Genomic DNA, 45,698 nt, shown 5'->3' on the forward strand with positions numbered 1-45,698 from the left:
TCGCGTTGATGCCTTGATTCAGCACGTACTCGTCGGCCTGATATTCATGGATGCAGCGCATGTCCATCTCCATCATCCAAATCACGGGATTGAACCATTGTATGGCTTCGGCCGCCAACATCAGCATCGTGTCATAGGAATGCCGGTGGAGCACATGGGCTTTCTCATGGGCAAAGATAGCCTCACCCGCCGCGCCCTCCAAATCTTCTTCGGACATGACCACGCAACACATCCAACTGAACGGGGCCACAGGACGGGCATGGCAATAGAGCGTGATGCCGTCCTCACAGCACTCTTTCCACAAACATCCCCGGGGAATAAACCATCGCATGCGGCCGAACTGCCATAGGCGTACCGCTAACGACACGGCCACCCCGACCCAATACATTCCCACCAAGACCATGGGCCATACCGGAACAGGCGTCCCTGCCGTAACCACTACCGTAGGTAGAAAATGGCCGGTGCTGTCAAGTTGCCCGATCAGCGATGCATATACACCATCGGGTACAGCCGTCTGCCAAGAATGCCACCCTTGCCCGAACCACTCCTCCTGCGCCAACGGAAGCAAAAAAGAAGCCACCAAAATGGCAAACAATGCCATGCGGTTCAGACGATGCAACTTCTCCTTACGTAATAACAAGGTATAAGGCAGATAAAGCAACGTCAGGCAAAACGCCGACTTGATGATATAGACTAAAAAAGTTCCCATGGCCGATAAATTAAGAGACTGTTACCTTCTATTTTTGTTTCCCCAGACATTGTGTTTACGAAAATGAATCTTGCCGTTCCACCATGTCGAGCATTTCTTTCAGTTCCTTTTCTGAAATACGCTCCTCCTTGACAAAGAAACGCACCAAAGAGGAAAACGAACCTCCGAACAGGTCATCCTTCACGCCATCGAGCACTTGTCGCGTGTAATCCTTCTTCGTGATCAAAGGATAATAACACAGCGTTTTCGTACCTTTCATCTTTTCAAACCCCACATATCCTTTGTTGAGCAGGATTTTCATGAACGTGGCCACCGTGGTATAAGCCGGTTTCTTCTCACCGTACCCCTCAAGCACATCCGCTATCGTCCCTTTCATGGAAGGCAAACTCCAAAGGATATTCATGATTTGCATCTCCGCTTTCGTCAAAGTTCCTTGCTTCCCCATAATTTCTAAACCTTTAGTTATTGATACGGCAAATGTATATCTAAAGGTTTAGAAAAGCAAATCCGAATCTGTTTTTCTACACATCAGCTTACGTTTTTAACATCCATTTTTAGTAATAAGCCGCTAAGCCTTCCAGAATATGCCGCAAAATCACTACTTTTGCAATAAAAATCAAGATTACGATACCCCATGAGAATAGACATCATTACCGTTTTACCGGAATTGCTCGAAGGCTTCGTGCGTGAAAGCATATTGGGGCGCGCCCAAAAGAAAGGCTTGGTGGAAATCCATTTGCACAACTTGCGCGACTATGCCACGAATAAGTACCGCCGGGTGGACGACTACCCTTTCGGTGGCTTTGCGGGCATGGTGATGCAATGTGAACCTATAGACCGCTGCATCTCGGCCTTGAAAGCGGAACGCGACTACGACGAAGTGATTTTCACCACACCGGATGGCGAACAGTTCAACCAACCGATGGCCAACACGCTCTCCCTTTGCGAAAACCTCATCATCCTGTGCGGACATTATAAAGGAATAGACTACCGCATCCGCGAACACCTCATCACAAAAGAAGTCAGCATAGGAGATTATGTGCTGACGGGCGGAGAACTGGCTGCCGCAGTCATGACGGATGCCATCGTACGTATAGTACCCGGCGTTATCGGCGACGAACAAAGCGCCCTCTCCGATTCGTTCCAAGACAACCTGTTGGCAGCTCCTGTATATACCCGTCCTGCCGATTATAAAGGTTGGACCGTACCGGAAATCTTGCTTTCCGGGCACGAAGCCAAGATTAAGGAATGGGAACTGCAACAATCTTTCGAACGCACAAAGGCTCTGCGTCCCGATTTGCTGAAAAAGAAAGACTGACCGTCTGTTTTTCATTCAGCCCTGTCAAAAAGGAACCGGAAATATTGCCGGATTCACCGCCAAATCGTATCTTTGCCATTAAGTATTTAAATAAATAATGTAATGGGAGAACAAAAACACAACTTGTACATCATTGCAGGTTGTAACGGAGCCGGAAAAACGACTGCCAGCTTTACCGTACTTCCGGAAATGTTGGATTGCCGTGAATTCGTCAACGCCGATGAAATCGCAGCGGGACTGTCTCCGTTCAATCCCGAAGGCGTAGCCATCCAGGCGGGACGCTTGATGATAGAACGCATCATCCACCTGCTGAAAGAAGGCGAAACCTTTGCTTTTGAAACGACATTGGCCACGCGGTCTTACGTGAAACTTATCAAACAGGCACAGAAAAGAGGCTATTTCGTCACGTTGCTCTTCTTCTCGCTGAGCAGCCCGGAACAGGCCGTAAAACGGGTGGCCAAACGCGTAAGCGAAGGTGGGCACAACATCCCGCTTGACGTGATTTACCGCCGTTACGACAACGGCCTGAGCAACCTGTTCAACCTCTATATGCCCGTATGCGACTATTGGGCATTGTATGACAACAGCACCTGTCCGGCCAACAAAATAGCCTACGGATGCAAAAACGAGAGTATAACTATTATTGAACCAGCCGTATATGAAAAATTCAAAGACCAATACACCGAAGAAAACGATAATGAGCGAGGATGAGGTTTATGAAATGCAGCGCAAAATCGACGAAGGCATATACCTGGCTCAGAAACGCCTCGTAGAGCGTGCAAAACATAACCACACCACTTTGGTTATCGCCCGTGAAGGACAAGTTGTCGAAGTAAAGGCCGAGGAACTTTATCCTATCCGCAAGAATTACCGTCCCCAAATCAGGTAACGGAATCCATTCATCCGGCCCCCCTTTGCCAGACGAATGGAAAATAGAAAAAGCCGACCCAAAAGTGATTTTGAGGCCGGCTTTATACATATAGACTTGAAAAATTTACTTGTTGAACATTATCTTCCCATATGGAACAGTATACGTTTTACTCTCCAAAAGTCTTTTTTAGAGTATATAATACCAACATTGGATTTCCTGATTGCCTTAAACTATCATTCATTACAGGGTGATTTACCTTAACTCCCTTATATAAACGATCGTCACTATAACTCTCCGGATCATATTCCGAGATATATTTCCAACTTATTAGTTGATTTCCTGTCTTCATAGTCGATCTTCCGCAATCAATTTTTAGTACGGAATTGATATAATGATTCTCATAAGGCATATTAATATAATATAGCATCCTACTATATATAAAAGAAAGGCACGTGTCATTGCCTATCACACAATTTACAGTAGGCCTTACATACTTCATTCGTTCTTGTACATTCAAATCTCCATAATACCTTTTATGCAAAATTTGCTCTGTTTCCTTCTTTAATGGATAATCTAAAGATACAACCGGGACAAATTCAAAATCCTTAATTTCATACAAGGCATCCGACTGTTCCGTATGGAAGTACAGATTGTCATCATCCCTAATAAAAACAGGTTCTGTACCCGCAACATTATACATATCGCTTTCAGCTTGAAATATTTTTCTTGCCTTACCTTGTTCCAAGGTAATATAATCCACTGTTGCATTATTAGCCGAATACAATAAAAAACCTGCATCATACCAACATATTCTCCAATAATAGTCGGATAGTTTTATTTCTTGTTTGAACTTTAGGTCCTTATCTAATATTATAATTTTAGGTGGACCACATAATACACAAATACCTCCCGTTTTTGGGGACACGTCAAAATCTGTGATTTCTGCATATTCCCCTTTTCCATTTCCGGTCTTATCGTATAGAGAAACAGGTTGACCTACCGAGTCAAAAGCAACAATCGCTGCTTTCTGCTTATTATCCAAAATATACCATTTACCGTCGTACTTACGTATAGCATTGATTTCCCCCAATAAAAATGAATCTTTTTCATGAAGAGGAATAAAATCAACTTGCTCTATAAAAGAGCAAGTTGATATAGTATTATTTACTTCCGACAAATCACGTATATTAGCTTCTTCTTTTCTATCACCGCAAGAGTTACACAAGACTAAAATAGAAAGAGAGAACAATGTATGCTTCATCATAAGCCAAGGTCTTTTAAGAAATCATTACAGGTAATATCATTCCCGCATCTAACCCCATTCTGCCACCAACTTTTTTGCTGCAGCTAGGACTTAGGCTACAAATACAAAACATACTCTTTCGTCACAACCTCATATCTATAGCTGTCACTAAATTTTCCAAGCCAATGCCGCAGCACCTACCACAGCCGCTTGTGCATCATCCATTTGGGAAATCAACATCTTGGCCTTTCCTTTGAAAATGTTCTGCACATTGGCATCGTATGCCTCTTTTATAGGGTCCATAATCAGATTACCGGCTTTTGTCAGCCCACCGAAAAACACGTATGCCTCCGGGCTACAGAAGGCGGTAAAATTGGCACAAGAGCGTCCCAACAATTCACCGGTAAACTTATATACATCGCGTGCAAGTTGGTCGCCGTGCTCGGCTGCGATGGATACATCTTTCGACGTAATCTCCTCCAACGGGATTTTACGCAACTCCGTGTCGTCCGTACGCTTGGCGAGAAACTCACGAGCCGTCCGAGCCACGCCCGTGGCCGAACAATAAGTCTCCAAACACCCTTTACGACCGCAACCGCATAAGCGGGCTTCCGGAGTGGTATCCACGATCACATGCCCCAACTCTCCGGCAAACCCGTCGCAACCGTAGACCAACTCACCGTTGACCACAATACCGCTGCCCACGCCGGTACCCAAGGTAATCATGATGAAGTTCTTCATCCCTTGAGCTACCCCGTAAGTCATCTCGCCGATAGCCGCAGCATTGGCATCGTTTGTCAATACCACGGGAATCCCCAACCGGTCACTGAATTTCTTCGCAAACGGGACGATTCCTTTCCACGGCAAGTTGGGCGCCAGTTCGATATTACCGGTGTAATAGTTACCATTAGGCGCACCGATTCCCATCCCCTTGATGTTCTGGATACCGCCCACCTGTTCTATCATCGGAGCCAAAGCCGCACAAGCACTGTCCATATAAACATCCAAATCGTTCTGTCCTTTCGTCCGGATAGACGTTGAAGTCACCACGCTTCCTTCCGCATTCACAATGCCGAAAACCGAATTAGTTCCCCCTAAATCAAGCCCTATTACATAAGGTTTATTTTCCATAGCCATATAAAATACATAAAAGTTAATTATAACAGTTTTCAAAGTTAAGAAAAACAGATGTAACCGCGAAAAGAAAAAAACTCTTTTTCACGAAAAATAAAAAAAGAACGGACTTTTCTTTATAGTCTCATGAAAAAATGCCAATTTTGCACCTATTATGTGGTTTGAACCGGTTAGTACATTAGATTTAATCATAAAGGGATTGCTCATCGGCGTGGTGGCATCCGCTCCCATGGGACCTGTCGGAGTGCTTTGCATCCAACGTACACTGAACAAGGGGCGTTGGTATGGTTTCGTCACAGGAATCGGAGCAGCTTTCAGCGACATCATATATGCTTTGATAACGGGATTCGGAATGAGTTTCGTGGTAGACTTCATTGAAAACAAAGACAACATGTTCTACCTGCAGATGGCGGGCAGCATCATGCTCTTCTTTTTCGGATGGTACACTTACCGTTGCAATCCGGCGAAATCCATCCGCCCGACTTCTCCCCGTAAAGGCACGCTTATACACAATATGGTGACCGGTTTTCTGGTCACGTTTTCCAACCCACTCATCATCTTTCTGTTCGTGGCGTTGTTCGCCCGTTTCACCTTTGTCGTCCCTGACCACGTGGTACAGCAATCCTTAGGTTACTTGTCCGTGTTCGTCGGAGCCATGATATGGTGGTTCGTCTTGACTTATTTCATAGACAAAGTGCGCAGCCGTTTCGATGTCAAAGGCATCTATTTGCTGAACAGGCTCATAGGAGTGGTTGTCATTGTGGCCTCTATCGTGGGGCTTGCCGTCACGCTGACCGGTTTATCGTTATAAATATATGTATATAGCCCAACAACTGAAAGAAAAAAACATTGCCGAATACCTGCTTTATATGTGGCAGGTGGAAGATATTCTCCGTGCCCACCACTTGGATCCGGATGAACTCAAACAGAACTATCTGGCACAGTTCAGAGCCACGGAGGAAACGGAAAAAGAAATGGAAGAATGGTACAGCCATCTCATCCGCATGATGAAGGAAGAAGGCATACAGGAGGGTGGCCACCTGCAAATCAACCGGAACATCATCCTGTGGCTCACCGATTTGCACAACCAACTTTTGCAATCTTCCAAGTTCCCGTTCTATACGTCTGCTTATTACAAGGCACTCCCTTACATTATGGAACTTCGCAATAAGGGCGACAAAAAGGACATACCGGAATTGGAAAACTGTTTCGATGCCCTCTACGGCGTGATGTTGCTCCGCCTGCAACACAAACCGATAAGCGACGAGACCGCCAAGGCCGTGGCCGACATCACCAAACTTTTGGCCATGCTGTCCGACTATTATAAACAAGATAAAGCAGGCGAATTGAAATTTGAATGAACAAAAGGAAACAAATGATATGAAAAATATTTTAGTAACAGGTTGCAATGGCCAATTGGGCAATGAAATGCAGCTTTTGGCTACCGGGTATCCGGAGTTCAATTATTTTTTCACAGACGTGAAAGAGTTGGACATCACCGACGAAAATGCCGTAAAGTCATTCGTCAAGACGAACGGCATTGACTGCGTCGTGAATTGTGCGGCTTATACGGCTGTGGACAAAGCCGAAGCAGACGAAGCTTTCTGTAACATACTGAACCACATTGCTCCGGGATATTTGGCTAAAGCAGTACATGAACAAGGCGGCTACATGATACAGGTTTCTACGGACTACGTGTTCGACGGAACTACACACATCCCCTACCGCGAGGAAGAACCGACATGCCCGGCTACGGTATACGGCCGCACCAAGCTGGCAGGAGAAGAAGCCGTCATGCAGAACTGCCCTGAATCGGTCATCATCCGCACGGCATGGCTCTACTCCACTTTCGGCAACAACTTCGTCAAGACCATGTTGCGGTTAGGCCGGGAAAAAGAGACTCTCGGGGTCATCTTCGACCAAATCGGCACGCCGACTTACGCACGCGACCTGGCGGTGGCCATCTTTGCCGTACTGACACAAGATTTCGTTCCCGGAATTTACCATTTCAGCAACGAGGGAGCTATCTCATGGTACGACTTTACCAAAGCCATCCACCGCATAGCCGGCATCACCACCTGCAAGGTGCGCCCGCTCCATACGGAAGAATATCCCGCACCGGCGGCACGGCCCCACTATTCCGTACTCGACAAAACCAAAATCAAAGAGACTTACCACATCGACATTCCCTATTGGGAAGACTCGCTGGCCGAGTGTATACAGAAATTAGAACAGAATTAAACCGACGCATCGAGACGTATGAATGAAATAGAAAGAAGAAGGACTTTTGCTATTATTTCCCATCCGGACGCCGGAAAGACCACACTCACCGAAAAATTATTGCTCTTCGGCGGGCAAATCCAAGTGGCCGGAGCAGTCAAGAACAACAAAATCAAGAAAACAGCCACTAGCGACTGGATGGAAATCGAAAAACAACGCGGTATCTCGGTCACGACCTCTGTCATGGAGTTCGATTACGGGGATTATAAGGTGAACATCTTGGACACCCCGGGACACCAAGACTTTGCAGAAGATACATTCCGAACGCTGACAGCGGTAGACAGCGCCATCATTGTCGTAGACAGTGCAAAAGGCGTGGAGGCGCAGACCCGGAAACTGATGACGGTATGCCGTATGCGCAAAACGCCGGTCATCATCTTCATCAACAAGATGGACCGTGAGGGAAAAGACCCCTTCGACCTCTTGGACGAGTTGGAACAGGAATTACAGATTAAAGTACGCCCGCTCTCATGGCCCATCAACCAAGGACAGCGCTTCAAAGGAGTGTACAACATCTACGAGCAACGCCTCGACCTGTTCACGCCCGACAAGCAAAAGGTAACGGAAAAGGTGGAAGTGGACATCCACAGCGATGCACTCGAAAACCACGTAGGCGATGCCGATGCAGAAAAGTTACGCATGGACCTGGAACTGGTAGACGGGGTTTATCCGTCATTCGATGTAAACACTTACCTGAATGGCGAAGTGGCACCTGTTTTTTTCGGGTCGGCCTTGAATAACTTCGGTGTGAAAGAGTTGTTGGACTGCTTCGTAAAGATAGCTCCCAGCCCACACCCCATACAGGCGGAAGAACGCATGGTGCGCCCGGAAGAGCCGAAGTTCAGCGGCTTCATCTTCAAAATCACAGCCAACATCGACCCGAACCACCGTTCGTGTATCGCCTTCTGCAAGGTATGTTCCGGCAAGTTCGTGCGCAACGCGCCTTACCTGCATGTACGCCAAAACAAGACGCTGCGCTTTTCTTCGCCCACACAGTTCATGGCTCAAAAGAAGAGCACCATCGACGAGGCTTGGCCCGGCGACATCGTGGGACTGCCGGACAACGGCATATTCAAGATCGGCGACACGCTGACCGAAGGAGAGATGATACATTTCCGCGGACTGCCAAGTTTCTCTCCCGAAATGTTCAAATACATCGAGAATGCCGACCCCATGAAGACCAAGCAACTGAACAAGGGTATCGAACAGTTGATGGACGAGGGCGTGGCACAGCTCTTCGTCAACCAGTTCAACGGACGGAAAATCATCGGTACGGTAGGACAGTTGCAGTTTGAAGTAATACAATACCGCCTGGAGAACGAGTACAATGCCCAATGCCGTTGGGAACCCGTCAGCCTGTACAAGGCGTGTTGGATAGAAAGCGATGACGAAGCACAGCTGGAAGCCTTCAAAAAGCGCAAGTACCAGTTCATGGCCAAGGACCGCGAAGGCCGCGACGTTTTTTTGGCCGACAGCAACTACGTTCTCCAGATGGCACAGAGCGACTTTGAGCACATCAAATTCCATTTCACTAGCGAATTTTAAAGTTTAAACCAAACCAACGGACATGAATAGAGAAGAAGACATCAGACAGGCAGTAGAAGTCATGCGCCGGGGTGGCGTCATCCTCTACCCTACGGACACGATATGGGGCATCGGTTGCGATGCCACCAACGAAGAGGCGGTACGCCGTGTGTACGACATCAAGAAGCGCGACGACAGCAAGGCACTCATTTGCTTGGTAGACTCCGACCATCGGTTGCAGCGTTACGTAAGCGACGTGCCCAACGTGGCTTGGGACTTGATAGAATATGCCACCCGTCCGCTCACCATCATTTTCGACAAGGCCAAGAACTTGGCCCCCAACCTGTTGGCCGAAGACGGCAGCGTGGGAATACGCGTCACCCGTGAAGAATTCAGCCGAGAGTTGTGTTACCGTTTCCAGAAAGCCGTCGTGTCCACCTCAGCCAACGTGAGCGGCGAGCCTTCGCCGGCTTGTTTCGATGACATCAGCGACGAGATAAAAAACGCGGTAGACTACATTGTGCAAAGCCGCAGGAAAGAAAAGACAAAAGCAGCTCCCAGTAGCATCATCAAATTGCGTCCGGACGGCGAAGTGACCATCATCAGGAAATAAGCGGAAGGAGCTATGAACGCGGTAAAAAGGAATTTCACATTTTTCGAACGCCTGTTCATCTGGCGGCGGATGAATTTCAGCGAACAGAAATTCATCCTGATAATTAGTTTGGTGGTCGGTGTACTGACCGCTTTCGCCGGACTCTTCCTGAAATGGCTCATCCATCAGATACAATACCTCCTGACCTACCGTTTCGATGCCACTGGTTCCAACGCCCTTTACCTGGTGTATCCCGTCATCGGCATTTTCCTGACGGGACTGTTCGTCCGCTATGTCGTAAAGGACGACATCAGCCATGGTGTCACCAAGATTCTCTTCGCCATCGCACGCAAACAAAGTAAAATCAAGGTCCACAACACCTGGTCAAGCGTCATAGCCAGTGCCATTACCATCGGGTTCGGAGGTTCCGTAGGGGCAGAAGCCCCCATCGTGCTCACCGGTTCGGCCATCGGCTCCAATCTCGGACGCCTGTTCCGCATCAACAGCAAGACCCTGATGCTTTTGGTGGGTTGCGGAGCGGCAGGTGCCGTGGCAGGCATCTTCAAAGCCCCGATTGCCGGGCTTGTATTCACCCTCGAAGTCCTCATGATAGACCTCACGATGGGAGCTTTGCTGCCTTTGCTGATTTCATGCGTGACGGCGGCCGGAGTGACATTCGCCGTATCGGGTACGAACACTATCTTTGAGTTCCATCTGCAAAACGGATTCGCCGTAGACAAAATACCGGCCTACATCCTTTTGGGCATCTTCTGCGGATTGGTATCGCTCTATTTCACCCGCACGATGAACTCGCTGGAAGACATCTTCCGCAAATATTCCAACCCTTACGTCAAGCTCCTCATCGGCGGAGCCACGCTGAGCATCCTTATTTACCTTTTCCCTTCGTTGTACGGAGAAGGCTACGACCTTATCAACCTGCTGCTGAACGGGAACGGCGCGAAAGACTGGGACACGGCGATGGACAGTTCGCTGTTCTACGGACACGGCAACCTGTTGTTGCTTTACCTGGCGTTGGTACTTATCTTCAAAGTCTTCGCCTCCACGGCCACCAACGGTGGCGGAGGTTGTGGCGGTATTTTCGCCCCCAGCCTGTTTTTGGGTTGTATCTCTGGCTTTATTTTCGCCCGCCTTTGGAACTTCTACCGTTGTCTGGGCATTTACTTGCCCGAACGGAATTTTGCCATGATCGGCATGGCGGGACTGATGAGCGGTGTCATGCACGCCCCACTGACAGGCATATTCCTTATCGCGGAACTCACCGGAGGCTATCAGCTATTCATGCCCCTGATGATCGTATCCGTCTGTGCCTACCTGACCATCATTTCTTTCGAGCCCCACAGCATCTATTCCATGCGTTTGGCCAAGAAAGGCCAGTTGCTCACGCACCATAAAGACCGCGCCATACTCACGCTGATGAGTCTCGACTCGGTTATCGAGAAATACGACGAATACCTGTATCCGGACATGGATTTGAGCGAATTGGTAAAAACCATCTCGGCTTCGCGCCGCGACGTGTTCCCGGTGGTGGACCGCCAGCACCGTCTGGTGGGTATCATTTATCTGGACGATGTCCGCCCCATCATGTTCCGGCAGGAATTGTACCACCGTTTCCAAATCGGCCAACTGATGAAAGAGCCGGTGGCTCGCCTGAACATTGACGACTCCATGGACGTAGTGCTGCTCACGTTAGACAAGACTCAGGCTTGGACGCTCCCGGTAGTAGACACGGAAGGCACGTTCATGGGCTTCATCCGCAAGTCGCACGTGCTGACCCTTTACCGTAAGACCCTGGCCGACTTATCCGACGACTAAAAACTAAAGACATGAAAAAGAAAGAAGATTTGAGAATTGTATATATGGGCACACCGGAGTTCGCGGTGGAGAGCCTGAAATGCTTGGTAGAAGGAGGTTACAACGTGGTCGGTGTCGTCACCATGCCGGACAAACCGATGGGCCGCCACCAGGACGTACTGCAAGCCAGCCCCGTGAAACAGTACGCTGTGGAACACGGCCTGCGTATCTTGCAACCGGTCAAGCTGAAAGACGAAACCTTTGTGGAAGAACTCCGCTCCCTACGTGCCGACCTACAAATCGTGGTAGCTTTCCGCATGTTGCCCGAAGTAGTGTGGAACATGCCTCCCATGGGTACATTCAACCTGCATGCGTCGTTGTTGCCGCAATACCGTGGGGCCGCCCCCATCAACTGGGCCGTCATCAACGGCGAAACGGAAACGGGCATCACCACGTTCTTCCTCAAACATGAAATCGACACCGGCGAGGTCATCCAACAAGTGCGCATCCCGATTGCGGACACCGACAATGTGGGCGTGGTGCACGACAAACTGATGGAACTCGGCGGCCGGTTGGTAGTGGAGACGGTAGACCACATCTTGGCCGATGCCGTCCGCCCCATACCGCAAGAAACGATGGCAGTGGAAGGCCCGTTGCACCCGGCACCGAAAATCTTCAAGGAGACGTGCCGGATGGATTGGCAGGGCAAGACGCTCAAGCAACTGTATGATTTCGTACGCGGCTTGTCGCCCTACCCTGCCGCGTGGAGCGAGATGAAGGACGAAGCCACAGGCAAGGTTTATACCCTTAAAATATACGAAACGGAGAAAGAGCCGTGTGCGTGCCACGAACCGGCGGGCAAAGTGGTCAGCGACGGAAAGACCTACCTGAAAGTGGCCGTAGACGGAGGTTACCTCCGCCTGAAGGAAATCCAACTGACGGGCAAGAAAAGGATGCGCACAGAAGACTTCCTGCGGGGTTTCCGTATGCCGGAAAATCTCCTCATGCTATAGAATCCGTAAAGGAAATTCAACGCCCGAATCGTTCGCCGCAGAACGGAAAATCAATCTCAGGAGATTGAAAAATCGTTCGCCTGAGATTGAAAAATCGTTTGGCGCAGAAAAAAACAACGCCTTGCATAGATTGACACATTTCCTGCAAGGCGTTTTTATTCCACTGTATTACAATGATTTACCAAATTAAAACCCACAAGTTTCCCACGACTCGTTTTTGTAAATCATTCGGCATGTCATCTATCGCCGTAGATGACCGGCACGGGCTATCAGGCATTTGTCTTCCGATAACTCCACACGGCTACTCCGGCAAACACCGACATGAAACACAGCATCTTGCCGAACTGCGGCCACAAGTCGGTCAGCCCGCATCCCTTCAGGAAAATCATACGCATGACCTGAATAAAATAGGTCAACGGATTGAAAGCCGCTATCCACTGCGCCCAGTCCGGCATGCTGCGCACGGGGGTGAACAAGCCACTCATCAGGATGAATACCATCAGGAAGAAAAACATGACGAACATGGCCTGCTGCATCGTGGCAGAATAATTGGAAATAACCAACCCGAAACCCGACATCGTAAGAATGTAAATGCACGAGAAGAAATATATCAGCCACAAACTGCCTGACGGCACAATGCCGTAGAGCACGGCGGACAACACCAAGCCGATAGACAGGACCACCAGCCCCACAATCCAGTAAGGCACCAATTTAGCCAGGATGAACACGAACTTGTTGAGCGGCGTGACGTTCAACTGTTCAATCGTGCCCACCTCTTTTTCGCTCACGATATTCAATGCAGGAAGAAAGCCGCAAAGCAACGTCAGCATCATGATGAGCAAAGCCGGTACCATGAACACTTTATAATTCAGATGCGGATTATACAAGTTAAGTACGGACAAACGGGTCATACCCGTGCCTCCCAATTCCTGATTCACGAAATCGTTTACCACCGTAGAAAGGTAAGAACTGCCCAGTCCACCTTTGGTTCCGTTGATGGCATTGGCCGAAATCTGAAGTTCCACGGGGCGCCCCGTGCCTAAAAATTTGGCAAAGTCACGCGGAATCTCCAGAATAACATCCGCCTCTCCGCGCTCCACGCTCTCCAATGCACGGCCGTAATCCGGCGCGTTCTCCACCAATTTGAAATAATCCGTGGAAGCCACTTTCTCCACCAGACGGCGCGACAAGGCAGAATGGTCCAAGTCTACCACAGCTAGGTTGTTGTACTTGATTTCAAGATTGGCTGCCCACGGCATCAGAATCATCATCATGCAGGGAAACACCAAAATGAGCCGGGGGATGATGGGATTCCTCCGCATTTGCTTGAACTCCTTTTCTATTAAATATTTCAGTACCATAAGTTTTCCTCTTTTACGTCCGTATTATTCTAGCCTTTCCTTGAATTTCTTCAAGCTCAGCCCGATGAGCAAAGCCGCCATGCCGGACAGTATCAACGCCTCATGCCATACGGCGGCCATGCCCAAGCCTTCTATCATCACCTTCTTCACGGCCTGTATGTACCACCTTGCCGGAATGATATTGGAAATCCACTGCAGGACAGCCGGCATGCTCTCTATGGGAAAAATCATGCCTGAAAGCAACATGACAGGCATCATCAGTCCCATACCCGACACGATCATGGCCGCCACTTGGTTTTGTACCACACATGAAATGAGCAATCCCAACGACAGAGCCACCGCAATCAGAAGGAGGCTCAGGAAAGACAGCGTCCAGAGGCTGCCCTCCACCGGCACATGCAGCACGTAGACCGACAGCAGCAATATCGTGGCCAGATTGACGCAAGAAAGTACCAAGTAGGGTACGGCCTTGGCCAGAATGATAAAAATAGGCCGGATGGGCGACACCAACAGGACTTCCATCGTACCGGTCTCTTTCTCTCGTACAATGGAAATGGAAGTCATCATCGCGCAAATCAGCATCAGTATCAGCCCCATCACGCCGGGTACGAAATTATAGGCACTCTTCATCTGAGGATTGAACAAGAGGTGCGTCTGCACCTCCAATCCGGCTTGCTGTCCTTCCTGCAGGGCTTGCCCAATGATGCCCTGCACATAACCGGACATCATATTCCCCGTATTCGGATCCGTAGCATCCACCACCAGTTGTATACCGGATTCACCCGTACGCAAGTTTTCATCAAAGTCAGGCGTGAAAGCCACCACGATGTCCGCTTCGTCATGCCGGAACACGGACTCTATCTCAGAAGCCGATGATAAATATCTTACGACTGAGAAATAACGGTTTTCATCTATCCGCTCCGTAATACGCGTTGTGACGGCATCTTTCGACGGGTCGAGCACAGCCACACGACTGTGGTTGATTTCCGTAGTAATGGCAAAACCGAACAAAATGATTTGCAACACCGGCATGCCCAACAATATCAGCATCGTCCGCCTGTCGCGGAAAATGTGGAAAAACTCTATCTTGATAAAAGCCCAAAACTGTTTCATCTTCATTGAATAATTTACTCACGCTCGGCAGACACCGAACAAGTTCGGTCTGCACTCTCTTACCCGCAAATTTCTGCATTACGTGTGGCCTCACGGGCCAAACGGTGAAACACTCCATCCATGTCTTTTTCTCCGAAAGTACGTTTCAAGCCTTCGGGCGTATCCAATGCCCGTATCTTTCCGTCCACCATGATGGACACTCGACCGCAAAATTCGGCCTCGTCCATATAGTGCGTTGTGACGAAGATGGTGATACCCTGATCGGCTGCCTGATAAATCAATTCCCAGAACTGGCGCCGTGTCCTTGGGTCTACCCCTCCGGTCGGTTCGTCGAGAAACACGATGTCCGGACGATGGAAAGTAGCCACAGAAAAAGCCAACTTTTGTTTCCATCCCAAGGGCAACGACTTGACCATCGTGTTCCGCTCTGCTTCCAGTCCCAACGTATGCAGCACTTCGTCCGTGCGACGGGCTATCACCTCGTCCGAGAGTCCATAAATACCGGCAAACAGGCGAATGTTTTCCCACACCTTCAGGTCGTCGTACAACGAGAACTTCTGGCTCATGTAACCGATATGTTTCTTGATTTCTTCCTGTTGGGTGTTGATGTCGAAACCGGCCACGCGCCCCGTGCCCGACGTGGGATAAGACAAGCCGCACAGCATGCGCATGGCTGTGGTCTTGCCTGCCCCGTTCGCCCCGAGGAAACCGAAGATTTCGCCTTTCCCCACACGGAAGGAGATGTGGTCTACAGCCGTGAACGTCCCGAACCGTTTCACCAAATCGTGCACCTCGATGGCACATTCCGACTGGGCTCCGGCCGGTTCGCGTTGCAAGCCCGGCGGACACAGGATACCGGCAAACCGTTCCAACATGACGGTGGGGGTATCTATCCCCTTGACCGCACCGCCGTAGAGGAATGCCATACGGTCGCAACTCCGTATCTCGTCGAGATAAGGTGTAGAGACGATGATGGTGATGCCTTCCCGCTTCAGCCGCCGCAACATTTCCCAAAATTCCTTGCGCGAGACAGGGTCTACCCCTGTGGTCGGCTCATCCAATAACAAAACCACCGGTTTATGAATCAACGCACAGCTCAAAGCCAGTTTCTGTTTCATTCCGCCGGAGAGTTTCCCTGCGCGGCGGGTCTTGAACGGCTCGATCTGCTTGTATATGTCTTCCACCAGATGGTAATTCTCACGTACAGACGTACCGAACAACGTGGCAAAAAAGTCCAGGTTCTCCTCCACCGTCAGGTCGGGATACAGGGAAAACCGGCCCGGCATATAACCGACGCAAGCACGCAACTTGCGGTAGTCCCCCACAACGTCCTGCCCGTCCACCGTAATCCGCCCGCTCTCCGGACACAGCAAAGTGGCCAACATGCGGAACAGCGTGCTTTTCCCGGCTCCGTCCGGTCCTATCAGTCCGAAGATTTCTCCGGGTCTGACCTCGAAAGAAACGTCGTCCAAAGCCCGTACGCTGCCGTAATGTTTGGACACGCCCTCTACCTTCACAATGGATTCCATGACACCTTAGTTGAATTTGACTTCGCCATACATGCCCAACTTCAGAAAGCCGTCGTTTTCCACGGCTATTTTCACGGCGTACACCAGATTCGCCCGTTCGTCACGCGTCTGTATGGTTTTAGGCGTAAATTCGGCCTGTCCGGATATCCACGTGATTTTTCCCTTGTATTCCTTACGGTCTTCCGCTCCATAATCAGCGTAGACTTTCACCGCCTGCCCCAATTTTACCGCAGAGAGTTGGTCGCCACCCACATACGCCCGCAAAAAGACATGCTTCATGTCCGCCACTTTAAACAAGGGTTTGCCTTGAGCCGTCACTTCGCCCCGTTCCGCATACTTCGTCAGCACCGTACCGGAAATAGGACTGACGATACGGCATTTCTCCAGTTGGTCTTCTGTCTGCCGTATCTGTATCTCTGCGGCATCCCCTTCTTCCGTCACGCCTTGGTTGCCGAGATTCAAAGTAGACAGCTGGGCTTCCAACTGCTTTTTCAGCACGGCCAGTTGCGACTCCACGTCGTCCACCTGCTTTTGCGTACCGGCATTCTGCGCCAACAGGTTCAGGCTGCGCTTTCTTTCCAGTTCGGCCTTTGCAATCTGTTCCCGAGTGGCAGCTACCTGCTTGGCCACATCCGCCCTACGGCTACCGATGGAACGCATTTGGGCTTCCAGTTGGCACTTTTTCAGGTGAAGTTGCACGGAATCCACATATCCCACCTGTTGCCCCAACTCCAACACATCGCCTTCTTCCAGATTCAATGCCATGATTTTGCCGTTGGCTTCGGAAGACACGATGACTTCCGTGGATTCGAAGATTCCTGTGGCGTCGAAATCCGTGTCTGCCCCGCTGCACGCCGCAAACAATCCCAACAAGGCCGCGCCGCAAATGTCCCGGGCTCCCCGTTTGAATCCATACTCCGTCTTTCCTACGGCGACCGGACTGTCCAACCCGCCCCGCCATAACTTATTCCAAATGTCCATATTCATTCTACTTTTAATGATTCATCGTATATTTGATATCATATAAGGCTTGCAAGCGTTGTATCTCATGCAGGGCCTTGGCCTGCTTGGCCTGATCTTCGGCCGTCACTTCACGCAACATTTCCGTCACGGTGAGCGTGCCGTTCGCGACCTTGGCTTCGGCCGACTTCCGGATGTTGGTGCGTAACCTTATCAACTCGTCGTCATTCTTCATCAAGGTATCTATCTTCTCCACCGTACGCCAATGCTGCGCCGCCTCCATCCGGTTGTTCAAGCGGAATACAGCCTCCTGCACGTCGATGTCATCGCGACTTGCAGCCAACAGCCTTTTGTCGTTCTTCCGCGTGTACAAGTCGCTGATATTCCAACTCAACCGTAGTCCGGCAATGTAATAAGGTTCAAACCCTCCTTTCAGCATGTTCAGCCCGGGGTCGCCGTAGGCTCCTTGGGCGAATACTCCCAACTTGGGCATATAACGGGCTGTCAAACCTTTCTCCTGTACGGACAACTGCCGCCTTTGCGATTCATAAAGCGACAATTCCGGCCTGCGGTTTTCCTCCAACGGCTCCACAGTGACAGACGGCTTGACCAACCGTTCCGCATCAATCCCTTTCCGGCCGGTCAGCAATCCCAACACCTCGGCATACGCTTTACGATTGACACGTAGCTCACTCTCTGTCTGTCGGGCATTCAGTTGCTCTACAGCTACGGCATCCAGGTCGGCCTGATTGGCCACTCCTTGCTGTATACAAGCCTGTACCTGCTTGTAATTACGTACCAACTGAGCTTGCAACAAAGTATTTTGTACCAACTGTGCATCTATGAGCAACATGCCGAAGAATAATTGGTTCACCCGGTCGTCCAAGGCATAAAGGTTTACTTCTAGCTGTCCCTTCTGCACCTCGGATTTGGCCCGGGCCTCCTCTTTACGGTTACGTACGACTCCCCCGTCCCAAATCGTCTGGTTCAGCTCCAATACCAGTTGATACTGGTCCTTGTCCAAACCGAACTCTACCCCCGGAATACTAAAGGGCATCTTCGTCACGTCCGACTGATATGAAGCCTTTCCCGAAAAGCTCAGTTGGGGAAAATAACTTTTCGTGGCATTCTCCACGGTGAAATCCTTTGTACGCTCAATCAAATCGAACTGCCGTACCAAAGGATAGTTCTCCCGCGCTGCACGATAACACGCCTCCAACGTCAACTGGGCACTCAGCGTCCCCTGCAAGGCACACATTCCCATGGCCCATACCCAAAAACGTTTCATAGTCTTTATCATTTTCTTAACCTGCTTAATATCATCTCCACGTTCTCTTCCCGGCGACGCGCCACGAACAAGCGCACGTCCTCTTCGCTCATGCCGAATGCCTCGCGAGCTACCGGCAGACCTACAAACGACATGATATTCAACGAAACTATGGAAAACAACAAATCTGCCGTCCCCATAGCCCGTATCTCCCCACGCTTCAAAGCACGCTCCATTTCGTAAGATAATTTCTGCCGTGTCTCAGCGACAGCCTCCAACAGGATAGGCAAATACATACGGCGACGCTCCTCGTTCAGGTGGATTTCATTCAGTAGAAAAAGTGGAAGCCTCGGGTTGGCTGCAATGAAATCGAAATGCGTCCCAATCAAGTCTTCCAACTGCCTTAAAAAAGGCTTTCCGTCCTCAAATGTGGCACACAAGGAACGCGACATGACCTGCACCTTCTCCTGGAATATCCGTTCAAACAGTTTCTCTTTCGTCCGGTAGTAATAATGTAGCATGGCATGCGTCACGCCTGCGGCCTGCGCAATATCGGTTGTTTTGGCCAACGCAAAGCCTTTGTCGAGAAACTCCTTTTCAGCAGCCTGCAAAATGGCCTGTTCTGTATTGTCTTCCTTCTTCATAATAACATTTATGTTTAACATTATTGTTAATTACTGGGCAAAGATAGAGATTTGCATGAAGAGTGCAATAAAAATTCCGGAAGAAAGCTTATCGTTTAACTAATATTACCACCTGTTAAACCTACGCAAACAAGAGTGGCCACGAACTTCCCCTGAGAAAAAGTCCGTGGCCGCCAACAACCATGAAAACAAAAAAATATCGCTCTTAATACGAACGGGCAATCAGTACACGGCATTTGGCCGGTTTCCCGCTCACCATATCCACACCCGGAGTCTGCTCGAACTCAAACGGCACGCAACGGATAGTGGCTTGCGTGTCTTCTTTGATTTTTGCCTCCGTTTCGGCCGTGCCGTCCCAATGGCAAAGGAAGAAACCGCCTTCTTTTACGCGCTCCTTGAATTCTTCGTAATTGTCACATTCATAAATATGAGCATCACGATAGGATTTTGCCTTGGCGTAGATGTTATCTTGTATTTCGTCTAACAAAGTCTTTACATAGTCCTCTATGCCGTCGCACGTACGGGTTTCCTTTTCCAACGTGTCGCGCCGCATGACCTCTACCGTATTGTTCTCCAAATCGCGCCCTCCCATGACCAAACGCACCGGCACACCTTTCAGCTCATAATCGGCAAACTTGAAGCCGGGACGCTTGTTGTCGGCATTGTCATACTTCACGGAAATGCCCAATGCACGAAGACGGGCAACGATGCCTTCCACTTTTTCGTCGATGGCTTTCAGCTGTTCCGCATTCTTATATATAGGAACAATGACCACTTGAATGGGAGCCAACTTCGGCGGCAATACCAAACCGTTGTCATCGGAATGCGTCATGATGAGCGCACCCATCAAACGGGTGGACACTCCCCAGGAAGTAGCCCAGGCATATTCCAACTTATTGTCTTTATTGATAAACTGCACATTAAATGCCTTTCCGAAGTTCTGTCCCAAAAAATGCGACGTACCGCTCTGCAAAGCTTTCCCGTCCTGCATCATGGCTTCGATGGTATAAGTGTCCAAAGCGCCGGCAAAACGTTCCGTCTCGCTCTTCACGCCCTGCACGACGGGCACGGCCATGTATTGCTCGGCAAAATCGGCATATACTTTCAACATCTGCTTGGCACGTTCCTCAGCTTCTTCACGCGTGGCATGTGCCGTATGTCCTTCTTGCCATAAGAACTCGGCCGTGCGGAGGAAAAGCCGGGTACGCATTTCCCAACGCATCACATTGCACCATTGGTTGCAAAGGATGGGCAGGTCGCGGTAGCTCTGAATCCAATTTTTATAAGTATTCCAAATGATAGTCTCGGAAGTAGGACGGATTATCAGTTCCTCCTCGAGCTTGGCCGCCGGGTCTACCACCACGCCGGTCTTGTCCTCGTTGGTCTTCAAGCGATAGTGCGTCACCACGGCACATTCCTTGGCAAATCCCTCTACATGTTCGGCCTCTTTACTCAGAAACGATTTAGGAATCAGCAGCGGGAAATAAGCGTTTTGCACACCGGTCTCCTTGAATTTATCATCCAATACCCGCTGCATCTTCTCCCAAATGGCATAACCATAAGGCTTTATCACCATACATCCTCTTACGTCCGACTGTTCGGCCAAATCGGCTTTCACCACCAATTCGTTATACCATGAAGAATAATTCTCACTTCTTTTGGTCAAATCTTTAAGTTCCTTAGCCATAATCAATATCTATAAACAGTTTGCAAAATTAGCAAAAAGTTTCCTTTTCATGCGGCTATTCGGTAGAAAATATCTAATTTTGCTCATGATTTAAAAATTCAAAAAGTTATAACTATGAAAGGATTGAAGTTTTGCGCACTCGTACTGAGTGCAGGTATGCTTTTAAGCAGTTGTGGAGGAAACATGAACAATACCGGCAAGGGGTCACTGATCGGTGCCGGCGGTGGTGCTGCCTTGGGTACATTGATTGGAACCTTGGCATCCAGCAATAAAGGCAAAGGAGCCGGAATCGGTGCTGCTGTGGGCGTAGCCGTGGGTGCAGGTGTAGGTGCGTTAATCGGAAAGAAAATGGATAAAGCCAAAGCTGCGGCGCAACAAGTGGAAAACGCGCAAGTGGAAAGCGTAACAGATGCCAACGGCTTGCAAGCAGTGAAAGTAACGTTCGACTCTGGTATCCTGTTCAACACCAGCAGTTCGGCTTTAAGCAGCAATGCTACCGCTTCATTGGCCAAATTTGCCAGCACGGTATTGAATGTAAACAAGGACATGGACGTGGCGATTAAAGGGTATACCGACAATCAGGGATGGAAAAACAGCACGGCAGCCCAAAGCGTGCAAAAAAATATGGACCTGTCATTGCAACGGGCTAATTCCGTTTCCAATTACCTGAAACAATGCGGAGTCTCGTCTACACAGATAACTTCGGTGGAAGGTTTGGGAGAAGCTGACCCCGTAGCCGACAACAGTACGGCTGCCGGACGCGAGCAGAACCGCCGTGTGGAAGTTTATTTGTACGCCAGTGAAAAAATGATTCAGGAAGCCCAAGCTCAGGCAGGCAACTAATCGGAAAGATGAAAAAAATTCAGAAACTGATTCAATGGATTGTACTCTCGTTCTTCGGGAGTACAATCTTTTTTGTTATCCTCTACCGTTTTGTCCCTGTACCTGTTACCCCGCTCATGTTCATCCGCTGTGCACAACAGGTCGGACGGGGCGAAAAAATCAGATTGAAACACCATTGGGTTCCTTTGGATGAAATGTCCAAATACTTACCCGTAGCCGTCATGGCTTCCGAAGACCAACGGTTTCTTCAGCACCACGGTTTTGATGTAATAGAAATCCAAAATGCCGTGGAAGAACGTATAGCCGGGAAACGCAGACGCGGGGGTAGCACCATCAGTCAGCAAACTGCCAAAAACGTGTTTTTATGGCCGACTTCCTCTTGGGTCAGAAAAGGACTGGAAGCATACTTCACGGCTTTAATCGAATTATGTTGGAGCAAACAACGGATTATGGAAGTCTACCTGAACTCCATCGAAATGGGCGACGGCATATATGGCGCCGAAGCCGTGGCACAACAACATTTCGGGCGTCCTGCCGAGAAACTTACGCGTGCCAACTGTGCATTGATAGCCGCCACATTACCCAATCCGCTTAAATACAGTTCCAAAGACCCGTCACGGTACATGCTGAAACGGCAGACGGCCATCATGCGGCAAATGAAACACATCGACCTGTTCAAATGACACGTACCACCCGCACTCCTAATTGGGAGGGGTGTTTCTTCATGTACTCGCTCAATGTCATGGATTCCAACACCACTTTCTTATGGATACTGGAAGCATTGAGCAAGTGAAGGCTTCCCTTCTGCCACACGGCCAATCCCAAATGCGATGTGTCCAACCCTTTCTTTCGGGTCACGATAGCTAAAATATCTCCATCGTGAATCGCCCCCAACACGCCTTTCCCCTTGTCCAACAGCGACAAAGGCACGTACCTCACTGAAACACCTTCCAACTTTTGTTCATTTTTGCGGATACGGCTTATCTCGCTTGCCTTTCCTTTCAACATCGGATACGCACCTGGATGCGTACTCATATAATCCAAACGCAGACGTTGTACGGCAATGAAAGGCCGATAACCCTCGCTTTTTTCTCCTTTTATTTCCTTCACGATGCCCTGCCTTTCATTACTCGCTATCCATTCGCTAAAATAATGGTTACGGGAAGAATATCCGTTCAACTGCCCTCCGCTATAACGTATTTTTTCCAGATTCCGGCAAAAAGAAACAAATGTGGGATGCTCTTCTCTTACGGCCAGAGTCAAAGCCACCACATTCTCGACCAACGTCGTACAGTCCAACTGACGTAAATTGACAACCAACTCTTCGGCCGGATTTACTTCGAGAGTAGAAGCCACGTAAGGCACCCCGATGAATTGCTCCGCAAAAAACAAAGTCAGGTTTGTTCCTCTCGTTTGTTTTTTTCCGGCATCAAGGAGTTGCACCACTTTCAACGAATCTTCTTTCGTATAAGTCAGTGCCGACAGGCTTAATGGACACATCATCGCCCCTCCGACGAACAGTCCTAACATTCGATGTGACATCATATCATTTTAAAAGGTTGCAGACAAAGTTAAGATAAAAACCTGATAAGGCATCCGAAAAAAAGCGTAATTTTGCAGTATGAAAAAGATAACCGTACTCTTAAGCCTGCTATGTTGTGTATCGGCAACAACTGCACAACGGCATGAAATCCTGGACCGTCAACTGCACACCCTGCAAGTCGTCGTAAATGACGACCCGTTGCAGCCTCCCATCATGAACTTGGGGGGGGGTAATCATCTGGAAATCGGTTTCGACGAGTTCTCACACGAATACCACCGCTATATATATAAGGTGGAACATTGCAATGCAGACTGGTCCCCATCGACAGAAATCTTTGAATCCGACTACATGAACGGGTTCAACGGGGAACCGATAGAAGACTACGAGAAAAGCTTCAATACGACCGTGCTTTACACCCATTACTCACTACGGATTCCGAACGAAAACATTTCGCTCAAGTTGTCCGGTAACTATAAACTCACGGTCTACAACGACGAGGGCGACGAACCTGTCCCCGTCCTTACGGCCTGTTTCAGTCTGGTGGAACCGGGCGTAGGAATAGGAGCTACCGTCAGTACCAATACGGACATAGACTTCAACAAATCCCACCAACAAGTGGATTTCTCCGTCAACTACGGGTTGGTAAAAGTCATCGACCCACATCGTGAACTGAAAACCGTAGTGATGCAAAACCGCCGGTGGGATAACTGTGTGGTCAATCCCAAGCCCAACATCCAGGCTGCCAATAAGATTGAATTCACGCACAACCGCCAACTGATTTTCCCGGCAGGCAACGAATACCACAAATTCGAGATTCTGGACGTACATGTCCCTACACTGAACGTAGACCGGATGGAATGGTTCGACCCGTATTACCACGCCACGCTCTATCCCAATCAAACCGCCCGGAATTATCTGTATGACGAAGACCAAAACGGTGCCTTTATCATCCGCAACAGCGACGACGAAGACGTGGCCACCACTTGCGACTATGTATTCACGCATTTCACCTTGAAAAGTCCTCAACTGCCCGGCGGAGAAGTCTACCTGAACGGAGAATGGACTTACAACCGCTTCATCCCCGAATACCGCATGACATACAACCGGGAAACACAGGCCTACGAAGCCACCGCCCTCCTGAAACAAGGATATTATAATTATAATTATCTCTTCGTGCCGGACGGCGACACCCAAGGAAACAGCGGACGGACGGACGGGAACTTTTATGAGACGGAAAACGAATACATCATCTTGGTATACCATCGCCCTAACGGAGGGCGTTACGACAAACTGGTCGGTTACCGCCGCATGAATTTCAAGATTAACGGAAAATAAAACAGAAACCTATGAAAATAACTGTATTAGACGGCTACGGCTTAAACCCCGGCGACCTTTCCTGGGAGCCTATCGCACAATTAGGAGAACTGACAGTGTTTCCACGGACTTCGGCCGAAGAATTTTATGCACACGCCGAAGGAGCAGATATCTTGCTAACGAACAAGACCCTCATCACAGCTGAACACATCGACCGTTTGCCGGATCTGAAATATATCGGCATATTGGCTACGGGCTACAACGTGGTAGATACCGAAGCTGCCCGCAAACACGGGATTCCCGTCTGCAACATCCCGGCATACAGTACCCGTTCGGTAGCCCAAATGGTCTTCGCCCTCCTACTGGCCATTACCAACCGCGTGGAACATTATGCCGAAGAAAACCGTAAGGGACGTTGGAGCCGCAATACGGACTTTTGCTATTGGGACACGCCTCTCATGGAACTGTCCGGTAAGAAAATGGGTATCGTGGGACTCGGGCATACCGGCATGGCTACCGCACGCATAGCCTTGGCTTTCGGCATGGAAGTATATGCCTGTACCTCCAAAAGCCCTCTTCAGTTGGGTACCGACATTCGGAAGTCCACAATGGAAGAGCTGTTCTCCGCATGCGATGTCATCAGCCTGAACTGTCCGCTCACCCCGGAGACCCACCATTTGGTGAACCCGCACACCTTGGCGCTCATGACACCGGGAGCCATCCTTATCAATACCGGACGCGGCCCGTTAGTGGATGAAGAGGCGGTAGCAGAAGCCCTTAGAAACAACACCCTTGCCGCATACGGTACAGACGTGACAAGCACCGAACCGCCATCGGCAGACCATCCCCTGCTTTCAGCCCCTAATGCCTATCTTACCCCGCATATCGCTTGGGCCACACGGGAAGCCCGCCTGCGGCTCATGGGCATTTGTGAAGAAAACATCCGTGCATTCCTACAAGGTAAACCGCAAAATGTCGTAAATCCATGACAGAATATATCCTGCATCTCCTGCAAATGATGGGGACGACCCTCCGGTTACCGGTTTCATTCGTCGTGATAGAATTTATCGGTACAATGGCATTCGCCATTTCGGGCATCCGACTGGCTTCGGCCAAACAATTTGACTGGTTCGGCGCATATATCGTAGGTACGGCCACGGCTGTCGGAGGCGGTACGATACGTGACATCATGTTGGGCATCCCCCCGTTCTGGATGACGAACCCCGTGTATATCATCTGTTGCGGCCTGTCCCTACTTTACGTCATATTGTTCGGAAAGAAAATCATCCGGCAAAAGAGCACCTGGTTCATTTTCGACACCATCGGCTTGGCTCTATTCAATATCACGGGATTGGAAAAGACGCTGAACATGGGATACCCCGTCTGGACAGCCGTCATCATGGGGTGCGTCACAGGTGCCGCCGGAGGCATCATCCGAGACATACTGATTAACGAAGTGCCGCTCGTTTTCCGCAAAGACATTTATGCCATGGCCTGCATTGCCGGCGGTATTACGTATATCTTAGGTTATTCCGTGGGACTTCAGGCCGAAGTCAATGCCATCCTTTCCGCCATCATCGTCATATCCATCCGTACGTTGGCCGTAAAATACCATTGGCAACTCCCCATACTGAAAGGTGAAGACGACAAGGAGGAATAAGTCCGTTATTCCTCCTCCTTCAACTGGTTACGAAGCTTGCGGGGCAACTTCTTTACCACCTCATCATACGAATGGTCTATCAGGCTGCGTATCAAGGCTTCGGGTACGTCGCCATGCGTAATGGCTATCTGGTTCCAATATTTCTTGTTCCAATGCCATGCCCCCGTAATCCCCGTGTAATGCTCACGCAACTCTATGGCATACTCCGGATCGCACTTCAGGCAAAACCAATCCACATTGTCCAAACCGATACTGGCAAAAATCTTATTCATGACCCGGAAGACCAACGTGGTTTCATCGAAAGGGAAATCTTCTGTCGTATGAGGCTTACTGAGGCAGTATGCCCTGATTTGTTCTATATCCATAACTCCGTCCGATTAGGCCAACAGCCCGATTTCTCTCCATTTGGCAAGCACCTGCGCCACGTCCTTACGGGCCGTCTCCTCGTCCACCTCATACGCCTCCAACAGGGAGGATACCAGTCCATCTTCGCTGATTGCTTCTTTTCCCACAGCTTGTTTCCACAAGAAAGCCGCTGTTTCATTCAGCGAAATAATCTTGCTGAAATCGATATTGTCCATCCCATGCGACAGAATCACATGTTCCCCACAAATCTCACGCAGTTCAAAACCTTCCTTGATTCTCATTTTAGCCAATTTGATAATTTAAGATTAATCCTATATATGTATAACAAATAACGGCGCACAGGCAGAAGCTTGCTCCACCACCGTACGTAACGTTGCAGGCGCGGGTCGGATGCCGGTATCGTCTTGCCCCGTCGGATATAGTGCGTGACCATCCCTACAACGTCTGCCTTACGGCAAACCTCCATGCCCGACAAATTCCCGTCTCCCATCAATCGCACGGTATCTCCATCTATATTCATGATACGATGGAGGACGTACACATCCGGCGAGATTTCGGCCAACACGGCATCTCCCACTTTCAAATCCGTGAACGGTGCCAAACGCACCTTATCCCTGCAATGCTCCAAAAAGGGACGCATACTGTAACCTTTTACATTGATAGTCACCGTATGCCCCTCACGGATAGCTTCTTTCACCTGTCCCAACAACACGGCATTAGGAACTTCCATCCGGCGTACCGCCATTCCGTCCATATTCTTCCTCTTGTTCATCGTCCCGTCAATGTATGAAAGCTCAGCCTGGCCGCTTCTTCATCCGGCCTGCATCCCAAAAGGTATATCGGCGAAAGGCGGATGATGTCCGAAATGGTGTCGCAATGCGCCGAATGAATACGGCGGTCCCATTTCATGGTCGACACGGACGGCAAGAGCGAGGCAAAACTTTCCAATACGCTTTCTTCCCGTATCGTGTTTTCCGGGCATTGCCGCAACTGTACAAAAGCTCCCACCGGCGCAGACACCCTGCGGTAACAAGGTGTTTTCCCGCTCCAGGGAGAACCGTAGACATGAACCGTCCCCTCCACCACTCTCACCACCGGATTGTCATCGTTCATCAGGTCGGAGCCCGGGATGTGGCTCAACCACAACCGTGTATGCGTACTCTTCCCCGTCCCGCTCTTGCCCAGAAACAAATATCCCCGGCCGTCATTGCGGATTACGGAAGCATGCATCAGCAACGTGGCATACGGCGCGGAAGCAAAGGCATACACCAACATGAGGGCATTGTTCAACCCGAACTTACGCCCTGCCTCGCTCTCTGCCACCAAAGCAGCCGTACAATCCGAAAAATCTGCATTAGCCTGCAAATAACAACACAAGTCCTTTTTATCATCGCAGATTTCAAACTGGTAACTCCCGTCCGGCAGGCGGTAAACCCCGAAGTTGTTGCCCCCGCAATCGAACTGCCCGACTTCTTCTCCCGTCACCGGCCAACGAAAAGCATCATCTACCGAAAGACTGAAAAGCAGATTGCCTTCTTCTTCGCTCACAAAAGGCGAAAAAGAAGGCAATAAACTGCTATCATTTCCTGCATCGCAGAAAACAATCCGGCACAGATGCCCTGCAATATTATATTGGTATTCCATCTGTTTCTATTTTTCGGGCTTGTCCTTAGAAGCCTTACGACGCTTTTCCTTTTTCGTCGCCTTGGGTTCGGCGGACTCCGGCACAGCTTTGACCGGCGGCTCGTAAACAGGCGATTGGAACTTGAAGCTTTCGTCTGTCAACTCTTTCAGCATCACGCTTCCGACGCTGCCATACTGCTTCCTTATCTTATCATATTCTTCCATCAGCTTGCTCTTTTTCGTATGGAAAAATACTGCACACGTAGAATTCGGCATTTGCTTTACCGCTTCCAGATAGGTCTGCAACTGGTCACTGTATACCGCACGGTCCATCAGAAAATCGTACTTCGTCTCGATATAAGCGCTGTCCAATTGTTGGATGTCTGTAATATATACCACAGAATCCGTGAAAGAAGCCGAAAATCCGAAGATATACACCGTAGCCCGTTCCACCTTTGCAGACAGAGACATCCCTACGTATCCCAACACACAGGCCAATATCCCCCAATATTTAAAGTTAAAGTTCATCATTCCACCTTTTCCGCACGGCATCAGCCGAGATAAGACTTCAATAATTTACTCTTGGTGTTCTGACGCAAACGCCGGATGGCCTTTTCCTTAATTTGGCGCACGCGCTCGCGCGTAAGGTTGAACTTGTCCCCGATTTCCTCCAAAGTCATTTCCTGGTGGTTGATACCGAAAAACATCTGGATAATCTCTTTTTCGCGTTCGGAAAGCGTGGACAACGCACGGTCAATCTCACGCGCAAGAGATTCGTTGACCAACGTACGGTCCGCCATCGGAGAATCGTCATTGACCAATACGTCCAACAAACTGTTGTCTTCTCCTTCCACAAACGGGGCATCCACCGAAATATGGCGTCCGCTCACTTTCAAGGTATCGGAAATCTTGTCTACCGGAATCTCCAACTCGTCGGCAAGTTCCTCCGGACTCGGACGGCGCTCATTCTCCTGCTCGAACTTGCTGAATGCCTTACTTATCTTATTCAACGAACCAACCTGGTTCAAGGGCAAACGTACGATACGGCTCTGCTCCGCCAAAGCCTGAAGAATGGACTGGCGAATCCACCACACCGCATAACTGATGAACTTGAATCCACGGGTTTCGTCGAACTTCTCAGCAGCTTTTATCAAGCCTAAGTTGCCCTCATTAATCAAATCCGGCAAACTCAGCCCTTGGTTCTGATACTGTTTGGCCACTGAAACCACGAAACGCAGATTGGCACGTGTCAGTTTTTCGAGTGCTACACGATCACCTTTGCGAATGCGCTGTGCCAATTCCACTTCTTCTTCCACTGTAATCAGGTCCTCACGGCCGATTTCCTGCAAATACTTGTCAAGCGAAGCGCTCTCACGATTGGTGATACTTTTGGTAATCTTTAACTGTCTCATTCTCCTACTACATATTAAACGCACAAAGTTACCAAAAAAATCCGGATTAGGCCGTAAATATTTGCATAAATATTAATCGGCCTGCCCGGATTTCCGCTTTAACCAAGCCCGAAACCCGACCTTCTGTCCGTCCCGGAGCACCGCGACACGTTCATTTGCTCCTTGATTTGTACTTGTGAAAGAACAACACCGGATTGGAATCTCCCTTTATCCCCATCAGTTTTTCATACTCGTCTATTTTCGGATTCAGGTGTCCTTTGTCGATAACGTCCTCAATAAAATAGGGAATAAAATCTACGCGCAGGACGGACAGGACGCCTTCTTCATCGCTGTAACACATGTCCAAGGGAATATTGTTGTTCTCGAAGAGATAGTCGTCCTTAAAGGATGGCGCAACCCAAGTCTCTTTCGTCTTTACATCGTGAAGTAAATACATGATTTCGTCTCCTTTCCTATATTGAAATGAGACCATTCCGTCCAACTCCACAAAACGCGAAATGCAGAATATACAATCCTCCTCATGCAAATCGGAGACATTATAATTAAACTCTTCCCCCGGGCCGCAGTCACTGATGAGTTTTTTCATCCGTTTCTTTGAAACAAAACCCTCACTTTTCACTACACAATACGGCTTGATTCCCTCTTTTGTGACAGCCATAATCGTATCGGAAAACAATCCCACATACTTAGGCGCATCCGTATTTTTAGAGTAAAAGAAACTAAAAGGTAATCTCAAAGGAAAATTCCACCCCCGGTTGTAATCGTCGGCCTTCAGGCAGGAAGCTATTTGCGTTCCAGTCTTCCCATCTATTTCTTTCAACAGGTAATTTTCAGAATCTGCATCCAAAGACGTACGGTCCACGTACAGTTTTCCGCCAAGATACAGCATGCTATAACTCCTATATCCGTTCCGTTTCGTTTTTATGGAAGAGATGTACCCATTGGTACGAAGGTCGTATTTATGAGCCATATCCAAAGCATCGTCCCACAGATAAATAACGCCGTTTTCACGGTCTATGGAAAAATCTGAAAGTTCCCAATATTCCCCGTGCCCCCGGCCTTGGTGTCCTATCTGCCTTAGGAAAGAGCCGTCTCGCCGGAATACGTACAAGGCCGGGACTTTATCATCCAAAATATAGATATTGCCTTCATATATATCTATGGCAGAAACGTCCTGAATAATACATTCCGGACAGGTTTCCAATACTATCACGTCCGGCTCTTCCAATATGGAAGAATACAGCAACGCATCCTCTTGTTTGGCCTTGTCGATGTCTACCACCTCTATATCACGATTCTCCCCTACCGGAACATCCGCGCCACGCCCTTTCTTTCCCCCGCATGCCGCCGCCAACATCAACAGCACAGCCGCCCCCGATAATATCTTACCAATCTTCCTCATAACTACCTATTATAAAGTGACCTACAAAGGTATATAAAACATCAAGCCGCAACAACCGGTTTCTCTCTTACATTCTTCACTCCGGATTTTCTCAGGTCTTTGACGTGGCAGAGACAAAACTATCATCCTGCCATCCTCTACACATTTTTACTGACAAAACGAAAGTCCTTATCCATCTTTCCGGGATGAAAAACCACGTGTTCCGCACATTTTAGAATTAAATTAAATACATCTTTTTACACTTCAAGCCCGTTATTTTGTTTTTTTAATCCAAAACACGCGTCAATCTCAGGCGAACGAAAAATCATTCGGCTGAGAAAACAATTTTTTTCTCCGCAGATTTTGGAGACGGCCTCCGCTTATTGGCCGAAAACCTTCCTGAAAACGAAGTCCGGACAGGCTTTTGAAGCCCGTTTTTTCTCTATTTGGCACGTTCCCGTCGCCAAAAGAAAGATGTCAAAACGACAGGCCGGACACGCTCCGAACTTACACTCTCCTTCTCCGCTTGCGGCAAGAGTGGCCTTTCGTCCCGGCATCATGCCACAAAGAAGCCATGAAACGCTTACACGTTGCTCCCGTCACAATGCACGAGATTCGCGTATTTCCGTACACTTCCGCCACGGCTCACGAATAGCCGAATCTCGCGAAAGGCTGGTTGACATATTGTCAAAAAGATAAAAACAAGACAGAAGAACATAAGGACAGATGTTTCCTTGCTGACGCAAACATCTTTTGTCCTTATGTTCTTCTGTATAGGATGACAGACTTTCAAACCAGGCCTGTCAGCCCGTCACCGTTTATTTCTCATCCAATTCCACCACTGCGCTTCTCAACCGTCCGCTTTGCGTCACGGCACGAATCCACAGGATACGGTCGGAAGAACGGTTGGCTTCTTTTACAGCCTCTTCAAAATCTTCCATCGTGTTCATAGGCCTGTCATTCACTTGCAGGATGATCCAACCTTTCTCTACTCCGGCATCCGCCATTTTACCTTTCTTCACGGCTACGACCTCCAAACCGTTCGGCAAGTTCAACTGGCGTTTAGTCTCGCTGTCCAAAGGCTTCAAGGCTGCCCCGAACTGGTCCATATCCATTTGCTCCAACACCTTGGTGTTGCCTTGCGCGTTGCGCAACACAGCTGTCACGGTGTCTTTCTTCTTGTTACGCATATAAGTGATTTTCACCTTGTCGCCCGGACGCATCGTACTGATGGCCTCCTGCAACTCGGCCATCTTCTTTACCTCCTTACCGTTGACAGCAATGACCACGTCGCCCTTGCGCAACCCGGCCTCGGAAGCTGTGGAGTTGTCCTGCACTTCGGCCACATAAACACCGTTTACCGTACCCAAGTCCACCTCGTTGCCCTTGGACTTCTCGTCATCGATGTACCGGGTCACATCATTACCCATCACACCTAATTGGGCACGCTGCACGACGCCGAATTCCTTCAGGTCGGCCACGACCTTGTTCATGATGGTCGTCGGGATGGCAAAACCATAACCCGTATAAGAACCCGTCTGGGAATAAATCATCGCATTGATGCCCACCAACTCTCCACGTGCATTGACCAATGCGCCACCGGAATTACCACGGTTGATGGCGGCATCCGTTTGGATGAAGCTTTCTATGGAATTGGCACCCATCGAACGTGCTTTCGCACTGACGATACCTGCCGTCACCGTGGAAGTCAGGTTGAAGGGATTACCCACGGCCAAGACCCACTCTCCCAACTTCAAATCATCGGAATTGCCGATAGGCAGGGTCGGGAAATTCTTGCCCTCGATTTTAATCAAGGCCAAATCGGTCTGCTCGTCCGTACCGATAATGCGCCCCTTGAACTCGCGGTTGTCGTTCAGCTTCACCAACAATTCGTCCGCCTCGCTCACCACGTGGTTGTTGGTCACGATATAACCGTCGGAAGAAATAATCACTCCCGAACCAGAACCTTCACGCTTCGGGGTCTGTATTTGCCGCTGTTGGCGGCCTCCGCCCCCGAATCCGAAGAAATCGCCGAAGAAGTCGGAGAACGGATCCTGTACGTCCACGGTCTTCGTCTTACTGTTCGTCGTCACCTTGATGTATACCACTGCGTTGACGGACGTCTCCGCAGCCTGGGTCAAATCCACCAAGCCGGAGGGGGCGGCCGAAGGCTGTGCCTTGACCGGTGTCTCCACGCATCCCATCACACAAAAGCTGCCTATGAAAAGGGCGGCTGTTCCCAATACCTTTCTTGTTGTCTCTTTCATTGTTTCTGTTGTCATATTGTTCATACTAAATGATTCTTTTCGTCATAAACTTGCACAAAAGTAACGCCAAAGGACTTGTAATGTATCCTTTCAGTTTCCTTTTTGCTATCTTTTAACAGAGAATTCTTTCCCATTAACAGCGATTAAAATCGGACACTGACATTTTTACATTCGTTGACCTGAATTTTGTCAGCTCGAAAAAAAGAAGTACTTTTGTGACATCAAAGCAGTGGGCCGGCTTGCCGCTGCCGGCTCAGGCCGGGAGAGGAAAGTCCGGGCAACACAGGGCATTCCACTTCTTAACGGGAAGTAATCCGTGAGGGTTAGAGCGTGCAGAAGAAAAGAACCGCCGTCCGCAAGGACGGTAAGGGTGAGAAGGCGGGGTAAGAGCCCACCGGCCGGATGGCGACATCCGGGCCGTGCATTCTGGAAGTTGAAAGTTCGCGTATACCGGCGCCACAAGAGAGGGCGGCCCGCCCGAGCCGGAGGGTAGAACGATAGAGCCTTGCGGCGACGTAAGGTCTGGATAAATGGCAAGCACTTCGTTTCATACGAGGCACAGAACCCGGCTTACAGGCCGACTGCTTTTTCTTTTTTCATCACCTTTTAACATGAAAAGCCTATGCCGTTCAACATGCATCAACTGGAATTCTTCTTCACGCACAAAATATGGTTCATCAATGAAGAAAAGTTTTCACCGGTCAAAAAATACGCATTCAACGCCCTCCGCAAATTAGTGCTCACGTCTGAATGCTACCTGTCCAAGCACCTGAACAGCCATGCTTCGGCCCTGACCTACTCCACCATACTGGCCACCGTCCCCATCTTGGCCATCATTTTTGCCATCGGCCGGGGATTGGGATACGGTTCCATCATCGAAGAGAAAATCAAAAGCAACCTGAGCGTCAACCAACAGTTTGCCGACATGGTGCTGAATTTCATCAATTCATACCTCGAGCATACGCAAAGCGGCATCTTCATCGGTTTCGGCCTGCTTTTATTGTTGTACACCGTCGTCCAACTGACCGCCAACATCGAAATCGCCCTGAACAGCATTTGGAACGTGAAAAACCAACGCTCCATTTACCGCCAGATAACGGACTATATCAGCGTCTTCCTTCTTCTGCCCATCCTGATCATCATCAGCAGCGGCCTTTCCATATTCCTGGCTACCATCGCACAAGACTATCCGAATTTCATGGTGCTCAGCACGACGGTGAAGATTCTCATCAAACTGTCCCCATACGCCTTGAGCGGCCTGCTCTTCACAGCCCTCTACATGTACATGCCCAATACGGACATCCGTTTCCGGAATGCCGTCCTTCCGGGTTTCATCGCCGGTACGGCGTTCCAGTTCCTTCAATATTTCTACATCCATTCCCAGATATGGGTGTCCAACTACAATGCCATTTACGGGTCGTTCGCAGCCTTGCCCATGTTCATGCTGTGGGTCAATTTCTCATGGATTATCTGCCTTTTCGGTGCCCAACTTTCTTATGCCAACCAAAACCTGAGAAGTTACTACTACATCAAAGACATCCATAAGATAAGCCGCAGCTACCACGACGTGCTGCTCATCCTCATCATGTCGAAAGTGTGCAAACGGTTTGAAAAAGGTATGGAGGGCTACACCGTGAAAGGGCTTTCGGTAGAAACGAACCTCCCGTCGGGAGTGGTCGGCCGCCTGACCCACGAACTGAGCCGGATGCACCTGTTGGTTCTCGACGGGACGAACGAAGATGCCGCCGTGCGCTTTGCCCCGGCCGAAGACATCAACCATCTGACTGTAAACTTGCTGTTGGAACGGATAGACAATTATGGCGACAAATTCACTCCGGCAGCCATCCACCGGAACAATACGGAATGGGAAAACATACGTGAACTACGTGCGCGATATATAAATAAGGAGAAACCCATCCTGCTCAAAGATATCTGAGCGAGAATGGGTTCATAGGGCTTTTACGGCCGATACAAAGCAAAAGCCGCCCCTTCCTATTCATTGAGCAGGTCCGTCATGCGGCTCAGATACTTGCCGATGATGTCGAACTCGAGGTTGACCACTGAACCCGGTTTCAAAGAATGGAAATTGGTATGCTCATACGTATAAGGAATTATGCAAACCTGAAAAGTGTCTTTTGTGGGATGGCATACCGTGAGACTGACACCGTTGACCGTCACCGAACCTTTATCCACACAAAAATAGCCCCTCTTCACCATTCCGGCATCAAAAGCATGGCGGAAAGTATAGACATAACTGCCTTCGGCATCTTCGACCGACACACACTCGGCCGTACAGTCCACATGCCCCTGTACGATATGCCCGTCCAACCGCCCGTTCATCATCATGGAACGTTCCACATTCACCTCGTCGCCCACTTTCAAAAGCCCGAGATTCGAACGTTCGAGCGTCTCCTTCATCGCCGTCACCGTATAACACCCGTCCTGAATGCGGACCACCGTAAGGCACACGCCGTTATGGGCCACGCTTTGGTCTATCTTCAGTTCGTCCACAAAAGAGCATTGCAAAGTAAAATGCACATTTTCCTGCTCTTTCATAATCCCGGTGACCCGGGCACATTCTTCTACAATTCCTGAGAACATAATCCTATCACGTTTTATAGTTTTCTTTCAAATTCCAAATATACTCTTTTTAGTAGACATATTCAGCGATTCAGTCGAAAAAAAATCCCTCATAGTACAATTTATTTCCTCCCCATCTTTATTCTTTGTACTTTTGTACAGTTAAAAAGATGAACTTCATGAGTTACAAGAATTATTTGATGTATGCCGCGTGCCTGTTTCAGGCTCTGGCCGTCGCCGGACAAGACTCGACCCGATGGTCACTGCAAGAATGCATCGACTATGCCATCGCCCATAACATTCAATTAAAGCAAAACAAAATTACGGAAGAACAGGGTGCTGCCGACCTGCTTCAAAAGAAGGCCGAACTGTTCCCCAGCTTGTCTTTCAGTACCACACAAGCCATAGACTACCGGCCGCTGCAAAAGTCCGAGACCAGTATCGTAGCCAATGGCATCGCCAACAGTTCCTCTAACAAATTGACGGAAAACGGCAACTATGGCCTCAACGCATCGTGGACCGTATGGGACGGAGGAGCCAACCGCAAAAACATCAAGGCACAAAAGCTACAAAACCAAATCTCGGCCTTGGCCACACAGGCCACAGCCAACAGCATCCAAGAACAGATAGCCCAGTTGTACGTGCAAATCCTCTATTCGAAGGATGCCTTGGACGTAAACAAAGCCATGGAAGAAACGGCAAAGAGCCAGTTTGGACGCGGAAAGGAGATGTATGAGCAAGGGCAAATTTCTAAAGCCGACCTGGCTCAGTTGGAGGCACAAGCTGCCAGTGCACAATACGACTGCGTGGCTACCCAGACCCAAATCGACAACTACAAACGGCAATTGAAAGAACTGTTGGAAATCACGGACGACCGTAAGTTCGACATCTCAGGTATAGGAACAAATGATGAAGCAACGATGCAACTTATCCCCAGTGTCAACGAAGTGTACCAGAAAGCATTAAACCTGCGCCCGGAAATCCAAAGCAGCCGGTTGGGCATCGATGCCGCCGATTTGGACATCGACATTGCCAAAGCCGGATATTACCCCTCCATCTCGTTGACAGCCGGTATCGGCGACAGCCACTATTCCGGCAGCCGTGAATCGGCAGGGGAACAAATGAGACAGAACCTGAGCGCCTCGGCCGGTGTGACGCTGTCCATACCTATTTTCGACAACAAACGAAACAAAACCAACGTGCAAAAAGCCAAGCTGAACAAAATGGACAGCGAACTACAATTGCAGGACCAACAGAAGAAACTGTACAGTACCGTAGAAGAGTATTGGCTCAACGCATACAGCAACCAACAGAAATATGTAGCAGCCAACGCCAAACTAAAAAGTGCCCAGACCAGTTACGAACTGTTGGACGAGCAGTTCAAAAACGGCCTGAAAAACATCGTGGAACTCATGAACGGACGGGACGAGCTGATGAGCGCGCAACAAGACCGCCTGCAAAGCAAATACAATACCCTGCTCCATATCCAACTCCTCAAATTCTACCAAGGAGAAAGTATCAACCTTTAAAAACAGAACAGACGCCATATGAAAAAAAAGAAGATTATCATCACGGTTGCCATTGTTGCCATCGCAGCAGTCATTGCCATAATCGCATGGCCCAAGAAGAGTGTGCCCGTGGAGTTTGAAATGACTGACGTGCAACCGGATACCATCCGTAACAGCGTGACCGCCACAGGAACCATCGAACCTGTAACGGAGGTAGAAGTCGGTACACAGGTCTCCGGCATCATCAGCAACATATATGTGGACTATAACAGCCTCGTGAAAAAAGGGCAAGTCATCGCGGAATTGGACAAAACGACCCTCAACAGTGAATTGAACAGTGCCCGGGCCAATCTGGCAAGTGCCAAAAGCGAACTGGATTACCAGACGGCCAATTATAAACGCTATAAAACGCTGAACGAAAAGGGTCTCGTAAGCCGTAATGATTACGAAGTGGCCTATCTGGATTACCGCAAGGCTTTGGAAACTTACAACACCACGAAAGAAAGCGTGAAGAAGGCCGAGACTAATATAGGCTATGCCACCATCACGTCTCCCATCGACGGTATCGTGTTAAGCAAGGAAGTGGAAGAAGGACAGACCGTGGCGGCCAGTTTCGAGACACCTACCCTTTTCACCATCGCCAAAGACTTGACCGACATGCGTGTCATTGCCGACATCGACGAAGCAGATATCGGGAATGTAAAAGAAGGGCAAAACGTCACGTTTACCGTAGACGCATACCCCAACGATACTTTCCACGGGCAAGTGACACAAGTGAGACAAGAAGCCACGGAGACAGACAACGTCATCACTTACGAAGTCGTCATTTCCGCACCGAACAACGACCTCAAACTGAAACCCGGACTGACAGCCAACGTATCGGTCAGCACACTGGAACGTACAAATGTACTGAGTGTAAAAGCCAAAGCCTTACGTTTCACCCCGACCAAAGAAGTATTGGGCAAAACGTATAAAATCGTAGACACGGACGGCAAGAACAAGCTTTGGACGCGCGAAGGAAATACACTGACGGCCCACAAGGTAAACATAGGAGCGACAGACGGAATCCGGACCGAAATCCTGGGAGGCATCAAGCAAGGAACGCAAGTCGTAATGTCCATGACGGAAATAAAGGCACCGGAAGAGCCGCAGGAAGAAGAAACCAACCCGTTCATGCCACGTCCCAAAAAGAAAGAAAAGAAATAACCCGGGTAAAAGTCCATTATCATGGAAGGAAACGAACAGAAAAAAGTAGTCATAGAGCTACAGAATGTGAAACGGAACTTTATCGTGGGCGATGAAGTGGTACATGCCCTGCGGGGAGTGTCGTTCAAGATTCACGAAGGGGAGTTTGTCACCATCATGGGAACGTCCGGTTCCGGCAAGTCCACGTTGCTGAACCAATTAGGTTGTTTGGATACGCCCACTTCGGGAGAATATATATTGGACGGCGTACACGTCCGCACCATGAAGCGCCGGGAACGGGCAGTCCTGCGCAACCGCAAAATCGGTTTTGTATTCCAAAACTATAACTTGCTCCCCAAGACAACAGCAGTAGAAAACGTGGAACTTCCACTTATGTACAATTCATCCGTCTCTGCCAAAGAAAGAAAGGAACGGGCAGTCAAGGCACTCGAAATGGTAGGCCTCGGTAACCGCCTCTACCACAAGTCCAACCAGATGTCGGGCGGACAAATGCAGCGTGTGGCCATCGCCCGGGCCTTAGTCAACGACCCGGCCGTACTCTTGGCCGACGAGGCGACCGGTAATCTGGATACACGTACCTCTTTCGAAATCCTGGTATTGTTCCAACAACTTCATGCCATGGGACGTACCATCATTTTCGTGACACACAACCCAGAGATAGCCCAATACAGCAGCCGCAATATCACATTGCGCGACGGATTGATACGGGAAGACACCCTGAACTCCAACATACTGTCTGCGGCAGAGGCTTTGGCACAGCTTCCACTTCCGCAGGACGATTAAACAAAGGAATACATGAATACTACCAATCTTTTCAAAATAGCCCTCAAGGCCATTGCTTCCAATAAGCTACGCTCTTTCCTGACCGCCCTTGGCATCATCATCGGCGTGGCCTCGGTTATTGCCATGCTGGCCATCGGCCAAGGTTCGAAACGCAGCATCCGCAAACAAATCTCGGAAATGGGTTCGAACATGATCATGATACACCCGGGAGCGGATATGCGTGGCGGCGTGCGTCTGGATGCAGACGAAATGCAGACCCTGAAACTGGAAGACTACGAAAGCATACGCAATGAAGCAAAATACCTGACAGCCGTCAGTCCGTCAGTCAACAGTGCCGGACAGTTCATTTACGGGAACAACAACGCCCCGTCCAGCATATACGGGGTCAACGAAGATTACCTCAGCATACAGCAACGCAAAGTGGCAGACGGCGAGTTCTTCACGGAACAGGATATCAAAACGGCCGCCAAGGTATGCGTGTTGGGACAAACCGTAGTGGACAACCTGTTCCCTGACGGAAGTAGCCCGATCGGACGTGTGGTGCGGTTCAATTCCATCCCGTTTCGTGTGGTCGGCGTACTGAAGTCCAAAGGTTACAACTCTTGGGGAATGGACCAAGACGACATGGCACTCGCCCCTTACACCACAGTCATGAAACGTATCCTGGCGGTGACTTACCTTCAAGGCATCAACTGTTCCGCCGTTACCGAAGATGCCACGGATATGGCGATCGAGGAAATCACCGGAATCTTACGCAAGAACCATAATTTAAAAGAAGAAACGGAAACCACGGAAGCCGACGTGGACGACTTCACCATCCGAAGCCAAGAGGAAATCTCCTCCATGATGAATTCCACGATGGACTTGTTGACGATCTTATTAGGTAGCGTGGCCGGCATCTCACTGATTGTCGGAGGTATAGGCATCATGAACATCATGTACGTGTCCGTCACGGAACGGACCAAGGAAATCGGGCTTCGCATGTCTGTGGGGGCACGCGGCATAGACATACTGAGCCAGTTCCTCATCGAAGCCGCCATACTGAGTATCGCGGGAGGCTTGATTGGTGTCATATTAGGTATAGGAGCCGCTTATGCCATCAAATTTGCCGCCAACATGCCCATTTTCATCCAATGGTGGAGCATCGTGATGAGTTTCGGTGTCTGCACGTTTATCGGGATTTTCTTCGGTTGGTACCCGGCCAAGAAGGCCGCCAACATGGATCCTATCGAAGCCATCCGGTATGAATAGTTCGGTATGAAATGGAACATTAATCATAAATATCCTCAGGAACTGCTCATACATCTTTTTGTATGGGTGTTCCTTTTCGGCCTTCCCCCGATGCTCATAGGGCACACCAATGAGCGGTTGGACGAAGAAGAGATCTTCCGCATGATGGGAAACCCCATAGCCATGACATTGGTGTTCTACATTAATTATATATGGTTGGTGCCCCGGTTGGTCTTCAACAAAAAGAACAAGATATACGTCCTGCTCAACGTCATTTTATGTGCAGGCATGCTCTTTTTTACCCATTTTTGGTTCAGACTGGGTAATGTCTATTTCCACATTCCCCTTCCCCCACCTCCAAACGACAGCTTGTGGATGTGGACATTCCTGTCATTCCGAATCAGGGATTTCATCCTGTTCGGCCTGATAGCTGCAGTGGCCGCCACCATCCGTATGAGCAAAAAATGGCACGAAGCTGAATTAGGCAGGCAAAAGGCCGAACTGAAACGGATTGAAGCCGAATTGAAAAACCTGCACAACCAGATTAATCCGCACTTCCTGCTCAACACCCTGAACAACATCTATGCCCTGATTGCCTTCGATGCCGACAAGGCACAACAGGCAGTACAGGACCTCAGCCGGTTGTTGCGTCATCTGCTTTACGACAACAATCAGGATTTCATCCCGTTGGACCGTGAACTGGAATTTCTGAAAAACTATGTGGCACTGATGAAAATCAGATTGTCGCCCAATGTGGACTTGCAATTCCATATCGACATTCCAAGCGAAAACCCGATCCGGGTAGCTCCGCTTATCTTCATATCCTTATTTGAAAATGCCTTCAAACACGGCATCAGCCCGGTCAAGCCGAGTTTTATCCACATCAAAATCTACAGTTCCGGTCCAGACAGCTTAAGTTGCTCTATCGAAAATTCTTATTTTCCTAAGCAAAGGAACGACATCAGCGGCAGCGGCATCGGTCTGGAACAAGTCCAGAAACGCCTAGACCTGATTTATCCCGGCAAATATGAATGGACCAAAGGTTGTGATGAGAACGCCACGGTCTACAAATCAACAATAACGATACACACCACCACGAAATGACTCTTAAATGCGTAATCATAGATGACGAACCGTTGGCTTTGGAACTGATGGAAAGTTATGTCCGCAAAACACCTTTCCTGGAACTCTGCGGCAAATACAACAGTGCCGTCATGGCGTTGAATGACACAAACTTCAGGAACATCGACTTGTTGTTTTTGGACATACAGATGCCCGACCTCAACGGCTTGGAACTGTCCCGGATGCTCCCCCAAGACACCCGTATCGTCTTTACCACGGCTTTCGACCAGTATGCATTGGACGGTTTCAAAGTCAATGCTTTGGATTACCTGCTCAAGCCTATCAACTACAATGAGTTCCTGACAGCTTCCCGTAAAGCTTTGGAATGGTTTGAATTGAAACATCAGGCAAATCCTTCCCATGAAGAGGACTTTATTTACGTAAAATCGGACTATAAACTCGTCCAAATCCGGTTGGAAGACATACTCTACATCGAAGGACTGAAAGACTACTTGAAAATCTATACGGAAAACGCCCCCCGCCCTGTCCTGACACTTATCAGCATGAAAAGCATGGAGGAACGCCTGCCGTCTCCCCGATTCATGCGCGTCCACCGCTCTTACATCGTACAGATGAACAAAGTGAAAACATTGGATAAGGGGCAAATCATTTTCGGCAAAACCCGCATCCCCATTTCAGACACCTATAAAACAGATATTACGGCCTACTTGAACAAGTATCTCTTATAAAAGGTACAAAAATGACTAAAACAAAAGGACAGTCTGCCCGATATTGCTTTTCTTTTATTAAATTTGCGCAGAACTTCAAAAAAGATTGAACCCATGAGAAAAATTCTATTATTGCTATTATGCATACCGATGTTGGTTTGCGCAAAATCAAAAAGAGACGACAGCAAATACCTGGTCGGTGCCGTACCAGAAGTGAACGGACAAGTGCTGTTCCAACAGACCTTTGCCGTAGAAGGCAAAAACAAACAGCAGATATACGACGTGATGAAGGCTTACCTCAACCGTTTAATGAAAGGGGAACAGCAAATGAAAGGTACCAAAATGGCTATGGAAGAAGCTTCTACCGGTACGTTGGTCGGACGTTTCGAAGAATGGATGATATTCAAGAAGAAACCTTTCGTCTTGGACCGCACCCGTTTCCGTTATTTGCTCACCATAAAATGCTCCGACGGGAAGTGTCACATGGAACTGACGCAAATCAGTTACTATTATGAGGAAGATTTGGACGGGTATAATGGCCGTACCTACAAGGCAGAAGAGTGGATCAATGATGCCAACGCCCTCAACAAAGCCAAAAACAAACTGTTGTGGGGTTCCGCCAAGTTCCGTCGCAAGACGGTAGACCGCGTAGAGGAAATCTTCACCGGAGCACGCGACGCTTTTGAGCAACCGGCAAAAGAAGAGCACCGGGCCACGAAACTCATCGAATAAAAAGAGCCATATGGCCGGAGCCTATAAGTTGGCACACAAAAATGCCGCAAACAGTCCAAAAATATTCGGAGGGCAGTTTGCGGCATTTTTGTGTATGATTGTTTATATGCGGATAATTCCTGCTTTGTCAAGTGCCTAATTCAACGACTTTCTCTTTTCCCGGGAAAACGGTCAGCCTTGCAGTTCCGTCACCATTTATCACCACCTTTGAGTAGTTGGCCTCCACGACGACTTTTCCATCCAACATGATGATTCCCCACCGGCATGGACTGACCTCAACGGCGCAATAGTAGCCGACGGGGTACTGGATGCTCCTGTAAACCGGAGGGACTACCACCTTCCCCCCCTGCCTCAATCCCCATCTCATGCCGGACTTGAACGGCACGGCAGTTTTCATCATCTCCAAACGTGCCATGCGCTTCCGTTCGTTTGTCTGCCGCTCCTCGGCCACCATCATATCCGTCCGTCTTGCCGCCTCGACTTTCAGGCGGGGTATCACCACGTCAAAATCCTCATCCACCGTCTTGGGATTTTCACAAGCGATGTATTTCTTGCCCCTGCCTTCCTCCACAATGTAATACTTGCCGGCATTGTCCACGATGACAATACTTCCGCCAGACAGCATGCCGCAATAACGGTAATAGGTGTCATAATCATTTGCAAGCAGGCACACACAGTCATGCCCCCAACGGGCATCGTCTTCGTTGACTTGACGGCATACGGGAGCGGCATAATAATCATAGACAAGAAGACAGAAACTTGTGGCATGAAAAATATGACATCCGGAGACTTTCCTGGTTTTGTACAGTTCCTTTGTCCGGCTGTAATACATACCGTCCGCTTCAAGCATTTGTACAGGTCCGAACTGCCGTATCCTCGGCTGTTTATCGCATATTTGGCCGCTGAGCAAATCCATGTATGTCTTCCGCCCGTTATTGCCTGTAAGTGCAAGGATATTGCCTTTCATGAATTTTGCGCTTCGGCAACGTCCCAACCGCATCCTGACGTTGCCGGATTCGTCCACGACGCCCGCTTGCCCGTTGTCAAAACACACGGTGGCAAGCCCTTCATCCGTGTCAAGGACGTTATGGTATCGTGCCGTGGACGTTATCTTGTTGCCGCGCTTCAAGCCGTACAGGCCGCTTGTTCTGTCCTTGAACGGTCTCAGCTTTTCGGGTTGCAGTGAATCGTTCTCCTGCAAAGGCTTGCCGCTTTGCAGGTAATCCAACAACTGGCCGTGCGACACGATGGTTTCCAGTTGTCCGTCTGTTTCTGCTGTTTTATCTTTATCTGTTTCTTGCGATACAGCCATATATGACACCACCCTCATATTTGTGTCTGGATAACCTTTTCCGGCAAGCCGTCCCTCGAACATCGCCTGCCAGTCCCGGTGGGCCGTCGGCAGACCGAACAGGTGGTAAAGCCCCACATTGTCGATTATCATGCAGCTTTCCTTGCCTTCCGTCTTGCGCAGTCCGCGCCCCACCTGTTGCAGGTACTTGGGCAACGACAGTGTGGGCCGTGCCAACTGGATAAACTCCACGTCAGGGCAATCAAAACCCTCGCTGAATATGTCCACATTGACAAGAACCTGTATCTTGCCCTGCCGGAAGTTTTCGACAAACCGTTTCCGTTCGTTTGTGGGTGTCTTACTGTCAATTGCGACGGTGTTCACCCCGTATTGATTGTAATATCCGGCGATGTTCCGCGCATGACTGATACTGATGGCATACACGATGCCTTTCTTGCCATCTGCATATTGCCTTACGCTCTCATACAACCTTTCGATACTTGGCCGCCTGTTCAGCACGGTATCCATCTCCTTCACCTGGAAATCACCGTCCGCTCCCCGTCTTTCCAACCCGTTTATCAACCGTTGGTCTTCGCTGTTCGGACGTATGGATACGTAATCAAAGGCGGAAAGCCATCCTTGCCGAATAAAGTCCGCTATGCTATCCGATGTGATAAGCGTGTCAAACAAGTCAGTGAACCCTTTGCGATTCAGCCGACAGGGCGTAGCGGTCGTACCGAGTTTCTTAGCATCCGGATAGCGCAGCCACAGTTCCCTGTAAGTCCCGGCAAGTGCATGGTGCGCTTCATCTATCACTATCAAACCCGGCCTTTCGTTCTTCACGTCCTCCCAATGCTTTGACAGCCACTGGATGGACATCACTTTCACCCTTCCGTCATCTTTGGATATGCCGTATCGTGCAACAGTCTCCTCTATCTGCTCCACCAACTCGCGGCGGTGCGCAACAATCCAAACGCTTGCTGTATCATCAGCCCTCATCCGGTCGGATATGACCGAAGCGAGCAAATGTGTCTTGCCCGTTCCAGTGGGCATCTGCACCATCACGCTCCTGATCCCGCCCCACCATTTTTCATACAGGCGGTGCTTCATTT

At 49.3% G+C, this 45,698-nt stretch carries 45 protein-coding genes and 1 other RNA gene; 24 read left to right on the forward strand and 22 right to left on the reverse strand.

Annotated elements, in window-relative coordinates; genetic code table 11:
* Together AC5RDV_RS11575 and AC5RDV_RS11580 are read right to left on the reverse strand one after the other, a co-directional pair.
* The coding region (locus AC5RDV_RS11575; protein WP_494222159.1) for a M56 family metallopeptidase at nt 1-709 on the reverse strand (709 nt) is incomplete at its 3' end.
* Nucleotides 710-764: 55 nt separating this feature from the next.
* Nucleotides 765-1,154 carry a BlaI/MecI/CopY family transcriptional regulator gene (locus AC5RDV_RS11580; RefSeq protein WP_008625327.1) on the reverse strand — a complete coding sequence of 130 codons (390 nt, stop codon included), beginning with the start codon at nt 1,152-1,154 and terminating at the stop codon, nt 765-767.
* A 189-nt stretch (nt 1,155-1,343) separates the two neighbouring features.
* Here AC5RDV_RS11580 and trmD point away from each other — a divergent pair, with 189 nt between their 5' ends.
* The 3 genes from trmD to AC5RDV_RS11595 all read left to right on the forward strand — a co-directional run bounded on the left by trmD (nt 1,344) and on the right by AC5RDV_RS11595 (nt 2,916).
* The gene (trmD, locus tag AC5RDV_RS11585; RefSeq protein ID WP_008625328.1) at nt 1,344-2,027 is read left to right on the forward strand and encodes a tRNA (guanosine(37)-N1)-methyltransferase TrmD; all 684 of its coding nucleotides are present in this window, start codon (nt 1,344-1,346) and stop codon (nt 2,025-2,027) included.
* 102 nt (nt 2,028-2,129) lie between these two features.
* Entirely contained in the window at nt 2,130-2,738 is a 609-nt protein-coding gene (locus AC5RDV_RS11590) for an ATPase (RefSeq protein ID WP_008625337.1), read from the forward strand.
* The gene (locus tag AC5RDV_RS11595; RefSeq protein ID WP_008625338.1) at nt 2,725-2,916 is read left to right on the forward strand and encodes a DUF8506 family protein; all 192 of its coding nucleotides are present in this window, start codon (nt 2,725-2,727) and stop codon (nt 2,914-2,916) included. The genes AC5RDV_RS11590 and AC5RDV_RS11595 overlap by 14 nt, the downstream gene beginning before the upstream one ends.
* A gap of 148 nt (nt 2,917-3,064) precedes the next feature.
* Here AC5RDV_RS11595 and AC5RDV_RS11600 read toward each other — a convergent pair whose 3' ends face one another.
* A complete protein-coding gene (locus AC5RDV_RS11600; RefSeq protein WP_282747289.1) occupies nt 3,065-4,162 on the reverse strand; it encodes a DUF4934 domain-containing protein in 1,098 nt (365 codons plus the stop codon).
* A 147-nt stretch (nt 4,163-4,309) separates the two neighbouring features.
* Nucleotides 4,310-5,278, reverse strand: a complete 969-nt coding sequence (locus tag AC5RDV_RS11605; protein ID WP_130892941.1) for an ROK family protein — start codon at nt 5,276-5,278, stop codon at nt 4,310-4,312.
* Nucleotides 5,279-5,429: 151 nt separating this feature from the next.
* Here AC5RDV_RS11605 and AC5RDV_RS11610 point away from each other — a divergent pair, with 151 nt between their 5' ends.
* Genes AC5RDV_RS11610 through fmt form a run of 7 tightly spaced genes read left to right on the forward strand, consistent with a single transcriptional unit; the run spans nt 5,430 to nt 12,496 of the window.
* A complete protein-coding gene (locus AC5RDV_RS11610) occupies nt 5,430-6,086 on the forward strand; it encodes a LysE family translocator (protein ID WP_008625341.1) in 657 nt (218 codons plus the stop codon).
* Between the two features lie 4 nt (nt 6,087-6,090).
* Entirely contained in the window at nt 6,091-6,636 is a 546-nt protein-coding gene (locus AC5RDV_RS11615; protein ID WP_282747284.1) for a DUF4924 family protein, read from the forward strand.
* A 19-nt stretch (nt 6,637-6,655) separates the two neighbouring features.
* Nucleotides 6,656-7,516 (forward strand): dTDP-4-dehydrorhamnose reductase, encoded by an 861-nt coding sequence (gene rfbD / locus AC5RDV_RS11620; protein WP_282747282.1) that lies wholly within the window; start codon nt 6,656-6,658, stop codon nt 7,514-7,516.
* An 18-nt stretch (nt 7,517-7,534) separates the two neighbouring features.
* A complete protein-coding gene (locus AC5RDV_RS11625; protein ID WP_008625348.1) occupies nt 7,535-9,100 on the forward strand; it encodes a peptide chain release factor 3 in 1,566 nt (521 codons plus the stop codon).
* 22 nt (nt 9,101-9,122) lie between these two features.
* Complete coding sequence (locus tag AC5RDV_RS11630) at nt 9,123-9,692, forward strand: L-threonylcarbamoyladenylate synthase (RefSeq protein ID WP_008625350.1); 570 nt, start codon at nt 9,123-9,125, stop codon at nt 9,690-9,692.
* Between the two features lie 12 nt (nt 9,693-9,704).
* Nucleotides 9,705-11,504: a chloride channel protein gene (locus AC5RDV_RS11635; RefSeq protein ID WP_130892943.1), complete on the forward strand. Its 1,800-nt coding sequence runs from the start codon at nt 9,705-9,707 to the stop codon at nt 11,502-11,504.
* Nucleotides 11,505-11,515: 11 nt separating this feature from the next.
* The gene (gene fmt, locus AC5RDV_RS11640) at nt 11,516-12,496 is read left to right on the forward strand and encodes a methionyl-tRNA formyltransferase (RefSeq protein WP_008625353.1); all 981 of its coding nucleotides are present in this window, start codon (nt 11,516-11,518) and stop codon (nt 12,494-12,496) included.
* A gap of 269 nt (nt 12,497-12,765) precedes the next feature.
* On the opposite strand, the gene AC5RDV_RS11645 is transcribed toward fmt, so the two are convergent.
* The 7 genes from AC5RDV_RS11645 to proS all read right to left on the reverse strand — a co-directional run bounded on the left by AC5RDV_RS11645 (nt 12,766) and on the right by proS (nt 21,057).
* A complete protein-coding gene (locus AC5RDV_RS11645; RefSeq protein WP_282747277.1) occupies nt 12,766-13,857 on the reverse strand; it encodes an ABC transporter permease in 1,092 nt (363 codons plus the stop codon).
* 24 nt (nt 13,858-13,881) lie between these two features.
* Nucleotides 13,882-14,970, reverse strand: a complete 1,089-nt coding sequence (locus tag AC5RDV_RS11650) for an ABC transporter permease (protein WP_040602572.1) — start codon at nt 14,968-14,970, stop codon at nt 13,882-13,884.
* Nucleotides 14,971-15,029: 59 nt separating this feature from the next.
* Entirely contained in the window at nt 15,030-16,499 is a 1,470-nt protein-coding gene (locus tag AC5RDV_RS11655; protein WP_008625360.1) for an ATP-binding cassette domain-containing protein, read from the reverse strand.
* 6 nt (nt 16,500-16,505) lie between these two features.
* The gene (locus tag AC5RDV_RS11660; protein WP_008625362.1) at nt 16,506-17,486 is read right to left on the reverse strand and encodes an HlyD family secretion protein; all 981 of its coding nucleotides are present in this window, start codon (nt 17,484-17,486) and stop codon (nt 16,506-16,508) included.
* A gap of 7 nt (nt 17,487-17,493) precedes the next feature.
* Nucleotides 17,494-18,747: a TolC family protein gene (locus AC5RDV_RS11665; protein ID WP_040602573.1), complete on the reverse strand. Its 1,254-nt coding sequence runs from the start codon at nt 18,745-18,747 to the stop codon at nt 17,494-17,496.
* Between the two features lie 8 nt (nt 18,748-18,755).
* On the reverse strand, nt 18,756-19,370 hold the full coding sequence (locus tag AC5RDV_RS11670) for a TetR/AcrR family transcriptional regulator (protein ID WP_040602564.1): 615 nt from the start codon (nt 19,368-19,370) through the stop codon (nt 18,756-18,758).
* Between the two features lie 205 nt (nt 19,371-19,575).
* Nucleotides 19,576-21,057, reverse strand: coding sequence for a proline--tRNA ligase (proS, locus tag AC5RDV_RS11675; RefSeq protein WP_008625368.1), 1,482 nt, complete (start codon nt 21,055-21,057; stop codon nt 19,576-19,578).
* A 114-nt stretch (nt 21,058-21,171) separates the two neighbouring features.
* On the opposite strand from proS, the gene AC5RDV_RS11680 reads away from it, so the two are divergent.
* Both AC5RDV_RS11680 and mtgA read left to right on the forward strand, forming a co-directional pair.
* The gene (locus AC5RDV_RS11680) at nt 21,172-21,900 is read left to right on the forward strand and encodes an OmpA family protein (RefSeq protein WP_008625369.1); all 729 of its coding nucleotides are present in this window, start codon (nt 21,172-21,174) and stop codon (nt 21,898-21,900) included.
* 8 nt (nt 21,901-21,908) lie between these two features.
* Entirely contained in the window at nt 21,909-22,583 is a 675-nt protein-coding gene (mtgA, locus tag AC5RDV_RS11685) for a monofunctional biosynthetic peptidoglycan transglycosylase (protein ID WP_008625370.1), read from the forward strand.
* On the opposite strand, the gene AC5RDV_RS11690 is transcribed toward mtgA, so the two are convergent.
* Nucleotides 22,576-23,445, reverse strand: coding sequence for an N-acetylmuramoyl-L-alanine amidase-like domain-containing protein (locus AC5RDV_RS11690; RefSeq protein WP_415958336.1), 870 nt, complete (start codon nt 23,443-23,445; stop codon nt 22,576-22,578). The two genes, mtgA and AC5RDV_RS11690, sit on opposite strands and share 8 nt — an antisense overlap.
* Before the next feature lie 76 nt (nt 23,446-23,521).
* On the opposite strand from AC5RDV_RS11690, the gene AC5RDV_RS11695 reads away from it, so the two are divergent.
* The 3 genes from AC5RDV_RS11695 to AC5RDV_RS11705 are packed head-to-tail and all read left to right on the forward strand — an operon-like array spanning nt 23,522 to nt 26,417.
* Nucleotides 23,522-24,778 carry a type IX secretion system plug protein gene (locus AC5RDV_RS11695; RefSeq protein ID WP_130892950.1) on the forward strand — a complete coding sequence of 419 codons (1,257 nt, stop codon included), beginning with the start codon at nt 23,522-23,524 and terminating at the stop codon, nt 24,776-24,778.
* Nucleotides 24,779-24,789: 11 nt separating this feature from the next.
* Nucleotides 24,790-25,746 carry a D-2-hydroxyacid dehydrogenase gene (locus tag AC5RDV_RS11700; RefSeq protein ID WP_282747272.1) on the forward strand — a complete coding sequence of 319 codons (957 nt, stop codon included), beginning with the start codon at nt 24,790-24,792 and terminating at the stop codon, nt 25,744-25,746.
* A gap of 29 nt (nt 25,747-25,775) precedes the next feature.
* The gene (locus AC5RDV_RS11705) at nt 25,776-26,417 is read left to right on the forward strand and encodes a trimeric intracellular cation channel family protein (RefSeq protein ID WP_276788204.1); all 642 of its coding nucleotides are present in this window, start codon (nt 25,776-25,778) and stop codon (nt 26,415-26,417) included.
* 5 nt (nt 26,418-26,422) lie between these two features.
* On the opposite strand, the gene AC5RDV_RS11710 is transcribed toward AC5RDV_RS11705, so the two are convergent.
* From AC5RDV_RS11710 to AC5RDV_RS11745, 8 genes are all read right to left on the reverse strand, one after another.
* Nucleotides 26,423-26,782, reverse strand: a complete 360-nt coding sequence (locus AC5RDV_RS11710) for an MmcQ/YjbR family DNA-binding protein (protein WP_282747270.1) — start codon at nt 26,780-26,782, stop codon at nt 26,423-26,425.
* A gap of 12 nt (nt 26,783-26,794) precedes the next feature.
* The gene (locus AC5RDV_RS11715) at nt 26,795-27,064 is read right to left on the reverse strand and encodes a PqqD family protein (RefSeq protein ID WP_130892954.1); all 270 of its coding nucleotides are present in this window, start codon (nt 27,062-27,064) and stop codon (nt 26,795-26,797) included.
* Nucleotides 27,061-27,555 carry a hypothetical protein gene (locus AC5RDV_RS11720; RefSeq protein WP_276788171.1) on the reverse strand — a complete coding sequence of 165 codons (495 nt, stop codon included), beginning with the start codon at nt 27,553-27,555 and terminating at the stop codon, nt 27,061-27,063. The genes AC5RDV_RS11715 and AC5RDV_RS11720 overlap by 4 nt, the downstream gene beginning before the upstream one ends.
* Nucleotides 27,552-28,427, reverse strand: coding sequence for a hypothetical protein (locus tag AC5RDV_RS11725; protein ID WP_282747264.1), 876 nt, complete (start codon nt 28,425-28,427; stop codon nt 27,552-27,554). The genes AC5RDV_RS11720 and AC5RDV_RS11725 overlap by 4 nt, the downstream gene beginning before the upstream one ends.
* Nucleotides 28,428-28,433: 6 nt before the next feature.
* On the reverse strand, nt 28,434-28,937 hold the full coding sequence (locus AC5RDV_RS11730; RefSeq protein ID WP_282747261.1) for a hypothetical protein: 504 nt from the start codon (nt 28,935-28,937) through the stop codon (nt 28,434-28,436).
* Between the two features lie 20 nt (nt 28,938-28,957).
* Entirely contained in the window at nt 28,958-29,818 is an 861-nt protein-coding gene (locus tag AC5RDV_RS11735) for a sigma-70 family RNA polymerase sigma factor (RefSeq protein ID WP_008625412.1), read from the reverse strand.
* Between the two features lie 151 nt (nt 29,819-29,969).
* Nucleotides 29,970-31,220 (reverse strand): DUF4934 domain-containing protein, encoded by a 1,251-nt coding sequence (locus AC5RDV_RS11740; protein WP_282747259.1) that lies wholly within the window; start codon nt 31,218-31,220, stop codon nt 29,970-29,972.
* Nucleotides 31,221-32,017: 797 nt separating this feature from the next.
* Nucleotides 32,018-33,490 (reverse strand): Do family serine endopeptidase, encoded by a 1,473-nt coding sequence (locus AC5RDV_RS11745; protein ID WP_282747258.1) that lies wholly within the window; start codon nt 33,488-33,490, stop codon nt 32,018-32,020.
* Nucleotides 33,491-33,692: 202 nt separating this feature from the next.
* On the opposite strand from AC5RDV_RS11745, the gene rnpB reads away from it, so the two are divergent.
* Both rnpB and AC5RDV_RS11755 read left to right on the forward strand, forming a co-directional pair.
* An RNA gene (gene rnpB / locus AC5RDV_RS11750) (RNase P RNA component class A) lies at nt 33,693-34,055 on the forward strand.
* 33 nt (nt 34,056-34,088) lie between these two features.
* Nucleotides 34,089-35,402, forward strand: a complete 1,314-nt coding sequence (locus AC5RDV_RS11755; RefSeq protein ID WP_282747256.1) for a YihY/virulence factor BrkB family protein — start codon at nt 34,089-34,091, stop codon at nt 35,400-35,402.
* A gap of 56 nt (nt 35,403-35,458) precedes the next feature.
* Here AC5RDV_RS11755 and AC5RDV_RS11760 read toward each other — a convergent pair whose 3' ends face one another.
* On the reverse strand, nt 35,459-36,067 hold the full coding sequence (locus tag AC5RDV_RS11760; RefSeq protein ID WP_282747254.1) for a riboflavin synthase: 609 nt from the start codon (nt 36,065-36,067) through the stop codon (nt 35,459-35,461).
* 158 nt (nt 36,068-36,225) lie between these two features.
* On the opposite strand from AC5RDV_RS11760, the gene AC5RDV_RS11765 reads away from it, so the two are divergent.
* The 7 genes from AC5RDV_RS11765 to AC5RDV_RS11795 all read left to right on the forward strand — a co-directional run bounded on the left by AC5RDV_RS11765 (nt 36,226) and on the right by AC5RDV_RS11795 (nt 43,295).
* Nucleotides 36,226-37,575 carry a TolC family protein gene (locus AC5RDV_RS11765; RefSeq protein ID WP_253271006.1) on the forward strand — a complete coding sequence of 450 codons (1,350 nt, stop codon included), beginning with the start codon at nt 36,226-36,228 and terminating at the stop codon, nt 37,573-37,575.
* Between the two features lie 18 nt (nt 37,576-37,593).
* The gene (locus AC5RDV_RS11770; RefSeq protein ID WP_008625440.1) at nt 37,594-38,760 is read left to right on the forward strand and encodes an efflux RND transporter periplasmic adaptor subunit; all 1,167 of its coding nucleotides are present in this window, start codon (nt 37,594-37,596) and stop codon (nt 38,758-38,760) included.
* A 21-nt stretch (nt 38,761-38,781) separates the two neighbouring features.
* Nucleotides 38,782-39,543, forward strand: a complete 762-nt coding sequence (locus AC5RDV_RS11775) for an ABC transporter ATP-binding protein (protein ID WP_008625442.1) — start codon at nt 38,782-38,784, stop codon at nt 39,541-39,543.
* A 12-nt stretch (nt 39,544-39,555) separates the two neighbouring features.
* The gene (locus tag AC5RDV_RS11780; RefSeq protein ID WP_282747252.1) at nt 39,556-40,794 is read left to right on the forward strand and encodes an ABC transporter permease; all 1,239 of its coding nucleotides are present in this window, start codon (nt 39,556-39,558) and stop codon (nt 40,792-40,794) included.
* Nucleotides 40,795-40,800: 6 nt separating this feature from the next.
* Nucleotides 40,801-41,877 carry a sensor histidine kinase gene (locus AC5RDV_RS11785; RefSeq protein WP_282747251.1) on the forward strand — a complete coding sequence of 359 codons (1,077 nt, stop codon included), beginning with the start codon at nt 40,801-40,803 and terminating at the stop codon, nt 41,875-41,877.
* Entirely contained in the window at nt 41,874-42,584 is a 711-nt protein-coding gene (locus AC5RDV_RS11790; protein WP_282747250.1) for a LytR/AlgR family response regulator transcription factor, read from the forward strand. Before AC5RDV_RS11785 ends, AC5RDV_RS11790 begins: the two co-directional genes overlap by 4 nt.
* A gap of 93 nt (nt 42,585-42,677) precedes the next feature.
* Complete coding sequence (locus tag AC5RDV_RS11795; RefSeq protein ID WP_282747248.1) at nt 42,678-43,295, forward strand: DUF4468 domain-containing protein; 618 nt, start codon at nt 42,678-42,680, stop codon at nt 43,293-43,295.
* 127 nt (nt 43,296-43,422) lie between these two features.
* On the opposite strand, the gene AC5RDV_RS11800 is transcribed toward AC5RDV_RS11795, so the two are convergent.
* Nucleotides 43,423-45,696: a DEAD/DEAH box helicase gene (locus AC5RDV_RS11800; RefSeq protein WP_282747247.1), complete on the reverse strand. Its 2,274-nt coding sequence runs from the start codon at nt 45,694-45,696 to the stop codon at nt 43,423-43,425.
* Nucleotides 45,697-45,698 lie beyond the last annotated feature (2 nt).

It is taken from the genome of Paraprevotella sp. (genome assembly GCF_986071375.1).

What these genes read in the sequence shown, in the direction of transcription:
- AC5RDV_RS11700 (WP_282747272.1), top strand. Translation starts at nt 24,790, where the DNA reads ATGAAAATAACTGTATTAGACGGCTACGGCTTAAACCCCGGCGACCTT.
- AC5RDV_RS11725 (WP_282747264.1), bottom strand. Translation starts at nt 28,427, where the DNA reads ATGGAATACCAATATAATATTGCAGGGCATCTGTGCCGGATTGTTTTC.
- AC5RDV_RS11770 (WP_008625440.1), top strand. Translation starts at nt 37,594, where the DNA reads ATGAAAAAAAAGAAGATTATCATCACGGTTGCCATTGTTGCCATCGCA.
- AC5RDV_RS11730 (WP_282747261.1), bottom strand. Translation starts at nt 28,937, where the DNA reads ATGATGAACTTTAACTTTAAATATTGGGGGATATTGGCCTGTGTGTTG.
- AC5RDV_RS11645 (WP_282747277.1), bottom strand. Translation starts at nt 13,857, where the DNA reads ATGGTACTGAAATATTTAATAGAAAAGGAGTTCAAGCAAATGCGGAGG.
- AC5RDV_RS11785 (WP_282747251.1), top strand. Translation starts at nt 40,801, where the DNA reads ATGAAATGGAACATTAATCATAAATATCCTCAGGAACTGCTCATACAT.
- AC5RDV_RS11670 (WP_040602564.1), bottom strand. Translation starts at nt 19,370, where the DNA reads ATGAAGAAGGAAGACAATACAGAACAGGCCATTTTGCAGGCTGCTGAA.
- AC5RDV_RS11740 (WP_282747259.1), bottom strand. Translation starts at nt 31,220, where the DNA reads ATGAGGAAGATTGGTAAGATATTATCGGGGGCGGCTGTGCTGTTGATG.
- proS (WP_008625368.1), bottom strand. Translation starts at nt 21,057, where the DNA reads ATGGCTAAGGAACTTAAAGATTTGACCAAAAGAAGTGAGAATTATTCT.
- AC5RDV_RS11705 (WP_276788204.1), top strand. Translation starts at nt 25,776, where the DNA reads ATGGGGACGACCCTCCGGTTACCGGTTTCATTCGTCGTGATAGAATTT.
- AC5RDV_RS11635 (WP_130892943.1), top strand. Translation starts at nt 9,705, where the DNA reads ATGAACGCGGTAAAAAGGAATTTCACATTTTTCGAACGCCTGTTCATC.
- AC5RDV_RS11775 (WP_008625442.1), top strand. Translation starts at nt 38,782, where the DNA reads ATGGAAGGAAACGAACAGAAAAAAGTAGTCATAGAGCTACAGAATGTG.
- AC5RDV_RS11600 (WP_282747289.1), bottom strand. Translation starts at nt 4,162, where the DNA reads ATGATGAAGCATACATTGTTCTCTCTTTCTATTTTAGTCTTGTGTAAC.
- AC5RDV_RS11610 (WP_008625341.1), top strand. Translation starts at nt 5,430, where the DNA reads ATGTGGTTTGAACCGGTTAGTACATTAGATTTAATCATAAAGGGATTG.
- AC5RDV_RS11615 (WP_282747284.1), top strand. Translation starts at nt 6,091, where the DNA reads ATGTATATAGCCCAACAACTGAAAGAAAAAAACATTGCCGAATACCTG.
- AC5RDV_RS11790 (WP_282747250.1), top strand. Translation starts at nt 41,874, where the DNA reads ATGACTCTTAAATGCGTAATCATAGATGACGAACCGTTGGCTTTGGAA.
- AC5RDV_RS11680 (WP_008625369.1), top strand. Translation starts at nt 21,172, where the DNA reads ATGAAAGGATTGAAGTTTTGCGCACTCGTACTGAGTGCAGGTATGCTT.
- AC5RDV_RS11650 (WP_040602572.1), bottom strand. Translation starts at nt 14,970, where the DNA reads ATGAAACAGTTTTGGGCTTTTATCAAGATAGAGTTTTTCCACATTTTC.
- AC5RDV_RS11595 (WP_008625338.1), top strand. Translation starts at nt 2,725, where the DNA reads ATGAGCGAGGATGAGGTTTATGAAATGCAGCGCAAAATCGACGAAGGC.
- AC5RDV_RS11630 (WP_008625350.1), top strand. Translation starts at nt 9,123, where the DNA reads ATGAATAGAGAAGAAGACATCAGACAGGCAGTAGAAGTCATGCGCCGG.
- AC5RDV_RS11590 (WP_008625337.1), top strand. Translation starts at nt 2,130, where the DNA reads ATGGGAGAACAAAAACACAACTTGTACATCATTGCAGGTTGTAACGGA.
- AC5RDV_RS11710 (WP_282747270.1), bottom strand. Translation starts at nt 26,782, where the DNA reads ATGGATATAGAACAAATCAGGGCATACTGCCTCAGTAAGCCTCATACG.
- AC5RDV_RS11800 (WP_282747247.1), bottom strand. Translation starts at nt 45,696, where the DNA reads ATGAAGCACCGCCTGTATGAAAAATGGTGGGGCGGGATCAGGAGCGTG.
- AC5RDV_RS11665 (WP_040602573.1), bottom strand. Translation starts at nt 18,747, where the DNA reads ATGAAACGTTTTTGGGTATGGGCCATGGGAATGTGTGCCTTGCAGGGG.
- trmD (WP_008625328.1), top strand. Translation starts at nt 1,344, where the DNA reads ATGAGAATAGACATCATTACCGTTTTACCGGAATTGCTCGAAGGCTTC.
- AC5RDV_RS11720 (WP_276788171.1), bottom strand. Translation starts at nt 27,555, where the DNA reads ATGAACAAGAGGAAGAATATGGACGGAATGGCGGTACGCCGGATGGAA.
- AC5RDV_RS11605 (WP_130892941.1), bottom strand. Translation starts at nt 5,278, where the DNA reads ATGGCTATGGAAAATAAACCTTATGTAATAGGGCTTGATTTAGGGGGA.
- AC5RDV_RS11715 (WP_130892954.1), bottom strand. Translation starts at nt 27,064, where the DNA reads ATGAGAATCAAGGAAGGTTTTGAACTGCGTGAGATTTGTGGGGAACAT.
- AC5RDV_RS11735 (WP_008625412.1), bottom strand. Translation starts at nt 29,818, where the DNA reads ATGAGACAGTTAAAGATTACCAAAAGTATCACCAATCGTGAGAGCGCT.
- AC5RDV_RS11795 (WP_282747248.1), top strand. Translation starts at nt 42,678, where the DNA reads ATGAGAAAAATTCTATTATTGCTATTATGCATACCGATGTTGGTTTGC.
- AC5RDV_RS11695 (WP_130892950.1), top strand. Translation starts at nt 23,522, where the DNA reads ATGAAAAAGATAACCGTACTCTTAAGCCTGCTATGTTGTGTATCGGCA.
- mtgA (WP_008625370.1), top strand. Translation starts at nt 21,909, where the DNA reads ATGAAAAAAATTCAGAAACTGATTCAATGGATTGTACTCTCGTTCTTC.
- AC5RDV_RS11765 (WP_253271006.1), top strand. Translation starts at nt 36,226, where the DNA reads ATGAGTTACAAGAATTATTTGATGTATGCCGCGTGCCTGTTTCAGGCT.
- AC5RDV_RS11580 (WP_008625327.1), bottom strand. Translation starts at nt 1,154, where the DNA reads ATGGGGAAGCAAGGAACTTTGACGAAAGCGGAGATGCAAATCATGAAT.
- AC5RDV_RS11655 (WP_008625360.1), bottom strand. Translation starts at nt 16,499, where the DNA reads ATGGAATCCATTGTGAAGGTAGAGGGCGTGTCCAAACATTACGGCAGC.
- rfbD (WP_282747282.1), top strand. Translation starts at nt 6,656, where the DNA reads ATGAAAAATATTTTAGTAACAGGTTGCAATGGCCAATTGGGCAATGAA.
- AC5RDV_RS11780 (WP_282747252.1), top strand. Translation starts at nt 39,556, where the DNA reads ATGAATACTACCAATCTTTTCAAAATAGCCCTCAAGGCCATTGCTTCC.
- AC5RDV_RS11660 (WP_008625362.1), bottom strand. Translation starts at nt 17,486, where the DNA reads ATGAATATGGACATTTGGAATAAGTTATGGCGGGGCGGGTTGGACAGT.
- AC5RDV_RS11625 (WP_008625348.1), top strand. Translation starts at nt 7,535, where the DNA reads ATGAATGAAATAGAAAGAAGAAGGACTTTTGCTATTATTTCCCATCCG.
- AC5RDV_RS11690 (WP_415958336.1), bottom strand. Translation starts at nt 23,445, where the DNA reads ATGATGTCACATCGAATGTTAGGACTGTTCGTCGGAGGGGCGATGATG.
- AC5RDV_RS11755 (WP_282747256.1), top strand. Translation starts at nt 34,089, where the DNA reads ATGCCGTTCAACATGCATCAACTGGAATTCTTCTTCACGCACAAAATA.
- fmt (WP_008625353.1), top strand. Translation starts at nt 11,516, where the DNA reads ATGAAAAAGAAAGAAGATTTGAGAATTGTATATATGGGCACACCGGAG.
- AC5RDV_RS11760 (WP_282747254.1), bottom strand. Translation starts at nt 36,067, where the DNA reads ATGTTCTCAGGAATTGTAGAAGAATGTGCCCGGGTCACCGGGATTATG.
- AC5RDV_RS11745 (WP_282747258.1), bottom strand. Translation starts at nt 33,490, where the DNA reads ATGAACAATATGACAACAGAAACAATGAAAGAGACAACAAGAAAGGTA.